Annotated in this window: 52 protein-coding genes, 1 tRNA gene and 1 riboswitch (1 of these 54 running past the window's edge); of the genes, 33 read left to right on the top strand and 20 right to left on the bottom strand. The window is 50.7% G+C overall.

Annotation, left to right across the window (positions count from 1 at the left end; all coding sequences use genetic code 11):
• Nucleotides 1-768, top strand: the 3' portion of a protein-coding gene (locus ACYSNS_RS12120) for an aminopeptidase (protein WP_461723426.1). 480 nt of this gene lie to the left of the window's left edge; 768 of the gene's 1,248 nt are visible here — the last part of the coding sequence; its start codon lies beyond the left edge, outside the window; the stop codon is at nt 766-768.
• 314 nt (nt 769-1,082) lie between these two features.
• Here the strand turns inward: ACYSNS_RS12120 and ACYSNS_RS12115 are convergent, their stop codons facing one another.
• Entirely contained in the window at nt 1,083-1,985 is a 903-nt protein-coding gene (locus ACYSNS_RS12115; protein WP_461723425.1) for a DMT family transporter, read from the bottom strand.
• Nucleotides 1,986-2,008: 23 nt separating this feature from the next.
• On the opposite strand from ACYSNS_RS12115, the gene ACYSNS_RS12110 reads away from it, so the two are divergent.
• The 8 genes from ACYSNS_RS12110 (at nt 2,009) to ACYSNS_RS12075 (ending at nt 11,867) form a co-directional block, all read left to right on the top strand.
• Nucleotides 2,009-2,884, top strand: coding sequence for an AraC family transcriptional regulator (locus ACYSNS_RS12110; RefSeq protein WP_461723480.1), 876 nt, complete (start codon nt 2,009-2,011; stop codon nt 2,882-2,884).
• Nucleotides 2,877-3,752 carry a bifunctional DNA-formamidopyrimidine glycosylase/DNA-(apurinic or apyrimidinic site) lyase gene (gene mutM / locus ACYSNS_RS12105; RefSeq protein ID WP_461723424.1) on the top strand — a complete coding sequence of 292 codons (876 nt, stop codon included), beginning with the start codon at nt 2,877-2,879 and terminating at the stop codon, nt 3,750-3,752. Before ACYSNS_RS12110 ends, mutM begins: the two co-directional genes overlap by 8 nt.
• 69 nt (nt 3,753-3,821) lie before the next feature.
• Nucleotides 3,822-5,201 (top strand): M20/M25/M40 family metallo-hydrolase, encoded by a 1,380-nt coding sequence (locus ACYSNS_RS12100; RefSeq protein ID WP_461723423.1) that lies wholly within the window; start codon nt 3,822-3,824, stop codon nt 5,199-5,201.
• 11 nt (nt 5,202-5,212) lie between these two features.
• Nucleotides 5,213-5,833 (top strand): ribonuclease D, encoded by a 621-nt coding sequence (locus ACYSNS_RS12095; RefSeq protein ID WP_461723422.1) that lies wholly within the window; start codon nt 5,213-5,215, stop codon nt 5,831-5,833.
• Nucleotides 5,834-6,034: 201 nt separating this feature from the next.
• Complete coding sequence (locus tag ACYSNS_RS12090) at nt 6,035-6,778, top strand: outer membrane protein (protein ID WP_461723421.1); 744 nt, start codon at nt 6,035-6,037, stop codon at nt 6,776-6,778.
• A 297-nt stretch (nt 6,779-7,075) separates the two neighbouring features.
• Nucleotides 7,076-7,813, top strand: a complete 738-nt coding sequence (locus ACYSNS_RS12085) for an outer membrane protein (protein WP_461723420.1) — start codon at nt 7,076-7,078, stop codon at nt 7,811-7,813.
• A gap of 248 nt (nt 7,814-8,061) precedes the next feature.
• The gene (gene ileS / locus ACYSNS_RS12080; protein ID WP_461723419.1) at nt 8,062-10,977 is read left to right on the top strand and encodes an isoleucine--tRNA ligase; all 2,916 of its coding nucleotides are present in this window, start codon (nt 8,062-8,064) and stop codon (nt 10,975-10,977) included.
• Nucleotides 10,978-11,093: 116 nt separating this feature from the next.
• Nucleotides 11,094-11,867: a hypothetical protein gene (locus ACYSNS_RS12075; RefSeq protein WP_461723418.1), complete on the top strand. Its 774-nt coding sequence runs from the start codon at nt 11,094-11,096 to the stop codon at nt 11,865-11,867.
• Between the two features lie 437 nt (nt 11,868-12,304).
• On the opposite strand, the gene ACYSNS_RS12070 is transcribed toward ACYSNS_RS12075, so the two are convergent.
• Nucleotides 12,305-13,138, bottom strand: coding sequence for an aldo/keto reductase (locus ACYSNS_RS12070; RefSeq protein ID WP_461723417.1), 834 nt, complete (start codon nt 13,136-13,138; stop codon nt 12,305-12,307).
• A complete protein-coding gene (locus tag ACYSNS_RS12065; RefSeq protein ID WP_461723416.1) occupies nt 13,135-13,587 on the bottom strand; it encodes a nucleoside deaminase in 453 nt (150 codons plus the stop codon). Before ACYSNS_RS12065 ends, ACYSNS_RS12070 begins: the two co-directional genes overlap by 4 nt.
• Nucleotides 13,588-13,764: 177 nt before the next feature.
• Here ACYSNS_RS12065 and ACYSNS_RS12060 point away from each other — a divergent pair, with 177 nt between their 5' ends.
• The 11 genes from ACYSNS_RS12060 (at nt 13,765) to lpxK (ending at nt 26,024) form a co-directional block, all read left to right on the top strand.
• On the top strand, nt 13,765-15,960 hold the full coding sequence (locus ACYSNS_RS12060; RefSeq protein ID WP_461723415.1) for a pseudouridine synthase: 2,196 nt from the start codon (nt 13,765-13,767) through the stop codon (nt 15,958-15,960).
• Entirely contained in the window at nt 15,941-16,498 is a 558-nt protein-coding gene (gene rsmD, locus ACYSNS_RS12055; protein ID WP_461723414.1) for a 16S rRNA (guanine(966)-N(2))-methyltransferase RsmD, read from the top strand. Before ACYSNS_RS12060 ends, rsmD begins: the two co-directional genes overlap by 20 nt.
• 38 nt (nt 16,499-16,536) lie before the next feature.
• A complete protein-coding gene (locus ACYSNS_RS12050) occupies nt 16,537-17,994 on the top strand; it encodes a M16 family metallopeptidase (protein ID WP_461723413.1) in 1,458 nt (485 codons plus the stop codon).
• A gap of 8 nt (nt 17,995-18,002) precedes the next feature.
• Nucleotides 18,003-19,328: a M16 family metallopeptidase gene (locus ACYSNS_RS12045; protein WP_461723412.1), complete on the top strand. Its 1,326-nt coding sequence runs from the start codon at nt 18,003-18,005 to the stop codon at nt 19,326-19,328.
• Nucleotides 19,329-19,359: 31 nt separating this feature from the next.
• Complete coding sequence (locus ACYSNS_RS12040) at nt 19,360-20,217, top strand: patatin-like phospholipase family protein (protein WP_461723411.1); 858 nt, start codon at nt 19,360-19,362, stop codon at nt 20,215-20,217.
• A 64-nt stretch (nt 20,218-20,281) separates the two neighbouring features.
• The gene (locus tag ACYSNS_RS12035; RefSeq protein ID WP_461723410.1) at nt 20,282-21,613 is read left to right on the top strand and encodes a TldD/PmbA family protein; all 1,332 of its coding nucleotides are present in this window, start codon (nt 20,282-20,284) and stop codon (nt 21,611-21,613) included.
• Complete coding sequence (locus ACYSNS_RS12030; protein WP_461723409.1) at nt 21,600-22,400, top strand: 3'(2'),5'-bisphosphate nucleotidase CysQ; 801 nt, start codon at nt 21,600-21,602, stop codon at nt 22,398-22,400. The genes ACYSNS_RS12035 and ACYSNS_RS12030 overlap by 14 nt, the downstream gene beginning before the upstream one ends.
• Nucleotides 22,401-22,447: 47 nt before the next feature.
• Complete coding sequence (locus ACYSNS_RS12025; RefSeq protein WP_461723408.1) at nt 22,448-22,693, top strand: DUF4170 domain-containing protein; 246 nt, start codon at nt 22,448-22,450, stop codon at nt 22,691-22,693.
• Nucleotides 22,694-22,921: 228 nt separating this feature from the next.
• Nucleotides 22,922-23,677 (top strand): lysophospholipid acyltransferase family protein, encoded by a 756-nt coding sequence (locus ACYSNS_RS12020; protein ID WP_461723407.1) that lies wholly within the window; start codon nt 22,922-22,924, stop codon nt 23,675-23,677.
• A 12-nt stretch (nt 23,678-23,689) separates the two neighbouring features.
• Nucleotides 23,690-25,012 (top strand): lipid IV(A) 3-deoxy-D-manno-octulosonic acid transferase, encoded by a 1,323-nt coding sequence (gene waaA / locus ACYSNS_RS12015; protein WP_461723406.1) that lies wholly within the window; start codon nt 23,690-23,692, stop codon nt 25,010-25,012.
• Nucleotides 25,002-26,024, top strand: coding sequence for a tetraacyldisaccharide 4'-kinase (gene lpxK, locus ACYSNS_RS12010; RefSeq protein WP_461723405.1), 1,023 nt, complete (start codon nt 25,002-25,004; stop codon nt 26,022-26,024). The genes waaA and lpxK overlap by 11 nt, the downstream gene beginning before the upstream one ends.
• 57 nt (nt 26,025-26,081) lie before the next feature.
• On the opposite strand, the gene ACYSNS_RS12005 is transcribed toward lpxK, so the two are convergent.
• The 3 genes from ACYSNS_RS12005 to ACYSNS_RS11995 form a co-directional block, all read right to left on the bottom strand.
• Nucleotides 26,082-26,318, bottom strand: coding sequence for a DUF2093 domain-containing protein (locus ACYSNS_RS12005; RefSeq protein WP_461723404.1), 237 nt, complete (start codon nt 26,316-26,318; stop codon nt 26,082-26,084).
• Nucleotides 26,319-26,612: 294 nt separating this feature from the next.
• Nucleotides 26,613-28,463: a DNA mismatch repair endonuclease MutL gene (gene mutL / locus ACYSNS_RS12000; protein WP_461723479.1), complete on the bottom strand. Its 1,851-nt coding sequence runs from the start codon at nt 28,461-28,463 to the stop codon at nt 26,613-26,615.
• A 179-nt stretch (nt 28,464-28,642) separates the two neighbouring features.
• Nucleotides 28,643-29,836 carry an O-succinylhomoserine sulfhydrylase gene (locus tag ACYSNS_RS11995; protein WP_461723403.1) on the bottom strand — a complete coding sequence of 398 codons (1,194 nt, stop codon included), beginning with the start codon at nt 29,834-29,836 and terminating at the stop codon, nt 28,643-28,645.
• 178 nt (nt 29,837-30,014) lie between these two features.
• Nucleotides 30,015-30,049: riboswitch (SAM riboswitch) on the bottom strand.
• An 89-nt stretch (nt 30,050-30,138) separates the two neighbouring features.
• Between ACYSNS_RS11995 and ACYSNS_RS11990 the strand changes: the two genes are divergently transcribed.
• Nucleotides 30,139-31,227 carry a 2'-deoxycytidine 5'-triphosphate deaminase gene (locus ACYSNS_RS11990; protein ID WP_461723402.1) on the top strand — a complete coding sequence of 363 codons (1,089 nt, stop codon included), beginning with the start codon at nt 30,139-30,141 and terminating at the stop codon, nt 31,225-31,227.
• 70 nt (nt 31,228-31,297) lie between these two features.
• A tRNA-Gly gene (locus tag ACYSNS_RS11985) sits at nt 31,298-31,371 on the top strand.
• Between the two features lie 239 nt (nt 31,372-31,610).
• Here the strand turns inward: ACYSNS_RS11985 and ACYSNS_RS11980 are convergent.
• From ACYSNS_RS11980 to ACYSNS_RS11965, 4 genes are all read right to left on the bottom strand, one after another.
• Nucleotides 31,611-32,627 (bottom strand): Ldh family oxidoreductase, encoded by a 1,017-nt coding sequence (locus ACYSNS_RS11980; RefSeq protein WP_461723401.1) that lies wholly within the window; start codon nt 32,625-32,627, stop codon nt 31,611-31,613.
• A 17-nt stretch (nt 32,628-32,644) separates the two neighbouring features.
• Nucleotides 32,645-33,646, bottom strand: coding sequence for a 4-hydroxyproline epimerase (locus ACYSNS_RS11975; RefSeq protein ID WP_461723400.1), 1,002 nt, complete (start codon nt 33,644-33,646; stop codon nt 32,645-32,647).
• A gap of 2 nt (nt 33,647-33,648) precedes the next feature.
• Nucleotides 33,649-34,896 (bottom strand): NAD(P)/FAD-dependent oxidoreductase, encoded by a 1,248-nt coding sequence (locus ACYSNS_RS11970; protein ID WP_461723399.1) that lies wholly within the window; start codon nt 34,894-34,896, stop codon nt 33,649-33,651.
• A 341-nt stretch (nt 34,897-35,237) separates the two neighbouring features.
• Nucleotides 35,238-36,200: a dihydrodipicolinate synthase family protein gene (locus ACYSNS_RS11965; RefSeq protein ID WP_461723398.1), complete on the bottom strand. Its 963-nt coding sequence runs from the start codon at nt 36,198-36,200 to the stop codon at nt 35,238-35,240.
• Between the two features lie 252 nt (nt 36,201-36,452).
• On the opposite strand from ACYSNS_RS11965, the gene ACYSNS_RS11960 reads away from it, so the two are divergent.
• The 10 genes from ACYSNS_RS11960 to ACYSNS_RS11915 all read left to right on the top strand — a co-directional run bounded on the left by ACYSNS_RS11960 (nt 36,453) and on the right by ACYSNS_RS11915 (nt 46,635).
• Entirely contained in the window at nt 36,453-36,548 is a 96-nt protein-coding gene (locus ACYSNS_RS11960) for a pyrroloquinoline quinone precursor peptide PqqA (protein WP_461723397.1), read from the top strand.
• Nucleotides 36,549-36,602: 54 nt separating this feature from the next.
• On the top strand, nt 36,603-37,535 hold the full coding sequence (gene pqqB, locus ACYSNS_RS11955; protein ID WP_461723396.1) for a pyrroloquinoline quinone biosynthesis protein PqqB: 933 nt from the start codon (nt 36,603-36,605) through the stop codon (nt 37,533-37,535).
• Nucleotides 37,532-38,278: a pyrroloquinoline-quinone synthase PqqC gene (gene pqqC / locus ACYSNS_RS11950; RefSeq protein WP_461723395.1), complete on the top strand. Its 747-nt coding sequence runs from the start codon at nt 37,532-37,534 to the stop codon at nt 38,276-38,278. The genes pqqB and pqqC overlap by 4 nt, the downstream gene beginning before the upstream one ends.
• Nucleotides 38,279-38,282: 4 nt before the next feature.
• Nucleotides 38,283-38,594: a pyrroloquinoline quinone biosynthesis peptide chaperone PqqD gene (pqqD, locus tag ACYSNS_RS11945; protein WP_461723394.1), complete on the top strand. Its 312-nt coding sequence runs from the start codon at nt 38,283-38,285 to the stop codon at nt 38,592-38,594.
• Complete coding sequence (gene pqqE, locus ACYSNS_RS11940) at nt 38,591-39,682, top strand: pyrroloquinoline quinone biosynthesis protein PqqE (RefSeq protein WP_461723393.1); 1,092 nt, start codon at nt 38,591-38,593, stop codon at nt 39,680-39,682. The genes pqqD and pqqE overlap by 4 nt, the downstream gene beginning before the upstream one ends.
• A 337-nt stretch (nt 39,683-40,019) precedes the next feature.
• Entirely contained in the window at nt 40,020-41,150 is a 1,131-nt protein-coding gene (locus ACYSNS_RS11935; RefSeq protein WP_461723392.1) for an aryl-sulfate sulfotransferase, read from the top strand.
• Between the two features lie 25 nt (nt 41,151-41,175).
• Nucleotides 41,176-41,982, top strand: coding sequence for an ABC transporter permease (locus tag ACYSNS_RS11930; RefSeq protein WP_461723391.1), 807 nt, complete (start codon nt 41,176-41,178; stop codon nt 41,980-41,982).
• 8 nt (nt 41,983-41,990) lie between these two features.
• Nucleotides 41,991-42,782, top strand: coding sequence for an ABC transporter ATP-binding protein (locus tag ACYSNS_RS11925; RefSeq protein ID WP_461723390.1), 792 nt, complete (start codon nt 41,991-41,993; stop codon nt 42,780-42,782).
• Nucleotides 42,783-42,812: 30 nt separating this feature from the next.
• Complete coding sequence (locus tag ACYSNS_RS11920) at nt 42,813-43,796, top strand: ABC transporter substrate-binding protein (RefSeq protein WP_461723389.1); 984 nt, start codon at nt 42,813-42,815, stop codon at nt 43,794-43,796.
• 469 nt (nt 43,797-44,265) lie between these two features.
• Nucleotides 44,266-46,635, top strand: coding sequence for a membrane-bound PQQ-dependent dehydrogenase, glucose/quinate/shikimate family (locus tag ACYSNS_RS11915; protein WP_461723388.1), 2,370 nt, complete (start codon nt 44,266-44,268; stop codon nt 46,633-46,635).
• 746 nt (nt 46,636-47,381) lie between these two features.
• Here ACYSNS_RS11915 and ACYSNS_RS11910 read toward each other — a convergent pair.
• From ACYSNS_RS11910 to gshB, 8 genes are all read right to left on the bottom strand, one after another.
• Nucleotides 47,382-48,281 carry a cell wall hydrolase gene (locus ACYSNS_RS11910; protein WP_461723387.1) on the bottom strand — a complete coding sequence of 300 codons (900 nt, stop codon included), beginning with the start codon at nt 48,279-48,281 and terminating at the stop codon, nt 47,382-47,384.
• Between the two features lie 148 nt (nt 48,282-48,429).
• Nucleotides 48,430-49,113 carry a phosphate regulon transcriptional regulator PhoB gene (phoB, locus tag ACYSNS_RS11905; RefSeq protein ID WP_461723386.1) on the bottom strand — a complete coding sequence of 228 codons (684 nt, stop codon included), beginning with the start codon at nt 49,111-49,113 and terminating at the stop codon, nt 48,430-48,432.
• A 13-nt stretch (nt 49,114-49,126) separates the two neighbouring features.
• Nucleotides 49,127-49,849, bottom strand: a complete 723-nt coding sequence (gene phoU / locus ACYSNS_RS11900) for a phosphate signaling complex protein PhoU (RefSeq protein ID WP_461723385.1) — start codon at nt 49,847-49,849, stop codon at nt 49,127-49,129.
• A gap of 123 nt (nt 49,850-49,972) precedes the next feature.
• Nucleotides 49,973-50,731, bottom strand: a complete 759-nt coding sequence (gene pstB / locus ACYSNS_RS11895) for a phosphate ABC transporter ATP-binding protein PstB (protein ID WP_461723384.1) — start codon at nt 50,729-50,731, stop codon at nt 49,973-49,975.
• 73 nt (nt 50,732-50,804) lie between these two features.
• Entirely contained in the window at nt 50,805-52,097 is a 1,293-nt protein-coding gene (pstA, locus tag ACYSNS_RS11890) for a phosphate ABC transporter permease PstA (RefSeq protein ID WP_461723383.1), read from the bottom strand.
• Nucleotides 52,094-53,578, bottom strand: coding sequence for a phosphate ABC transporter permease subunit PstC (gene pstC / locus ACYSNS_RS11885; RefSeq protein ID WP_461723382.1), 1,485 nt, complete (start codon nt 53,576-53,578; stop codon nt 52,094-52,096). Before pstC ends, pstA begins: the two co-directional genes overlap by 4 nt.
• A 63-nt stretch (nt 53,579-53,641) precedes the next feature.
• A complete protein-coding gene (locus ACYSNS_RS11880; protein ID WP_461723381.1) occupies nt 53,642-54,688 on the bottom strand; it encodes a PstS family phosphate ABC transporter substrate-binding protein in 1,047 nt (348 codons plus the stop codon).
• A gap of 146 nt (nt 54,689-54,834) precedes the next feature.
• Nucleotides 54,835-55,773 (bottom strand): glutathione synthase, encoded by a 939-nt coding sequence (gshB, locus tag ACYSNS_RS11875; protein ID WP_461723380.1) that lies wholly within the window; start codon nt 55,771-55,773, stop codon nt 54,835-54,837.
• An 86-nt stretch (nt 55,774-55,859) separates the two neighbouring features.
• On the opposite strand from gshB, the gene ACYSNS_RS11870 reads away from it, so the two are divergent.
• Nucleotides 55,860-56,651 carry a molybdopterin-synthase adenylyltransferase MoeB gene (locus tag ACYSNS_RS11870; protein WP_461723379.1) on the top strand — a complete coding sequence of 264 codons (792 nt, stop codon included), beginning with the start codon at nt 55,860-55,862 and terminating at the stop codon, nt 56,649-56,651.
• Here ACYSNS_RS11870 and ACYSNS_RS11865 read toward each other — a convergent pair.
• A complete protein-coding gene (locus tag ACYSNS_RS11865) occupies nt 56,648-56,887 on the bottom strand; it encodes a hypothetical protein (RefSeq protein WP_461723378.1) in 240 nt (79 codons plus the stop codon). The two genes, ACYSNS_RS11870 and ACYSNS_RS11865, sit on opposite strands and share 4 nt — an antisense overlap.
• A gap of 203 nt (nt 56,888-57,090) precedes the next feature.
• Nucleotides 57,091-57,671, bottom strand: a 581-nt coding sequence (locus ACYSNS_RS11860) for an autotransporter outer membrane beta-barrel domain-containing protein (RefSeq protein ID WP_461723377.1), incomplete at its 5' end; no start/stop codon positions are given.

Raw genomic sequence — 57,671 nt, 5'->3', positions numbered from 1 at the left:
GTCATGTTTCCTGATCTGTCTATCATCGAAGCAACAAAAAAGCTTGCCGATGCTATTTTTGCCGCATCACGTGTTGATGGCAACGACCCGGTTGCCGCTTGGGCGGCGCACAATGCCAATTTGAAAAAACGCTCGTCCTGGCTGAATGATGAACGCTTTTCCGCTCTGCATTTTACTGGCCCGGGTACAGATTTGGTGGTCGGCCTTGCCGACGACCATGAATGGCACGGCGGTGCTTCCACGGCAAAAAACGGTATTGTCTGCAACCCCAATATTCCAACCGAAGAAGTGTTTACAACACCGCATGCCTATCGGGTTGATGGTTTTGTACGGTCGACCAAACCGCTCTCCCATCAAGGAACCTTGATTGATAATATCGAAGTGCGTTTTGAAGCCGGTCGCATTGTTGAAGCACGCGCGTCGAAAGGCGAGCAGGTGTTGCAACAGGTGCTTGACACCGATGAAGGTGCACGACGCTTGGGCGAGGTCGCGCTTGTCCCGCATTCTTCGCCGATCTCGGCCAGCGGCCTGCTGTTTTACAATACTTTGTTCGATGAGAATGCCGCCTGTCATATCGCGCTCGGCCAATGCTATTCGAAATGCTTCGTCAACGGTGCCAAACTGTCAGCTGAAGAGATCGCCCAACGCGGTGGCAATAAAAGCTTCATCCACATTGACTGGATGATCGGTTCGGGTGATATCGATATTGATGGTATCAAACCCGATGGCACAAAAGTACCGGTCTTCCGTAAGGGCGAATGGGCTTAAGACTCTGCTTCATTTTGCGTTGCATTTGATAAACGCAACATGGCTATAACAGCTGACGAGTCCAACGAAGCTTGGGCGCTTTACGTGTTTGAACAAGCTCTGTCGGTATCGACCAAAAAAGACGCTTAAAAAAACAAAAAGGCCGGGGATAACCCGACCTTCCGTTAAGCGCCAACTGCCAGTACATCCGTGGTCAGCTTTCGCAATTCTTAATGCTATATGGGTATGCCATTTCTATATTTCAAGAATATGACAGCCTTTTATAAAAATAAGAATGACAGGGAATGGTTAACAAAGGGTAAACGGCGGAACTGTCAGCCATGGTGCTTTTTATAAAGACTGACAACCATAAGCCCAACCACGACCAGTACTGATCCGGCGATAAAACTTGCCGGCACGGTTTCATGCAACAGCAACGCCGAGAAACCCACACCGAAGAGCGGTGTCAGAAAGGACAAAACCGAAATGCGTGTAACATTATATGTCCTGAGCATCCAGAACCATGCCAGGAATGCCGCGAATGAAACCACAATGGTTTGAAACGCTATATTTGACAGCGCAACGAGTGTTGGCCTGAATGACAGCTGATCAAGCATAGCTGCCGCGATAAAAAGGACAATCGCCCCAACAACCAGTTGGTAAAGCAGTGTCTGGCTGGCGGGCACCACAGACAAACTGGTCTTGCGGATGGCGACATTTGTCAGGGCCCAAAATAGACCGGCCAGCAATGCCAGCACATCACCCAGATTTGCCCTCAGGGAAAGCGCCGTGTCGGTGCCACCTGTCCAGAACGCGACAATAATGCCCAAAAACGCAAGAACCATGCCGCCTTGCTGGGGTTTTGACAGTCGTTCTTCCGGCACCAGAAAATGCAAAAAAAGTGCCGTAAAAAGCGGAGCTGTATAAAGAAAGACAATAACACGCGATGCTGTGGTAAAACGCAAAGCCTCACCCACCAATATATATTCGAAGGAAAAAAGCAGTCCGACCAACAAACCTGCCCGCAAATTCTCGCCTGAGAACGACAAGGCCCGGCCACTTATTCGAAAGTACCCTAAAACCAGAATGGCGCTTAAGGCAGAGCGGATGCTCAGTTGCAAAACCGGCGCAATATCCATTCCCGCAAGTTTGAGCGAAATTTGCTGCAAGCCGAGGCTGATACAAAAGAAAAGCATCAAACCATAGGCTTTCATATCAAGAGGCTTACGTGTTTCCATTTTCTTCTCCATTTTTAATCTATATGAAACACGTCGGAAATAATGTATATATCCTGAAACTGACAAAACCTACCGACAAAGTGACAGCGTTTTCCATGCCAACCATCCATTCGCCATTCGCACCGGCCCTGCCCGCCGAAATAATTTATCGAACAGCAGACATGCCCGAAAATTCAGCTTTCGAAAAGCATCGGCACCAATGGGGCGAGTTTGTTTATTGTTATAGCGGTATTATGGAGATCCAGACAGCCGACAATCATTATCTGGCGACGACACGCTATGGGCTGTGGCTGCCTCCCGATCTGGAACATTTGTGTATGAATAGACGGCAGGCACATTATTGCTCCATCTATATCGCCAATACGCGGCTAGAAGGCTTGCCAAAAAAAATCTGTATGCTGGAGGTTGATCAATTGGCTCTTGCCATGCTCGACCATTTGCGCCACCAATCACCTCAATTGCCCTATGAACCGCACGAAATGCGGTTTCTTGACGTCTTCAAAGACCGACTGTCCGTAGCAGTTTGTGCAGAAAGCTATTTACCGACATCCAGCAATCCGGTAATGCGGCGGGTGCTGGATTTGTTGGAAAGTGACACTCAAAATGCTCTGTCGCTTAAAACAATTGCAAAACGAGCAAACCTGACCGAGCGCACTTTGATGCGTTTGGCAGAAAAACACCTTGGTATGTCGCTGACACAATGGCGCCAACGCCACAAAATCATTCGAGCAATCCCGATGTTGACCGCGGGTGAAAAGGTGGAAACCGTCGCTTTGCAGCTTGGATATCAAAGCGCTTCAGCGTTTATTTCCATGTTCCGGCGCTTGATGGGCTGCACTCCGGATGAATACAGAAAATCCTTGTTGATCCATGAGAAGAGGCCCGACATCTATGCCTGAATTACCTGAAGTGGAAACCGTCAGACGCGGGCTTGAGCCCGTTTTAAGCGGAGCAGAAATTGTTGCGGCAAAGGTTAATCGTGCAGATTTACGTTTTCCATTTCCTGAAGATTTTGCCAATCGTCTTGCTGGCCGAAGAATCACCGCTTTGGGAAGACGCGCGAAATATCTGCTGTTGCACCTATCGGACGATGAGACAATCATCAGCCATCTCGGCATGTCCGGCTCTTGGCGGATAGAGGATGAAACACTCGGACAGGATTATCATGCCAAGGGAAAGTTGACGGTTCACGACCATTTCACCATGCAGATAGTGAAAAGCGATGGGCAGCATTACCGCATTGTTTATAATGACCCACGAAGGTTCGGATTTATGCTTCTTTGCGATACCGCAAACCTGCATGCCCACCCTATGCTGGCAAAGCTTGGCATAGAACCAACGGGTAATGCGCTTTCGGGCGCTTATTTGCGAGACGCTTTTGCCAATAAGAAAGCTCCACTGAAAGCAGCTCTGCTTGACCAGTCAATCATCGCGGGCTTGGGGAACATCTACGTTTGCGAAGCCTTATGGCGCAGCCGTCTTTCACCCAAGCGGGCAGCCTCTACCCTTGCCGGAGAATCGGCTGCCGCACGCAAGCACTCTGATCTTCTTGCACAAAACATTCGTGATGTGATTGCCGAAGCCATCATTGCGGGTGGTTCTTCCTTGCGGGACTATGTGCAGACAGATGGTTCGCTCGGTTATTTCCAGCATCAATTTTCAGTATACGACCGCGAAGGCGAGCCTTGCCCGCAATGCGCCCGCCCCATTGCCCGCATGGTGCAATCCGGCCGCTCGAGTTTTTATTGCAGCGCTTGTCAAAAATAGGTGTAGCGGCTTGCAAATACCCGACAGAGGCTTAAAGTCGCCACAGCTTAACAACAACAGGTTTTTGCGATGATTGATAAAGTTCTTTCCCGGCTTGATGCCGATCTCGATAATAGTCTGGAACGTCTTTTCGAGCTTCTTCGTGTCAGGTCGATTTCGACCGATCCCGCCTATGCGCAGGAATGCCGAAAAGCTGCCGATTGGCTTGTTGCCGATTTGCAGAGTATCGGTTTTGAAGCATCCCGCCGTGATACAACCGGCCACCCCATGGTTGTCGCCCATCATCCCGGCCCCAGTGATGATGCGCCCCATGTGCTTTTTTATGGCCATTATGATGTACAGCCGGTCGATCCGTTGAATCTATGGCAGGATGATCCTTTCGATCCCAAGTTAAAGCAGCTTGATGGCCAGAAAGTCATCGCCGCACGTGGCTCATCTGACGACAAAGGACAATTAATGACATTTGTCGAAGCTTGCCGCGCCTATAAGAAAGAAACCGGGCAGTTACCGGTCAAGGTATCCATTCTCTTCGAAGGTGAAGAAGAATCCGGATCGCCATCGTTAAAACCTTTTTTGGAAACCCATGCTGATGAATTGAAGGCCGATTACGCCTTGGTCTGCGATACATCCATGTGGGATGCCGATACCCCTTCCATATCCGTTGGTTTGCGCGGCCTCGTCGGTGAGGAAGTCATCATAACCGCAGCCGATCGCGATCTGCATTCGGGACATTTCGGCGGTGCAGCCGCTAATCCCATCCATATATTGGCGAAAATTATTGCCGGTTTGCACGATCAGAACGGCGCTGTGACCCTTCCCGGTTTCTATGATGGTGTCGAAGAAACACCGGCGCAGATCCTGCAATCGTGGAATGCCCTTGGGCGGGGTGCAAAGGAATTTCTCGGCCCCGTTGGTCTTTCTGTTCCCGCTGGTGAAAAGGGACGCACCGTGCTCGAGATGACGTGGGCGCGTCCGACAGCGGAAGTTAACGGGATTAGTGGCGGCTATGAAGGCGATGGTTTTAAAACCGTTATTGCTGGAGAGGCCCGTGCGAAAATATCGTTCCGGCTAGTTCACGGCCAAGCCCCTGACAAGATAAGAAAAGCATTCCGTGACTATGTCCGTTCGCAGCTTCCAGCTGACTGTCAGGTGGCTTTTGTTGAACATGGTGCATCACCGGCCATCCAGCTCCCCTACGATTCAGCTTTGGTGCAATCAGCCAAACAGGCGCTGTCGGATGAATGGAATAAACCGGCAGTTCTTGCCGCAATGGGCGGTTCCATACCAATCGTCGGAGATTTCCAGACATTCCTCGGGATGGAATCACTTCTCGTCGGTTTTGGGCTGGAAGACGATCGCATCCATTCTCCCAATGAAAAATATAATTTGAAATCATTCCATAAGGGACAACGCTCTTGGGCACGTATCCTTTCGGAATTGGCAAAATAGGAAAATTGACAATGGCCGAAATACGCGTCCATCAGGGTGATCTGCCCGACCTGCAACATTATAATGTCGATGCTGTAGCAATCGACACCGAAACTTTGGGTCTACAACCCCATCGGGACCGTCTTTGTGTGGTGCAAATCTCACCGGGGGATGGCACCGCCGATGTGATACAAATCGCAAAAGGGCAAAAAGCCGCTCCAAATCTGGTAAAGTTGCTGCAAGATGATGCAATCACCAAGATCTTCCATTTCGGCCGTTTCGACTTGGCTGTACTGGCTTTGACATTCGGCGTTATGCCCAAACCGGTATTTTGCACCAAAATTGCGTCCAAGCTCACCCGCACCTATACCGACCGCCATGGTTTAAAAGAGATTTGCAGCGAACTTCTTGATGTGAATATCTCCAAACAACAGCAATCTTCTGACTGGGCAGCCGAGCAATTATCGCAGGCCCAAATTGAATATGCGGCATCAGATGTTCTCTATCTGCATCGTTTGAAAGCGGTTCTTGAACAGCGCTTATTGCGCGAAGGACGCGAGAAAGTGGCGAAATCATGTTTCGATTTCCTTCCGACAAGGGCTGAATTGGATCTTTTAGGGTGGCCCGAGACAGATATTTTTGCACATAGCTGATTCGAACCCCTCGAAAAATTAAGCCAAAAACGCCGGTTTTCCGGCGTTTTTTAATAGTCTATTTACCATACGAAAAACGTTCGGGGCTTTTAAATGCAAAAAAATGCGCATTTTGGTTGCTGTGTCATTTTTACTACAGACTTTGCCGATAGGCCTCCTATATTCGCCTCAATCGCAATTCTTTTCGCATGGAGTTTGAAAATGAAAATTAAGTATCTCGTAGCCGCTTCGGTATTCGCTTTGACCGCCGCTTCTGGCGCACAGGCAGCTGACGTTGTTATGGCTCAGGAGCCAGCACCGGTTGTAGTAGCACCGATGTTCTCTTGGACAGGTTTCTACGCTGGTGGCCAGATTGGTGGCACATGGGCTGACACAGACGTTAACGCAAAAGGCCGTGACGTAACAGGCTTTGCTGGTTTCGGCAAAAGCTTCTCGCCTGATCCTTCAGGCTTCATGGGCGGCCTCTATGCCGGTTACAACTTCGACCTCGGCAACAACATTGTTCTGGGCGCAGAAACCGATTGGGTCTGGGCTGACATGGACGACAGCAGCAAATCGACCTATTTGGCCGGTACAGCTGACGAGTTCACTGTAAAAGGCAAGACAAAAGAAAAATGGGCCGGTGCAACCCGCGCTCGTATCGGTTACGCAGCTGACCGTTGGATGCCTTACTTTGCAGCAGGCGTTGCTTATGCCAAGGTTGACTCAAGCGTAAGCTTCTCGGATGCCGATGGCACAACATTCAGCAAAGCCAGTGGCGACAAGACAATGACCGGCTACACACTCGGCGCCGGCGTTGATTACGCCATGACTGACAACGTTATCCTACGCGCTGAATATCGCTACAGCGATTTCGGTGACAAGGATTTCGGCAACGACGATTTCAAATACAACGTCGATTACAAGACAAACGACGTTCGCGTCGGTGTAGCTTACAAGTTCTAATTTGTAGCAAATCATTGGAAAGCCCCGCAGGAAACTGCGGGGCTTTTTTTGTGTCTAAAATGTGTTCATGCATTTTGCCAGTGCCGCTTATGCATATTAAATCTTACGGTTTAAGCTCCTATTGATGATCAATACACAGCCGCGAAACGCACAAAACCCGGCATTTCAACCGCCTCACATTTATTTTACACCTTCTTTTTCGCTTTTTTGTCAGTGTGTCTTTCCCGCTACAGCAATTGCGATTGCGATCCTCTATATTCAGTCCAACAGCAAGTTATATTGCATTGGAGAATGAAAATGAAAATCAAGTATCTTATCGCCGCTTCAGTTGTTGCACTCACCGCCGCTTCCGGCGCACAGGCTGCCGACGTTGTCATGGCGCAGGAGCCAGCACCGGTTGTTGCTGCTCCGGTGTTCTCATGGACAGGTTTCTACGGTGGTGCGCAGATTGGTGGCTCTTGGGCCGATACGGATTTGAGCGGCCGCGGTCGTGTAGGCGATTATCGTCAGGGCTTCTCGCCAGATCCTTCAGGTTTCATGGGCGGCCTCTATGTTGGTTACAACTATGACATCGGCAACAACATCGTTCTTGGTGTTGAAACTGATTGGGCATGGGCTGACATGGACGAAAGCGACAGCGCTGACGTTGGTTTCGCTGACGGTTCTGTTGGCAGATCAACCGGCAAGATCAAGGAAAAATGGGCTGGCGCAACACGCGTTCGCGTGGGTTATGCAGCTGATCGCTGGATGCCATACATTGCTGGTGGTGTAGCTTACGCTAAGGTTGACTCAAGCTTCCGCATCAAGGACTCAGCAGGCAACACAGTTCCTGGCTATTCTGTCAGCGACAGCGACACAATGACCGGCTGGACCATTGGTGCCGGCGTTGATTACGCCATGACTGACCACTTGATCCTACGCGCTGAATATCGTTACAGCGACTTTGGTGATCAGGACTACAGCAACGACAACATCAAGTACAATGTTGACTACAAAACCAACGACTTCCGCGTTGGTGTTGCTTACAAGTTCTAATATCGACCTTTTATGCAAAAAGGCCCTGTGTTTCACAGGGCCTTTTTTTTGGCCTGATTTTTTTGGGTTTTCTTTCCCATATATCTCGTGATAAAGCCTTTGCGTATGAGTACACATCATCCTGATTGTTTTACGATACGAATTATGGGCCCGATCTTCGCCAGTATCTGAATTTCAGATATGGTTGCAAGGTCGGGAAGAAGTGTTGCTGAGAAAAAAATCGTAAAAATTGCGCAGGACGTTTCACGATGCCAGATAAAATCGAAACTATGGATTATTCTAAGACCTTGAACCTACCGCAAACGGAATTTCCGATGCGGGCGGGTTTGCCGCAAAAAGAGCCCGAGCTGGTGAAGCGTTGGGAAGACATGGATCTCTATGCCGAATTGCGCAAACAAGCAAAAGACCGTCCGCTTTATGTGCTTCATGATGGTCCTCCTTATGCAAACGGCAACATCCATATTGGTCATGCGCTGAATAAAATTCTCAAAGACGTTATTACACGTTCATTCCAAATGCGCGGTTTCAATTCCAATTATGTGCCGGGCTGGGATTGTCACGGCCTGCCGATCGAATGGAAGATTGAAGAAAAATACCGCGCTCAGGGCAAAAACAAGGACGATGTTCCGATCAATGAGTTTCGTCAGGAATGTCGTGACTTCGCCAAACATTGGATTGACGTACAGACAGAAGAGTTCAAGCGCCTGGGTATTGTAGGCGATTTTAAACATCCTTACACGACCATGGCTTTTCATGCCGAAGCGCGCATTGCCGGTGAATTGATGAAGTTTGCCATGTCCGGCCAACTCTATCGCGGTTCTAAACCTGTAATGTGGTCGGTGGTTGAACGTACGGCATTGGCGGAAGCCGAAGTTGAATATCATGATCATGAGTCTGATACGATCTGGGTAAAATTCCCTGTTTTGAAAACACAGTCTGCCGATCTGGCAGACGCTTTTGTCGTTATCTGGACAACAACGCCATGGACAATCCCTGGAAACCGTGCCGTTTCCTATTCGTCGCGCATTCCCTACAGCCTATTTAAGGTTGAAAGTTCCGAGAATGATTTTGGCCCACAGGCTGGCGAAAAACTTATTTTTGCCGACGCCTTGGCAGAAAGCTGCGGTCAAAAAGCCAAACTCGTTTTAAAGAAACTTCGGTCACTGGGCGCTGAAGAGTTCGAAAGCATGGTATTGGCCCATCCGCTTAAAGGATTGGCTGAGGGGTATCAGTTCCATGTGCCGCTGCTTGATGGCGATCATGTGACGGACGAATCCGGTACAGGATTTGTCCACACGGCTCCAAGCCATGGCCGTGAGGACTTTGAAATCTGGAATGCAAGCAAACGGGTTCTTGAGGCTGCGGGTATCGACGCTGCTATCCCGTTTCCGGTTGATGATGCCGGTTTTTATACCAAGGATGCCCCCGGCTTTGGTCCCGACAGAGATGGCGGGCCGGCCCGTGTTATTGATGACAATGGGAAAAACGGCGATGCCAATAAAAGCGTCATCGCGGCATTGATTGCAGCAGATCGGCTTTTTGCACGCGGCCGCATCAAGCACTCCTACCCTCATAGCTGGCGTTCTAAAAAACCGGTTATTTTCCGCAATACGCCGCAATGGTTTGTGTGGATGGACAAAGACCTTGGCGATGGCTCCACCTTGCGCAGCCGCGCATTGCAGGCAGTTAACGACACCCGTTTCGTCCCACCCGCCGGGCAGAACCGTCTTGGTGCAATGATGGAAGACCGGCCAGATTGGGTATTGTCCCGTCAACGTGCATGGGGTGTTCCCATCTGTATTTTTGCCAATGAAGACGGCGAAGTGTTGAAGGATGAGACAGTCAATGAGCGTATAGCGGCGGCATTTGAACAGGAAGGTGCCGACGCTTGGTTTGCCGAAGGCGCCCGTGAACGGTTTCTGGGCGAGCGTGCCGGTGAAGACTGGCAGCAGGTCCGCGACATTCTGGATGTGTGGTTTGATTCCGGTTGCACCCATGTATTTACACTGGAAGACCGGCCAGACCTCAAATGGCCAGCCGATGTCTATCTCGAAGGATCAGATCAGCATCGTGGCTGGTTCCACTCTTCTATGCTGGAGAGCTGCGGAACCCGTGGACGCGCACCGTATGACACGGTTGTTACGCACGGTTTCACGCTCGACGAGCAGGGCAAAAAAATGTCCAAATCACTGGGCAATACCGTGGTGCCGCAAGATGTCATGAAAACATCCGGTGCTGATATTTTACGTTTGTGGGTTATGACCACCGATTACTGGGAAGACCAGCGTTTGGGTAAGAATATTATCCAGACCAATGTCGACTCTTATCGCAAGCTACGCAATGTCTTACGCTGGATGCTTGGAACCTTGGCCCATGATGAAGGTGAAAAAATCGCCTATGGCGACCTTCCCGATCTTGAAAAGCTGATGCTTCATCGCCTTTACGAACTGGATAAGCTCGTAAACGAGGGTTACAACGCTTTCGACTTCAAGCGGATTACCCGTGCACTGATTGATTTTTCGATTGTGGAACTTTCTGCGTTTTACTTCGATATCCGCAAGGATTCACTCTATTGCGACGCGCCGTCATCGCAAAAGCGCAAGGCAGCGCTGCATGTTGTGCGTGAAATTTTTGAACGCATGGTGACATGGCTCGCGCCGATGCTGCCATTCACGACAGAAGAAGCATGGCTTGAACGTCACCCTGAAAGTCGGTCGATCCATTTTGAGCAATTCCGCACAACACCCGAAGAATGGCAAAATGATGCACTGGCCGAGCGTTGGCGGAAAATTCGTCAGGTTCGTAAGGTGGTAACAGGCGCGCTTGAGCTTGAACGTGCCGATAAGCGCATCGGGTCTTCGCTCGAGGCTTCACCCATCGTTTACATAAGCGATATGGCACTTTTGGAAGCGATCGAAGGTATGGATATGGCGGAGATCTGCATCACCAGCGATATTATGATTACCAATGCAATCGCACCTGAAAATGCTTTTCTGTTGGACGATGTAACCGGTGTTGCGGTGCGTCCGCAAAAGGCTGATGGGAAAAAATGCGCCCGCTCTTGGCGTTATACACAAGATGTCGGCAGTGACCCTACCTATCCTGATGTTTCAGCCCGTGATGCCGCTGCATTGCATGAATTACATGCGTTGGGAAGGCTCTAAACTATCCAGCGTCGCCCCAAAGGCGGCGTTGATATGTTTGTGGAGTTTTGCGGGTAAGGTACTGTTTGGCTCTATGGGGATTGCCGTGATAGGACATCTCGTGATATGGAGCTGCCTTGGTACTGCCAGATTTTAATGGCAGGACGAGCGAGAAGAGTTTATCTGCCGGTGGGGCGGAGAGAGTAACAAGTGGGCGGCAAGGCCGGGAAGACGGATTAGCAGTGAAAAAACGCGAAGCAGGAATGATTGCAACGGGTATGGTAACAGCCGGTCTTATGCTGACAGGCTGTGGCGTTTCTGGCCCGACCTACGGAACCGATAAAACAACAACCCAGCAATTGTTGGATGATGTTTCCAATCTCGCTTCGATCAAGCCGAGCAACAATAATAGCCGCGTAAACACAAAACCCCGCCCTGATCTGGTACGTCCTGCACCGGGTGCGAAAGCAAGTTTGCCGCAACCGCAGGCGAACGTTGCCCAAGTCGGGACGCCCGATTGGCCAGAATCGCCAGAGCAACGCCGTCAGCGTCTGCGTGACGAAGCTACCGCCAATCAGGATAATCCGAACTATGTTTCGCCGATCGTGTCAGATGGTGGTGGCAAAAGCACCGCAACCGGCACAACCGACTGGCTTGACGGCATTCACCGCAATGAAGAGCCGCGCGCCAATGCCAAGCAACAGCGTGCTGAATATCAGCGTCGTAAACAGGAAAATAGCGGCGGCTCCGCCACCAATCGTAAATATTTGAGCGAACCGCCTTTGGCCTATCGTGAGCCTGCGAATTCTGCACCGGTGGGTGATCAGGGTGAAGATGAGGCGAAAAAAGAACGCGAAAGAAAGAAAGCCATGAAGGATACATCCGGCAAAAAAAGCTGGTGGCCTTTCTAGAACTATAAGGAACCCGTTGCAAAACGGGTTTTTTTATGGGGCATTGACAACCCCATGCAGCCGAACAGGTTTTGACCAGCCTGACGAGAGATGCATAATTAAATCAGATAAGTTTATTCCAACTTCATTGATGATATCTGGCGGTTTTTTGCGGTGATTGATAGCCAACAGCGTTTTGATAATCTTAGCCGCTTACCGCCAATTAAGTTCTGGCCGAATGCGCCCAAACTGTCGCCCGTATGATTTTACAGCCTTTATACCCGACCTCACTCGGTTCTCACTGTTCAGGACATGATTTTGACAACCCATGTCTCATCTCAAAACCGGTTCCCACTTTTGAGGACATGCTTCGTTATCCCAATCCCAAAACGGCCAAAAGCCCAAGAAGCCGCCCAATGCCTGACCCCATCTTTTCAGAACAGGGAGGGTGCTACCGTTTAGATAACATCCAGCGGCATCTTCCGTTTGGGGGGGAGGAATATTTTATCCAAGGCGCTTAAAACACTGTCATCAAGCGAGATATCTGCCGCCAAGCGGTTCTGTTTTAAGTGTTCAAGCGACGATGCTTTAGGAATAGCGATCATCTGCTGCTGCCTGAGAACCCAGGCAAGCGCAATAGTTGCCGGTGTTAGATTGACCTCTCCTGCCAGCCTCATCAAATCAGGATCTTTCAGAATGCGGCCCTGTTCAATGGGGGAATAGGCCATAAGCGGGATGTTTCTTTCTTTACACCAAGGCAAAAGATCGAATTCTATTCCGCGTCGAGAAAGATTATAGAGGATTTGGTCGGTTGCAATGTGACCAGCGATACTTGACCGTTCCAGTTCCTGCATGTCCCGCGTATCAAGGTTGCTGACACCCCAAGCCCTGATCTTGCCCTGCTCAACAAGTTTTTCGAATGCCAAGACGGTTTCCTCAAGCGCATAGTGTCCGCGCCAATGCAAGAGATAGAGATCTATAACATCCGTACCAAGACGTTTGAGACTGCGTTCGCAGGCAGCCGAGGTGCCTTGGGCAGAAGCATTGCCCGGTAAGACTTTCGAAACAATGAATACCTCGTCACGTCTTCCCCGCACCGCTTCACCGACAACCTTTTCCGCACCGCCATTGCCATACATCTCGGCGGTATCAATCAAAGTCATGCCCAAATCGATTCCGGCCCGCAGACTATCAGCCTCGGCCTGCAAGCTCTGACGCCCCTCGCCCATAAACCACGTTCCCTGCCCAAGTGCCGGAACGCTTCGTCCGTCTGGAAAAGTGACTTTTTTCATGACTGTTCTCTCTTTCTTGCGAAAAAATCTTTGAGCAACATTGCCGAATCCGTTTCTGCCAAACCTGAATAGACATCGGGAGCATGATGACAGGTGGGCTGTCCATAGAAACGCACACCATGCTCGATTGCTCCGCCTTTAACATCACTGGCAGCAAAATAAAGCCGCCGGATGCGCGCAAACGAGATGGCAGCCGCGCACATGGCGCAAGGCTCCAACGTGACATAGAGGTCGCAGTCGGGTAATCGCTCGCTTTGTAACGCTTCGCAAGCCATCCGGATAACCCGCATTTCCGCATGACCGGTGGGGTCAAACGTTGACCTTGTCAGGTTGCCTGCCTGCGCAATGATCCGGTTGCCTTGCACAATAACCGCCCCAACGGGCACCTCATCATCTGATGCGGCTTTACGCGCTTCCATAAGGGCGATATCCATTGGTTTTGCTATCATGTCGACCTTTCGACGTTTATCATGCGATGATTGATAGAATTTAATTCATCTATCATGTAAAATATAGCAGCTTTAAAAGAATTCAGCTGATGAAAGAGATTCCATCACGCCCTAAAATACGCTAGAGCCAAGTCATAATGATAACGGGCACCGTTGTGCCGCCAAAGGAAAATTACAATGAATAATGATCGCGGTAACCGTAAACCTCCCATGGATAGGGATGGCCCACGCGACCGGAGCGGTCCACGCGATAAGGCAAGCCCCAGAGCCGAGCGTTCGCGCCCGGCTGTAACGGCAGAAGACAATGATGGCAGTGAACGCATTGCCAAGCGCTTGGCGCGTGCAGGCATAGCTTCGCGCCGCGATGCTGAAATGATGATCGTTGCAGGGCGTATTGCGGTAAACGGCAAGGTATTGGAGTCACCGGCATTCAACGTGATGCGTGACGATACGATAACGGTTGATGGCAAACCCTTGCCGCCAATTGAACGCACCCGTTTATGGCTTTATCACAAGCAGGCAGGCTTGGTGACAACCAACCGTGATCCAGAAGGACGTCCAACGGTTTTTGACAGTTTACCCGAAGGTATGCCGCGTGTCCTTTCTGTCGGCAGATTGGATATCAACACCGAAGGTCTTTTACTGTTGACCAATGATGGTGGATTAGCCCGTGTTCTGGAGCTGCCATCGACCGGCTGGGTGCGCAAATATCGTGTTCGTGCCCATGGCAAGGTCAAGCAGAGCGATCTTGACCAGTTGAAAAACGGTATCGCCATTGATGGTATTTTCTATGGCGCGGTTGACGCTTCCATTGAGCGTGAGCAAGGTTCGAATGTCTGGCTTTCAGTCGCCCTTCGCGAAGGCAAAAACCGGGAAGTTAAAAACATTCTCGGCGAGCTGGGACTGTCGGTGACACGGCTGATCCGTGTTTCCTTCGGACCGTTCCAGTTGGCTGATTTGGAAGAAGGTGCGGTCAGAGAATTAAAAGGACGTATTCTGCGTGAACAATTGGGCGAGCGCCTGATTGAAGAAGCAAATGCCGACTTTGAATCGCCCATCCTTAAGCCGTTTTCGAATGCGCCGGTAGTTGGTGAAACGCGTTTGAGCGAACGCCCTCAAGTTTCTGAGGATGGCTGGATTTCGTCAACCGCTGCTGCGGCAGCGCGCGGCGGCGGGCGCGGTAAAAAAGGCGACTTTGCCGAACGTGGTCGTGCCCGTTTGAGCACAAAGCCCGATGACAGGCCAAGAGACCGCGGGAATGACCGTTTCGCAGACCGTTCAAAAGGCCGCGACAAAGACACCGATGATAAGCCGGAACAGCAAGCGCCGCGTTCGCGCAGTGCAAATGTCTGGATGGCTCCGGGCGCCCGCCCGCAAACCGCAAGAAAAAAAGTCTGGCGTGACGATGAAGGACGCCGCGAACGTCACGCAACGGACGGAGACAATAGGCCGGTGCGCGCCCGCGAAGACCGCGCATATGGCGATAAACCGAAACAGTACGGCGATCGACCTCGTGAAGATAAGCGTGAAGGCGGTTACGAGAAACGCGACCGTCCGAACTATGGTGACAAGCCGAGACAGTTTGGGGACAAACCGAAGCAATATGGCGATAAGCCCAAACAGTATGGTGACCGGCAGGAACGTGGCGAAAGAAAGCCTTATGGCGCTCGTGACACGCGATCCACGGCAAGCGATGCACCGCGTGAACGCAGTTATGGTGACAGATCGCGCGACGATAAGCGTGAAGGCGGTTATGAAAAACGCGACCGTCCAAGCTACGGCGACAAGCCGAGGCAATTTGGTGACAAGCCGAAGCAATATGGCGATAGACCCAAACAGTATGGCGACCGGCAGGAACGTGGCGAAAGAAAGCCTTATGGCGCTCGTGACACGCGATCTACGGCAAGCGATGCACCGCGTGAACGCAGTTATGGTGATAGATCGCGCGACGATAAGCGCGAAGGCGGTTATGAAAAACGCGACCGTCCAAGCTACGGCGACAAGCCGAGGCAGTTTGGTGACAAGCCGAAGCAATATGGCGATAGACCCAAACAGTATGGCGACCGGCAGGAGCGTGGCGAAAGAAAGCCTTATGGCGCTCGTGACACGCGGTCTTCAGCAAGCGATGCACCGCGTGAACGCAGTTATGGTGATAGATCGCGCGACGATAAGCGCGACGGTGGTTATGAAAAACGCGACCGCAAGCCATTGAGCGATACAAGCGGCAAAAGCAGAGATGGCGGGTATGCCAAGAAGTCTGCTGGCGGGGCGTCTTATGCCGGCAAAGGCAAGCCGGGTGGCGCAGCACGTCCATCCACCGGTGTAAGAAAAGATCGACCGGCTGGAGGGCCACGTGCGGATCGTCGCCGGTAAGTTTTCCGGCCGCAGTCTCGCGCATCCGGCAGGACAGTCCATAAGGCCAACGACTGACCGCACGCGTGAAAGCCTGTTTAACATTCTGGCAAACCGCGCGGAAAACTTCTGGGGCGAGCGGCGTGTGCTGGATTTGTTTGCCGGCACCGGAGCGTTGGGCATCGAGGCGCTTTCGCGCGGTGCCCGCGCCGCTGTTTTTGTAGAACAATCGATCGAGGGACGCGGCCTCATCCACCAAAACATTGAAACGTTGGGGCTGCAAGGCGTTGCGCGTATCCTGCGCCGTGACGCCACAAAGCTCGGTCATGTCGGCACAATAGCGCCATTTGATGTTGTTTTCGCCGATCCACCCTATCAAAGAGGGTTAGGCGAACAAGCCTTTATAGCTGCGGTGGAAGGCGGATGGGCAGCTGCCAATGCCACATTCGTGTTGGAAGAAAGCCGCGAAGCCACGATAAATTTACCAGATTTTTTCCAACAGGACGATGAACGCCTTTATAGCGGCACAATTATACGTATTTATACGTTACAATCATGATTTGTGAATTTTGAAAGGTTTTGCCGGTGCCCGATTTGATGAGGAAAACATTATTTCGCGCGGCTCTCGTCGCTGCCCTGTCTTCTACCAGTCTCACCTATGTTGCAGCCGAGCAGGCAGTGCAACCCCCCGTAGTTGCACAGCAACAAGATGCAAAGGCGGCGACAGCTCTTCCAGATATTCGTAAAGTTGGTCCGGCACAGACCTTTACCTTGCAAAACGGTTTGCAGGTGGTGGTGATAGAAGACCATCGCGCCCCTGTCGTGACACAGATGATCTGGTATCATGTCGGTTCTGCCGACGAGCCGATGGGACATACGGGTATTGCACATTTTCTTGAACATCTCATGTTCAAAGGGACAAGCGAACATCCCGAAGGGGAGTTTTCCAAGTTGGTTTCAAAAATTGGCGGTGAGGAAAACGCTTTCACATCCTATGACTATACCGCCTACTACCAAAGTGTCGCATCAGACTATCTGGAAACCATGATGCGGTTTGAAGCCGATCGTATGGAAAACCTGATTCTGACCGATGAGGTTGTCGCGCCGGAGCGTAATGTTATCATCGAAGAACGACGTATGCGCACCGATAGCAATCCCGATGCCATGCTGGCAGAAGAGGCCCGTGCAACCCTTTTTATGAACAGTCCTTACCGTAATCCGGTTATCGGCTGGAAACAGGAAATGGAACAATTGTCGCGCGATGATGCGATATCGTTCTATAAGAGATTCTATACGCCCAATAATGCAACACTGATTATCTCTGGCGATGTTACAGCAGAAAAAGTGCGCGCACTTGCATCGGATATCTATGGAAAAATTCCACAACGTGCCGAAATCGGGCCGCGCATCAGGCCGCAGGAACCTGCAAAAAACACCACGCGCACCGTGACAATGCGGGATGCCCGCGTGACCGAACCAAGCTATCAGCAGATGTGGGTTGTCCCCTCCTATCACAATGCCAAGAATGAAAAGGAAGCTGAAGCCCTTGATCTGTTGGGGGAAATTTTGGGTGGTTCACCCCGTAGCCGACTTTACCAGACACTGATCGTGAAAAACGGCTCGGCGGCGGCTGTCGGCTCTGGCTATAGCGGTGGCGCGGTCGATGACGGTGTCTTTTACGTCTATGGCATGCCACGCGGAGAGGCCGGGTTGGCAGATGTGCAAAAACAGGTTGCTGAACAGATTGCCGACATTCGAAAGAACGGCGTTACACAAGCTGAACTGGATCAGGCCCGTAACCGTTTTGTCAAAAACATGATCTTTTCCCTGGATAATCCTTCGGGTTTAGCCCGGATTTACGGTAGTTCGCTTGCCATCGGCATGACGATCGATGACGTGGCACAATGGCCAGACCGGCTAAAAGCCGTCACCACTGCCGATATCAAATCTGTGGCGCAACATTATCTCGACCCGCAAAAAAGCGTTACCAGCTATTTGTTGCCGCCGGAAAAAGATGCATCGGCTCAACCTGCAAATGAAGCAAAAACCAAGTGAGGCCCGTTATGAATAAAATTTTATCTTTTTTTCGTCCGGCACGCTTTCTTGCTGTTTTGTTTGTGCTTATCGTCGGATTTGGCGCATCGGCCAATGCGATAGAAATTCAAAATGTTACCTCTCCCAAAGGGTTGCAGGCCTGGCTGGTGGAAGACCATACCGTGCCTATCATCTCCATCCAATTTTCGATCGGGGGCGGAACAACGCAGGATCCGCAAGGCAAAGAAGGACTCGTCAAATTGATGACCGGTCTTTTTGATGAAGGCGCCGGTGACATCCAATCGCAGGCTTTCCAGGCCCGCCTTGACGATCTGGGTGCAGAAATGGCCTTCACAGCCAATCGCGATCGCATGCTCGGGAATATGCGTGTTTTGGCCGACAACCGTGATGCAGCCTTTGATCTTCTTGCGCTGGCCGTGCAAAAACCACGTTTCGATCAGGATGCGATCGACCGCATCCGCGAGCAATTGGTTGCTGCTTTGAAAGCATCGGAGAAAGACCCCTCCACAATTGCGCAAAACCGCCTCAATATGCTGGTTTATGGCAAGCATCCTTACGGACGCCGTGCGGATGGAACACCGGAAAGCCTTGCTGCCATCACACGCGACGATCTTGTCGCATCCCATCAGGCGATGTTTGCCCGCGACAATCTTCATGTCGGCATTGTGGGACCGGTTTCGCCCAAGCAAGCGGAAGAAATGCTTGATAAAATCTTCGGTGGATTGCCGGAGAAAGCCAATGTGAAAAAAATAGAAAATGCCAAGCTCAATCTCGGTGGCACGGCAAATGTCAATTATGACCTGCCGCAAACCTCACTGACACTGGTCTACCCCGGCGTCTATCGCGATGATCCTGACTTTTTTGCTGCTTATTTGATGAACTATGTTTTGGGCGGACCGGGATTGACATCAAGGCTGTTCTCCGAGGTTCGTGAAAAACGCGGCCTTGCCTATACTGTAGGGTCATCACTGGTCATTTATGATCATTCGGCGGGCCTTGTCATATCGACGGGCACAAAAGCCAGTGAAGCCCAAAAGACACTTGCAACCATCCGCGAGCAGGTAAAAAAAATGGCTGAAGACGGTATTACCGGCCAAGAACTGGATGAGGCAAAGAGCTACGTTATCGGTTCGTATGCTGTGCAGAATATGGGCTCATCCTCTGACATTGCTGCCACGCTTGTTGGTTTACAGGATCAGGGTCTACCCATTGATTACATTGAAAAGCGCCGTGACGATATCAATGCGGTCACCTTGGATCAGGTTAAGAGCATTGCCAAAAAGCTCTTGAGTGGAGAACCGGCGCTTCTGGTTGTCGGCCCATCGAAGAGCTGATTGACACAATGTCAAGAACGGGATGTCGGCAATGCGCATAGGCTTGGCTTTAGGCGGGGGCGGCGCCAGAGGTTTAGGGCATTTACCGGTCATATCAGCGCTGGAGGACTTGGGTGTTCAAGTAAATTGCGTTGCCGGTTCGTCTATTGGCGGACTGGTCGGCGCAGGTCTTGCATCGGGTATGAATGCGGCCGAGCTTGAGGACTATTTCTTAACAAGCTTTGCGCGTTCAGGCGATGTTATTGCCAAATTCTGGGCGCTCAAACCGACGTCATGGAAAGATCTGTGGAATCGCGGTGTACGCCTTTCGCAATTCGACTTGGAAACAATATTGGAAAGTTTCCTCCCCGCTGCGCTGCCGCATCAATTTTCAGGATTGAAACTGCCTTTGAATGTTGTTGCTGCTGATTTGGCGACCGCTGAAATGGTTGTTCTAAACGATGGTGATTTGCGGCCGGCACTAGCGGCCTCGGCTGCTATTCCCGGTCTTTTCAAACCGGTTGATCATCAAGGACGGCTCTTTGTCGATGGCGGGATTTGCAATCCCGTTCCATTTGACTGTTTTCCACCCGACATCGATTTTTCCATCGGCGTCGATGTGGTCGGGCTTCCCGCCATACAATTGGATAAAAACCAACTCTCGACCATTGCATGCCTGATGGCCGCCAGCCTCGTTTCGCAACAAGCGTTGATTGCTGCTAGGCTATCGTTCAGTCGGCCAGACATTCTTCTCCGCCCCCCAGTCAGTGGCATTTATGTATTGGACTTTCTCAAAACGAAAGATATCCTTGCCAGACTGAAACCCTATAAGGAAGAAGCGAAGCGGTTGATCGCATCGACCATGGAATTGCGGTTGCGAAGCGATAATAACGCGGGTCTTCTATCGTAAAGTCATTGAGTTTTTGCCGCCGACTTCCTATAGCTTTTAATGAGAAGCGATCAAGGAGTGCACGATGCCGATCCAAGCCCAGATTGATAAAGCTGCCGCATTGGTGGAAGCTGCCAAAAAAGCCGGCGCTGAAGCTGCTGACGCTGTCATTATCCGCTCTCAATCTGTCAGTGTCTCGGTACGGCTTGGTAAGGTAGAAGCGACCGAAGCGTCGGAAAGCGACGATTTTACCTTACGGGTGTTTGTCGGCAAAAAACTTGCCAGTATTTCAGCAAACCTTTCTGCTGATCCGCAAAGACTTGCCGAACGTGCGGTTGCAATGGCCAAGGTTTCACCTGAAAATCCGTTTGAAGGCTTGGCAGACCCATCACGTCTAGTCCGCGATCCCAAGGACCTTGACCTGTTTGACTATTTCGTTCCTGAAAGTGCTCTTCTGCGCGAAGAAGCGCTGGCAACAGAAGCAGCAGCATTGGCGGTTAAAGGTGTGAGCAATTCAGGTGGTGCTTCTGCAGCCTATGGCAGTGGCGGTCTGGTTCTGGTCACGAGCCATGGATTTTGCGGTGCCTACCGTTCAAGCCGTTTTTCACGCTCTTGCAGTGCTGTTGCCGGTGAAGGCACAAAGATGGAACGCGATTACGACTACACATCGGCACTCCACCACGCCGATCTGGATGCATGTGATGCCATTGGCCGTCAGGCCGGAGAACGGGCGGTGCGCAGGCTTGACGCAAGGCGTGCACAAACCGGAACAGTCAATGTTATTTTCGAACCCCGTATGGCGCGCGGCATTGCCAGTCACTTGGCCTCCATGGTCAATGGCGCGGCCGTGGCACGCAAAACCAGCCTTCTGCAAAACCATATGGGAAAAGCGATTATGGGTGCGCGCATTAATGTGAGCGATACGCCGCTGAAGATACGTGGCAATGCATCGCGTCCATTTGACGGCGAAGGTGTCGAGGGACAATCGCTGAACATTATTGAAAATGGCGTTTTGAAAAACTGGTTTCTTTCCACATCAGCCGCGCACGAACTTGGTCTTGAAACCAACGGTCATGGTGTTCGTTCATCGTCATCGGTTCAGCCGGCCAGCACCAACTTTGCTATTGAACCGGGCGACGTAAGCCCGCACGACATGATAAAAAACCTCGGCACCGGTTTTTATGTGACAGAATTGTTCGGTCACGGCGTCGATTTGATCACCGGCCAGTATAGCCGCGGTGCTTCCGGTTTTTGGATTGAAAATGGCGAGATTGCCTATCCGGTCAGCGAAGTGACACTCGGTTCGGATTTACTGCATATGTTGGCCCATTTGACTCCCGCAAATGACATTGATCGGCGCTATGGCACAGCCTCGCCGACACTTTTGATAGAAGGAATGACACTTGCAGGCAAATAAAGACGACATTGCTTCCGACCTCTCTTTGCTTCTGGACGTATGTGCCCAAGCAGCGCCCATCGCGATGCGCTATTTTGGCAAGAACCCGCAGGTCTGGACAAAGCCGGGGGATTCGCCTGTCAGTGAAGCAGATTTTGCCGTAGACAAGCTGTTAAAACAACATTTGTTAACCGCCCGTCCGCATTATGGCTGGATTTCCGAAGAAACGGAAGATGATCGGCCGCAGCAATCCTATCAGCGATCCTTTGTAGTCGATCCGATTGATGGCACACGCGGTTTTTTGGATGGCAGCGCCTATTGGTGCATTTCCGTGGCGATCATCGAAAATGGCCGCCCGATCTGCGGGGTTCTGCACTGTCCGGTTGATGATGTTATTTATGCCGCCTCGCATGGCAATGGTGCGACACGCAACGGCGAACGGTTGAGGCATTTGCCACCACAGAAATCAGAGCGTATTGTTTCCGCGTCAAAGCCGATGGAAAAAAAGCTGCCACCAGCGTTTTTGAAACAGGTCAGCTTCTCGCGCCATATCCCCTCACTGGCCTATAGGATCGCCTTGGCAGCGGAAGGCGCGATCGATATTGTGTTAATCCGTCCCAATTGCCATGACTGGGATATCGCCGCCGCCGACCTGATTTTGCAGGAATGCGGGGGAATTGTCACAAATTTGGACAAAAAGCCGGTCAATTATGGAGCATCGCCTTTTTCACACGGTTTTTTGATCGCAATTGAAAATAGTCAGCTTCAGGATGTGATAGATGTTGTCCACGCGGCAAAGTTGGTTTAATCAAACTCTGGCTTGCCGAAGGTTCAAAATAATATCAGGAGGCATTTATGACTGCGAACGGTGAAAAGAAACAATTGCTCCATCTCGTTTTCGGAGGCGAACTTGCGAGCTTGGATAGCAATCAATTTCGCGATCTCGACGCATTGGATATTGTAGGCATTTTTCCCGACTATAAATCTGCTGAAAGCGCTTGGCGTGCAAAGGCACAGGGAAGCGTCGACAATGCCTTGCAGCGTTATTATATCGTGCATTTGCACCGTTTGCTGGATCCTGAAACTACCGATGCCGATTAATTTGCGGTTTGTTCATACAACCGCTAAAATGACGATCAATACACTGAAGCATCAGTCGGGCGGGGCGTGATGCTTCATTTCTTAAATATGGTAGACCACATCATCTGTACTGAAAGCAGGTGCAAACGGTTTGGTCCACCGAATTGACACAAAACCAATATTGCACATGTTGTAAAAAACAGAGGGTCGCAATCTGCCTTGATTGTTTCGGGTAGATTTGACAACGGAATGACGGAACATAAAAAACACAAAAAAGCAGGCGTCTTGAAGCGTTTTTGGCGAAAGATTCGTCACCCTTTGATGGAAGCGCGGTTGACCAAGGCCATTATTGTGTCGTTGATGGCCAATTATCTGCGTTTTGTGTACTGGACAAGCCCGCGCTTGAAAAGTTCCGACGACCCTAAAAAAGCCCATCAAGCGTATAATCCTTTCATCATTACATTTTGGCATGGCCGCCATATTATGGGGCCTTTTCTTCGCCCACGTGGCGAAAGCATCATTGCGATGTTTTCCCGCTCTGCGGATGCTGAAATCAATGCGCGCGTCGGGGAGAAGTTGGGGCTTGAGACCGTCCGCGGATCAGGTGGTCGCAACAAGCGTCAAAATGCCGACAAGGGCGGCGCCCGCGCGCTTTTGACACTTAAAAATGCGCTCAAGTCCGGTAAAACCACCGCAATGATTGCCGATATCGCGCACGGTACTGCCCGCGAAGCTGGAAAAGGCATTATCCTTCTGGCAAAACTTTCAGGTCGACCGATCGTTCCATATATCTATACGTTTTCACGGGAAAAAATCCTTGAAAAAACCTGGGATAAAACCGCAATTCCGCTTCCTTTCGGTCGTTCTGTGTTTCTCATGGGAGAGGCATTTTTTGTGCCCGAAGATGCCGATGACGCCGTTTTGGAACAAAAGCGGCTGGAACTGACGGAAATCATGAATCGCCTGACAGACGAGGCCTATCAACGTTTGCAAGCAGGCAAGTAAGGTTTTGTGGATATGATGGAACTGAAGGCCCGCACAGCTTTATCGCTTTATCGCATAGCAGGCAGCTGTATGCGCCCATTTGTGCCTTTGTACCTGTCTATGCGTGCAGCGCGCGGCAAGGAAGATGGCCGCAGAAAGAAAGAGCGTCTGGGACGTACCGATAAAGCGCGCCCTGAGGGTCCGCTTATCTGGCTTCATGCTGCAAGTGTGGGCGAAACTCTTGCTTTGGTGCCGCTGATCGACCGCATCCTTTCCCTCAACATCCATGTGCTTTTGACCACCGGTACGGTGACATCGGCAAGTTTGGTCGAAAACCGTTTCGGCAGCAGACTGATCCATCAATATGCACCGCTTGATTTGAAATCGGCGGTAAGGCGTTTTCTCGAGCACTGGAAACCCGACCTTGCATTGGTTTGTGAATCGGAAATCTGGCCTTTGCGGATAAACGGTCTGGCCAAACGTCATATCCCGCAGGTGATGGTGAATGCACATATGTCGGAACGCTCTTTCCAGTCTTGGAAGAAACGGCCGGCGCTGGCGGCGCATATTTTCAGACAGATTGATGCGGCAATTGGCCAGACGGATGCCGATGCCGAACAGTATCACGCCCTTGGTGTGAAAACCGTTGCCGTATCGGGCAACCTGAAAGCCGATGTTGCACCGCTTGAGAACAAGGCGCTTTTGCAACAATATCAGGCCGCCATCAGTAAACGACCGGTATGGGCTGCCATTTCCACCCATGAGGGTGAAGAACTCATTGCCGCAGAAGTTCATGCGGCTTTGAAAAGTCGTCTGCCGGATTTGCTCACCATCATTGTTCCCCGACATCCCGAACGTTCAGCCGCCGTGGTTGAAATGTTGAATGGAAAAAACCTGAACATAGTCCAGCGTAGCCATGATGGCGTTCCCGGTCCACAAACCGACATTCTTTTGGGCGATACAATAGGCGAAATGGGGCTTTTTCTGCGCCTTGCCCGGGTCGCTTTCATCGGTAAATCATTGGGAGATCAAGGCGGGCATAATCCTCTGGAACCGGCATTGCTCGGTTCAGCGATACTGACCGGCCCGCATGTCGAGAATTTTCAGGATACCTTTGATGCTTTTTTTGCGCAAAGAGCTGCAAGAATTGTCGAAGATGCGACCCAGCTTGCCGTGCAGGTCAACACGCTGTTGACCCACGAGAAGCTCCGACAAGATATGGCAGATGCGGCATACCGTACGGCAACAGATATGAGCGGAGCGCTTGAGCGTACTTTAAAAGTGCTTAGACCGTTTATCCAACCCTTGATCATGCAGGCAAAGCTGAACCAGCGGGACGGTGAAAATGGCTGGTGAAACTCCGAGTTTCTGGTGGGTTAAAACAAGCTTCTTGAAGATTTCACTGGCTCCGGTAGCGGCCATTTACAGCTACTTCGCCCGTCATACGATGGATAAAAAAGTTCCACCCGCGATTGATCTTCCGGTCTTATGTGTCGGCAATTTCACCCTCGGAGGTGCGGGTAAGACACCTGTCGCCATAGCGCTGTCCAAGCATGCACGACAAATGGGCCTGAAACCGGGCATTGTGTCACGCGGTTATGGAAGTTCCTATAAAGGTGTCCATCTTGTCGACCCACACCACGACCGCGCCCGCGATGTAGGCGATGAACCGCTCCTGCTTGCCAGACATGCGCCGGTTGCCATTTCCCCCAACAGACTGGAAGCAGCGCAATTGCTGCAGCGGGAAGGCTGCAATTTCATCCTCATGGATGATGGTTTTCAAAGCAGGCGTCTGGTGATGGATTATGCCTTGCTTGTTGTCGATGGATTGCGCGGGCTTGGCAATGGTGCAGTTTTTCCAGCTGGCCCGCTGCGCGCGCCGCTGGAAACGCAACTGGCCTACACGGATAGCGTTCTTGTTATTGGCCAAGGCGCTGAAGGCGATCATGTTATCCGTATGGCTGCACGCGCCGCCAAACCCCTGGCACTTGCAAAGTTGACACCTTCTGCCGACGGGCTTGTAGCGGATCAACGCTTTCTCGCTTTTGCTGGTATCGGCAATCCCGAAAAGTTTTTTCTTTCAATCACCCAAATGCACGGCATCGTCGAGCAGACACGCAGTTATGCCGACCACCATTTTTTTACCGAATATGATTTGAAGGATATTGCCGACAGCGCGAAATCGGCCAATCTTCACATTGCAACGACGGCCAAAGATTATATCCGCCTAAAAACAGACGGACAGGAAAGGCAACTTGATAATCTTGTTGTTTTTGATGTTACTGTCGACTTTGATGATGCCGATTTTTGCAAAAGACTGATCGAAGAAACCCTAGACCGCTTTAAAAAACGATCGCGCGGTTTTTAACAAGAACAGAAATTCTGCCTCTTATCGCTCTTATGCCAAAAGACGCCGCGAAGCTCCTTAAGGCTTGGTTGTACCGAGAAGTTTGCGCAAATGCGGATTGCATTCTAGCTCCCTTTGATAGGAAATTTCGCAACTGGCATAAGCTTCCTGCCGAAGATGATTCCAATATTTAAGCTCATCAACCGGTATTTTTTCACCTGTGATGGCACATGAAACATAGGTTCCGTGCTTGATTATTTCATAATCACCACTGAGATAACGGATTTGCGCTTCACGCTCGCCACTGGAAAACATTATCGATCAATCCTTTTTCTATTCTGCCTTTTCATGATTTGGATGACTCAAGCCGGTCGCGATTATCTCAAACGGTTATCTCAATCCAATTCACGCATGCTATTCAGAATGCGCTTTCATGCCATAGTCTCACACCAAAAGTCGAGTACCAATTTATAGACTGCCATTGATATAGAAGGCCATTGTGCGTTCGACGGGTATTATAGAGGTTGAACATACTATTTTGATTATTCACTGCTGTCGCTTCACTTTAACATCAGTGCCATGATTTTTATTCGCGGCTGCGATGAAACGTCAGCGTCTTCCAAATAACCGTTCGACATCGGTTAATTTCAACTCAATATATGTAGGGCGACCGTGGTTGCAGGTACCGGAACCGGGCGTTGCCTCCATCTGACGCAACAGGGCATTCATTTCTTCTGCCCGCAAAATCCGTCCCGAACGCACCGAACCATGACAGGCCATCGTGGCAGCCACATAGTCCAACATGGCCTTCAGGCCATCCGCCGTATCATGCTCGGCAACTTCATCGGCAAGATCGGTGACAAGCCCTTTTGCATCAACTTCGCCCAACATAGACGGTGTTTCACGCACGGCAATGGCTCCCGGGCCAAATGGTTCGATACCAAGGCCGAATTTTTGCAGCGTTTCGCTATGGGTCAGTAGTCTTGCAGCATCTTCTTCCGCAAGCTCGACAATTTCCGGTATCAACAGCATTTGCGAGGCCAACGGCTTGGCATAGAGGGCGTTTTTCAACGCTTCGTAAACCAATCTTTCATGCGCGGCGTGCTGGTCCACAATGACAAGACTGTCTTCTGTCTGTGCCACAATGTAGTTTTTGTGAATTTGTGCCCGTGCGGCACCTAAAGGGTGGCTTAATTCTTGTGCTGTGGGAGCAGCCATAGCAGGCCGGATATCGCTGGTTGGCATATCAAAATCGGCCAAAACCGACCCACCTTGCTCGTGCAACCCGTTAGAGGTCTGGCCGAACAAAGGTTGGTGCACCATGGCAGCAGCGGGCGGCATGGCACCGTGTGAGAATGCTGAATGAGAAAAGGAGTGACCATGCCCCGCAAATGCTGATGCAGCCTCGAGCCCTTGCGGCCGGAATGCTGCAAGCATAGCATCAGCGCCGGTGGATGCCGGACGTATTCCCGCACGACTGAGCGCCTCACGAATACCGCCAACGACCAGACCGCGCACCAGACCCGGATCTCGAAACCGCACATCTGCCTTTGCCGGATGCACATTGACATCGACATCCGCAGGCTCCAGATCAATAAAGAGCACACAAACCGCATGACGGTCACGCGCAATGGCGTCGGCATAGGCTCCGCGAATAGCGCCCCATAGCAATTTGTCGCGCACTGGGCGACCATTAATATATGCAAACTGGTGCAGGCTATTGCCCCGATTGAACGACGGCACACCGGCAAAACCGGTCAGTCGCACACCTTCTCTTTCAGCATCCAACGCAATGCTGTTAGCGGTAAAATCTTTCCCCATAATCTGGGCTATACGCTGCAATTGACCGTCGGGATCAGCTCCGGTAGCGGGCAGTTCAAGCAGTGTCCGGTCTGTTCCGGAAAGCGAAAAACGTATTTGCGGAAATGCGATGGCAATACGCTTGATGACATCGGTAATTGCGCCGCTTTCAGCCCGATCAGTTTTCATGAATTTAAGTCGCGCCGGTGTGACGAAGAACAGGTCACGGACTTCCACAATCGTCCCGCAATTGGCAGCCGCAGGACGCGGCTTTTCCACATGACCGGCCGTCACAGTAATCTCAGCCGCAGTTTCCGATTCCTTGGTGCGGGAGGTTACTTTAAGTTTCGAGACTGAGCCAATGGACGGCAAAGCCTCGCCGCGAAACCCTAGCGAGCGAATATCATGCACATCGTCGCCCATTTTTGATGTGCAATGGCGCGAAATTGCCAGCGGCAATTCGTCAATCGGGATACCACAGCCATTGTCGCTGACCCGAATCAAGCCTTTACCGCCACCTGCCGTTACAATCTCGATACGGCTTGCGCCGGCATCGATGGCGTTTTCGACAAGTTCTTTGACCACGCTTGCGGGGCGTTCAATCACTTCACCCGCAGCAATCTGGTTGATAATCGTTTCACTAAGATGGCGTATTGTCATAACAGCCAACATAAACGATTTGTCCCTTCCGGTATAGCAGCCGCTCAAGCCGCCACCCGTCGTCCGCCACCCTATCCCCTGAAAATTACGTGAGTCCGCGACCGTCTGCCCTCTGAGATTGAATAGAAAAGCGCAAGCTGCTTTCGCAGTTGCGCCTTCTTTTCCAACGCTTTTATCAGTTAAACAGCTGCGTTCAAGGCTGCTTCAACGTCTTCCAGAAGATCGTCGGTATCTTCCAATCCGATGGAGAAACGCAGCAGACCGTCCGTAACGCCAAGCTCGGCACGAGCTTCCGGCCCGATGCTTTGGTGTGTTGTTGTGGCTGGATGGGTAATGATTGAGCGTGTATCGCCAAGGTTATTGGAGATAAGCGGAATAGTAACATGATTGCAAAATTGGAATGCACCCTGTTTGCCCGTCTTCAACTCAAATGCCACCATCGTCGAACCGCCGCTCATTTGTTTGGCGACGATATCCGCCTGTGGGTGATCGGCGCGACCCGGATAGATACATTTTGAAACAGCTTTATGGCCGCTGATAAGATCGGCGACTTTTGCCGCAGACCGCGTCATTTGTTCAACGCGGAGCGGCAATGTTTCCAAGCCCTTCAGCATCAGCCAAGCATTGAATGGGCTCAAGCCCGGGCCGGTATGGCGGAAGTAGTCGTGCAGGTTTTCCTTGATCCAGTCTTCGCTCGAAAGAATCATACCGCCAAGGCAACGCCCCTGTCCGTCTATATGTTTTGTCGTCGAATAGATAACGACATCGGCACCCAATTCCAATGGTTTTTGATAAAGCGGGGTGGCAAAAACATTGTCTACGATGACAGTTGCGCCAACCTGATGCGCGAGATCGCAAACAGCTTTAATGTCCACCACTTCCAAGGTCGGATTGGCCGGACTTTCGAAAAAGATACCGCGTGTATTGGGACGAATGGCCTTTTCCCAATTTTCTACTTTCGATCCGTCGATAATGGAGACTTCCACACCAAACCGTGGCAGGACATGTTCAATAATGTAGCGGCAGGAGCCAAACATCGCCCTACCCGCGACAAAGTGATCGCCCGCTTTTACAAAGCACAATATCGCATTGGCAACCGCCGCCATACCCGATGCTACAGCGCGGGCGCTCTCTGCACCTTCAAGGACGCACATGCGCTTTTCGAACATATCCGTCGTCGGATTGGCATAACGGGAATAGACAAAACCGGGATCGGTACCATCAAAACGCGCTTCTGCCATTTCAGCCGATGGATATGCAAACCCTTGGGTGAGATAGAGAGATTCTGAAACTTCTCCATAAGGAGAACGATGCGTTCCCGCATGGACCATCTCGGTTGCTGTGCGATATTTACGATCCGGATTCAATGTCATAGGTCACCTGCTTTCATGCCAACCCTTTGCCATTATCGGTAAAGGGTTTGAAAAAAGGATGCCAAAAACCGTTTTGTCTCACGGCCTTTTAGCATTTATGGATAGGTTTTCCAGAAAGGCGGCAGCTGATCGGGGCTTTACCAGCCCATACAATGTCGTCTATATTTCCAGTCAACCCAACGTGGCTGCAAGCCGGCCGGCCAAATCACCACGGGATAAGCTTTCCATAATCCTTTGAACAGCTTGCGTCAATCCGCGATCTGGGTAAAGAAGAGGGCACAACAGACAGAAGGTTAAGCACTATGGCACGCTCGAGCGGCATTCTTGCAGATAGCGACATTCACGCATTGTTTGAAAGTGGCGTTCTTCAATGCGATCGCCCGTTGGATGATGACCAGATACAGCCGGCGAGTTTGGACCTGCGGCTTGGGGCCAAAGCCTATCGGGTTCGCGCGTCCTTTATGCCCGGCCCCCACCGCAAAGTGGTTGAAAAGCTGGAGCGGTTGAAACTGCACGAGTTTGATCTCAGTGAAGGCGCAGTGCTTGAAACCGGCTGTGTCTACATTGTGCCATTGCTTGAAACACTCTGCCTACCGCAGGATTTGTCAGCTTCGGCAAATCCGAAAAGTTCAACCGGCAGATTGGATATTTTTACCCGTGTTATCACCGATCAAGCGCAGGAATTCGATAAAGTCTGTGCCGGCTATCAAGGCCAGCTCTATCTCGAAATAAGCCCGCGGACATTCCCTATTGTTGTGCGCACCGGATCCCGTCTTTCGCAAATCCGTTTCCGCAAAGGAAAAAGCCAACTTGATGAGATAGAGCTGCATGCACTCCATCAAAGTGAAACATTGGTTTCTGATGATCTTCCCAATATTAGCGGCGGCGGTGTCGGGCTGTCGATCGATCTGACCGGCGGGGAAAACGGTCTCGTCGGCTATCGCGGCAAACACCATACCAGCGTTATCGATGTCGACAAAAGAGCGCTCGCCGATGTTCTGGATTTTTGGGAACCTATTTATGATCGTGGTGCCCGTGAGCTTATCCTCGACCCCGACGAGTTCTATATTCTGGTCTCGCGTGAAGCCGTGCATGTACCGCCGCTTTATGCCGCTGAAATGACCCCTTTCGATCCGCTCGTCGGCGAATTCCGCGTCCATTACGCCGGTTTCTTCGACCCGGGTTTTGGCAATAACGATGCTGGTGGCAAAGGCGCAAGAGCTGTGCTGGAAGTCCGCAGCCATGAGGTTCCCTTCATTCTGGAACATGGCCAGATTGTCGGGCGCCTTGTCTATGAGCATATGTTAAACCGACCAAAAGCGCTTTATGGCCGGGAACTTGGCTCGAACTATCAGGCGCAGGGGCTTAAACTTTCCAAACATTTTAAATAGGTTTGATGGAAGAACCCTTGACAATATTGCGGGAAGATTGCATCGCTCTTGTGCAAGACATCGCACCGATGCGGGTATGATGTAATGGTAGCTTGTCAGCTTCCCAAGCTGAACGCGCGGGTTCGATTCCCGCTACCCGCTCCAATTTTCATGCTCTTCACTGGCAAAATCGTTTATAAAATTAGCTAAGCCAAAGCTTTACAGCCACCCGCGCTCATAGGCTTGAAAGCGCGTGATGGACGCAAAACCTTGAAGCCACTTTTTGGTATTAGGTTTTTCCAACGCATATTGTTATCCAAAAACCGGAAACCACTTTTTGGCAATAGGTTTTTCCAACGCATATTGTTACCCAAAAACCGGAGGCCACTTTTTGGCAATATGCTTTAACCAACCAGCGCTTCGATATCCGCAATCAAATTCTTCGAAACGGTGACATAGCCATTCTCCATATTATTCTTGCGTGCTTTGTAACGGCGCTCTGAAGGCAAACGTGCGCCTTGCTGCACGATCGCTTCGAACAGTTCTTCCGATGACTGTTGACCCGCATCATAATCCTGACCACCAAAGAAATGTGGATCAAATGCCAAAATCAACTCGCCATGGTAGGGTGTACTTTTCGAACCGCCGTCATAGCGATAGGATTGCAGACTGGTAAGATCGCCAATCATCGATCCCGCCATCAATTCAATCATCGTGGATAGTGCCGATCCTTTATGACCGCCAAATGTCAGCATCGCACCGTCAAGCGCCGCTGTCGGATCGGTTGTCGGGACACCGTCTTGATCAACGGCCCAGCCATCGGCAAGAGGTTTGCCCATGCGGCGGTGCAGCTCTATCTCTCCGCGCGCAACAGCGCTGGTGGCAAAGTCGAAAACATAAGGAAATTTGTCTTGCCGCGGCCAGCCGAATGCAAACGGATTGGTGCCAAAGACCGGTTTTTTGCCACCCGCTGGCGCAACCCAGCTGTGGCTGGGGGTCATTGCCATGGCCACCAGCCCATGTTGGGTGATGGCTTCTACTTCCGGCCATAGAGCCGAGAAATGATAGCAATGATTGATCACCATGGCAGCCAAGCCATGCTGATGGGCCTTTTCTACCAAAAACGGCAATCCGGTATAAAAAGACAAGGGTGAAAAACCCTGTTGCGCATCAACACGTACCATTCCCGGCTTGGACGCATCAATGATCGGCTGCGCAGTTGTATTGACCTTGCCGGATTGAAGAGAATGAATACAAATAAGCAGCCGATAAAGTCCATGCGAATGACAATCGTCACGTTGGCCTTGGCATATCACCTCGGCGATAGCTTTGGCATGGTCGTTTGCGTAGCCACTTTTCAGCAATGTTTCCAGAGCAAAAGATTGCATCTCCTGCAATGATAGCCTTATCAAGTCACTCATCACCCGAAACTCTCAGTCTATTTCACCACAAAACCGTGTTTGTATGGGTCACGATCATCAATGAAAATCGTGTTCAAACCTGTCATTCTGGCCCAACCGGCGACCGATGGAATAATCGCCGACCTGTCTGCCAATGTCGTTATTTTTTCCACTCTGCCTTCGAACATTGAGCCAATGATGGATTCATGTATGAAGTCATCGCCTTCCTTAAGTTTGCCCTTGGCCGTCAGCTGCGCCATGCGCGCCGACGTGCCTGTGCCGCAAGGCGAACGATCAATGGCTTTTTCGCCATAGAAAACGGCGTTGCGGCCATGCGCCTGCGGTTGGGTAGGCTTTCCCGTCCACATAATATGGCTCAGATGGTTGATCTCCGGCTTTTCGGGATGCAGGAATGTGTATAGATTGTTCAAGCGCTCACGCAAGACCGGGCTCCATGCAATAAGTTGCAGGGCGCTGTAATCTGCCATATCGGTAAAATTCTGTTGCGGCTCGATAATGGCATAAAAATTGCCACCATAGGCCACATCAACCTTCAAAATGCCGAGATCGGGACATTCGACATCGAGCCCTTCCGCATAAAGGAAAGCAGGAACATTGGTCAGACGAACCTTATCGACATATTCGCCATTTTGCTCATAGACAATATCGACCTTTCCTGCCGGTGTATCCAGACTGATTTGTCCGGGGATTTTGGGGGTGATCAATCCCTGCTCGATGGCCATGGTGACAGTGCCGATCGTACCGTGGCCACACATGGGCAGGCAGCCCGATGTCTCGATATAGAGGACACCCACATCACAATCCTCGCGCGTCGATGGATAGAGGATTGAACCCGACATCATGTCATGGCCGCGCGGTTCAAACATAAGGCCGGTGCGAATCCAATCAAAGTCACGCAGGAAATGCAGGCGCTTTTCCATCATGGTTGCACCTTCAAGGCGCGGCCCGCCGCCTGCGACCAAGCGAACAGGGTTGCCACAGGTATGTCCATCGACACAGAAGAATGTATGACGTGCCATAATTAAAATCTCCCAGGTGCAAAGGGTGCCATCGCAATTTTCGGCCCCCTGTTTTCAATCAAATCTGTGATGAGACGTGCGGTGGCTGCCGATTGCGTTAACCCCAGATGTCCATGGCCAAAAGCATAAAGAACATGTTGGCTGTTCTTGGCAAAACCGATAACCGGAAGGCCATCGGGAATAGACGGCCGGAATCCCATCCACTGCACGCCATTTTCTGTTTTTAGTTCAGGGAAGAACATTTTGGCTTTGGTCAGCATGGCTGCCGAACGTTTGAAATTGGCCGGCAAATCAAGCCCGCCCATCTCCACAGCACCACCAACGCGAATACCGGTCGACAAAGGCACCATAACAAAGCCGTGCCCGCCAAATGTTACTTGCTGTCGAAGATCCAGACTATCGCGCGGCAGGGTTGTATTATATCCGCGTTCCGTATCAAGCGGTATGGTGTCACCCAGCGCTTTGGCAAGGGAGTGCGACCACGCACCGGTTGCAACAACCACATGGTTGGCAACATGCTCTGCCTGACTGGTGGTTGTCACACGCGCGCCATCTTGCTGCGGCGTGATCTTCAGGACCCTATCAACAATGAGATTGGCACCAAGTGACTGCGCATAATTCCAAAGCGCCTTTCCAAACAGTTTTGGATCGTTGACATTGCGCCACGCCGGAACGTAGCTCGCCGCAATAAAGCGAGGTGATAGGCCGGGCTGAATGTCAGCCATTTGCGCCGCGTTCATATGGTTGACTTCGATACCATAATGTTCTCGCAGTTTCCAACTGGGCAATGCCGCTTTGAATTCACCCTCACTTTCATAGACCTCCAAGGCGCCTGACGTTCCCAGTTGGCCTTCCAGCGCTGCCCGTTTGACCAATGCCATCATTTCACGATCGGCAAGCCGCATAAGAGCGACTTGCGCTTCAATCGTGGCTTTCTGTGCGGCAGGACGGGATGCCCGCCAAAACTGGTAAAGCCAAGGTGTCAGGCGGGGCAGATAGGACGGGCGGATGGTAAAAGGGCCAAGCGGATCAAGCATCCATTTGGGCAGTTTTTTGAAAACACCTTTCGAGGCAATAGGAAGAACATCGCTGAATGCAAAAGCGCCAGCATTGCCGGCGCTCGTTTCTTCACTCACCCCTGCCCGATCAATAACGGTGACGTGATAACCAGTTTCAGCAAGGACACAAGCTGTCGCGATACCGACAATACCTGCCCCGACAATAATCACGCTCTTAGAGACTTCTTCCATCTCAACTCCTCCCGGATATCGGACATCAAACGCCAAATTGATCCCCTGATCAATCCTGTATTTTCAATGCCCCATGACTATAGCGATCTTTGAAACAATTCTCGAAAAGTGTGAAACGGTTTTCGGATAAGAATTGCGGTAAAAACTAAGAGTTAGAGCTAATGCGTTGGCCCAAGATTGCGACCTAGAATGTCGGATTTGAGATATTGCCTATCCCTTATATTTCCCTACAGTTGAATCCGTCCATTCCGGTTCCCGCACAATTATCTTTGTCCTATCGTGTCAGCTTGGCAAAATCACCTGCCAGCAGCAAGCCCCGCCGCAAAGCGGGGCATCAGTTGTCATGCTTTACACGTTTGCACGGCACCGGGAAGTTTGCTCCACTCGCTGTACCAGCGATTGAACAAATGGAACTGACTTTCCACATAGCCGCGCTGGCTTTCCGTCAATTCGTCGGTTTCGTTGAAATGAAGCGTGTATTCCTTGTCACCCTTCAACACCATCATATATTTAAAATACAATACGAGGTCGGGACCGGCATCGAATGAGGATAAAACAGCAAGTGCATTCTCCAATTCCTGCGCGCGAATGCGCGCATCGGGATCACCCTTGGCTGCAGCTTGCGACAGTTTGCACAAATGGATGACCTCTTTCGGCAAGACATTGCCGATGCCAGTGATCGCACCTGTTGCTCCACAATTGACGAAACCATGGACAACCGTGGTATCAACGCCGATCATCAAGGTTACATCATCATTACGGCTGGTGATGGTTTCTGCCGCATAGCGCATATCATCAGCACCGCCGAATTCTTTAAACCCGATCAGGTTTGGATGATCGGCGCGAAGCGCGAAAAACAAGTCTGCGCGCGTGGCAAAACCGTAATAGGGGCTGTTATAGATGACAGCTGGAAGATCAGGCGCCGCAGACAGAATAGCTTTGAAATGGTTTTTCTGGGCACTGACCACGCTACCGCGCGACAAAACACGCGGAATAACCATCAGACCCTTGGCTCCAACCTTTTGCGCGTGCGCTGCATGAGCAACAGCAACGGCTGTGTTGACAGCACCTGTACCAACAATCACCGGGATACCAGCTTTAACCAGCGCTTCGACACCTTGCATACGCTGCGCATCGGTTAGAAGCGGCCAATCACCCATCGAACCACAATAGACAACGGCCGACATACCAGCGGCGATCAGCTCCTTACCCTTTTTAACAAGAGCATCGAAATCGGGGGTGCGGTCTGCTTTACATGGCGTCATCAGCGCCGGAATGACACCTGAAAAAATAGTGCTGTTCATGTTGTTCTCCTCACACGCAGTCGTTTTCAGCATTGATATATCAAAAGGATATCAATGCAAATATAATTGTCAAGATAATAATGGCGGGCTTCGTCTTTCTTGCTGATGCAACCTTGGCGCGACCTCACCGTTTGTTGCTTTACCAGCGTGGGGTTGCTTGCAAAAAAACGTTGCGAAACACGCTCGCACGGTTCATAAAGGTAAAAAACACGACGCTGTTTTTGATAAGTATGAAGAGTTAGGATTTTTACGATGAAAAAAAGCTGGTCAAAACCATCCATGTGCCAGGTTGCAGCCGGAATGGAAATTTCGCGCTATCTGCCTGCTGAAATCGCACAGAAGCGTTAATTTATCAGCCTGTTTCGGACTTGAGCCGAAACAGGCTTTTTCAGGTTCAATCGCGTGATTGTTAAAATTATAGGTTCCGCCGCTGGCGGCGGTTTCCCGCAATGGAATTGTAACTATCATCTCAGCCGCAATGCGCGCAACGCAGAAAACGGCTTCTTAGCACGGACACAATCCAGCATCATCGCTTCGGCCGACGGAAAGCGGTTTGTGCTGTTCAACGCGTCTCCCGACATCCGACAGCAAATTCAAAATACACCGTGCCTTCATCCCGATGCAGATGGCCCGCTTCGTTCAACTCCCATTGCTGCCGTTGTTCTGACCAATGCCGACGTAGACCATATAGCAGGTTTGTTAACCCTGCGGGAAAGACAAGCCTTCAACCTTTATGCGACAAAGCGCGTATTGGATGTGCTTGATGCAAACCCGATTTTCAACGTATTAAATCCTGATCTTGTTAAACGCCATATATTGCCCCTCACAGGTGTCACAGCGATTTGTGATGTGGATGGCAATCCCCTCGATATTACCCTTGAAACCTTCGTGGTCGCAGGCAAGATTGCTCTTTTCATGGAGAATCCGGCAGACGAAAATTTTGGTTCTCAAGACGGCGACACCGTAGGTTTGAAAATCGGCCAAACCGGCAGCAACAAGACGCTTTTTTATATTCCCGGCTGTGCGCAGGTTAATGTCGAACTTTTTGAGCGGGTAAAAAACGCCGACTGCCTGCTGTTTGACGGCACGCTTTTTCATGATGATGAAATGCTGCAGGCAGGGCTTGGGCCGAAAACGGGAAAACGTATGGGCCATATCTCCATGGCAGGCGAGCAAGGATCGCTTCGCGCCTGGCAAGATGCCTCAATTAACCAAAAGATTTACGTTCATATAAACAATAGCAATCCTGTCTTGGACGACCATGCGCCAGAGCGGCAAATGGTTGAAAAGGCCGGTTGGCAAGTCGCCTTTGACGGAATGGAGATTATACTGTGACAGATTTTCACAATTACGCCCGCAACGGACTGACTGGCGATGAACTGGAGCAGGTTTTGCGCCAAATCGGCGAGGAACGTTACCACAATAAACATCCCCATCATGCCTACATGATGGAAGGGAAAATGAGCAAGCTGCAGTTACAAGCATGGGCATTGAACCGCTATTGCTATCAAGCAGCTATTCCGCGCAAGGATGCGGCAATCTTGCTGCGTGCAAAAGATCCCGCATTCAGGGCCGAATGGCGCAGTCGCATTGTCGATCATGATGGCACAGACGGTTTGGACGGCGGCATTTCACGCTGGCTCAAGCTTGCAACCGGCCTTGGGCTTGATGAAGACATTGTAAAGAGCGAAAGGCAGGCCTTGGCGGCAACGCGGTTTGCTGTCGGCGCCTATGTGGAGTTTTGCCGTGACCGTCCTTTGTTGGAAGCCGTGGCATCGTCGCTGACGGAATTATTTTCGCCCGTTATCATCGCCGAGCGCGTACCGGGAATGTTGGCCAAATACCCTTATGTGACGGAAGAAACATTGGCCTACTTCAAGCCGCGGCTGACACAAGCTCCGCGCGATTCCGACTTTGCACTGGCTTATGTTCGCGAACATGCCGATACACCGGAAAAGCAACAGGCAGTCATTGATGCTTTGCTTTTCAAAACCGATATTTTATGGGCAATGCTGGATGCTTTGCAACATGCCTATGGCGAAAGCGGCCACATACCGCCCGGCGCGTTCAGGGGGTAAACAGGTGGAACCTGCAGACACAGCCAAACGACGCCATCGCGCTCTTGTTTCAAGCGATAGCCGGCCCGTTTTGTTGCCCCATGTTAGATTGTATTTCGATCCGGTTCGGCAGGCCTTCGCGCTTCTTTCACCAGAAAAGGTGTTTTGGCCGGACGATGTTGCATTGGACATTCTCCAGCTTTGTGATGGCGAGCGTAACGTCAAGGATATCTGTCAAATGCTCGCACAAATTTACGATGCCAGCCCGGATGATGTCCGCGCGGATGTCTTGGAATTTCTACAGGATTTCTCTGACCAATTGCTGTTGAAACTATGAGTACAGACGTTCTTCATCCTATCGGCATGTTGGCCGAGCTGACACATCGCTGCCCGTTGCAATGTCCCTATTGTTCAAATCCGCTGGCTTTGATGAAAGCCAATAAAGAGCGCGACACCGCCTTTTGGACAGCACTTTTTAGTGAAGCGGCGGCACTTGGCGTGTTACAGGTGCACTTATCGGGTGGCGAACCGACATTACGGCGGGATTTGCCAGAACTTGTGGCATGCCTGCGCGAAAACCAGATCTATTCCAATCTCATTACTGCCGGTGTGGGCATTGCAGCAAAGCAACTGGAAGCATTGGCAGTTGCAGGCCTCGACCATGTCCAGCTTTCTGTGCAAGGGACCGACAGCGCGACAACCGAAATCGTCGGCCAATATAAAGGCGGGTTTGAACAGAAACTGGCAACGGCACGTATGGTGCGCGCACTTGGGCTACCCCTGACAATCAATGCGCCAATCCATCGTCTCAATATGGATCAGCTGGATCGCTATATAGAATTGGCACTTGATCTTGGTGCCGAAAGACTCGAGATCGCCAATGTCCAATATTCGGGATGGGCGCTGATAAATCGCGCGGCCTTGATGCCCAAACGGTGCGATTTTGAGAAGCAGATGGAAAAGGTGGCTGCCTACCGTCAAGAGCTACGTGGCATCTTGAATATCGATTATGTCATACCTGATTATTTTGCCGACTATCCAAAGCCTTGCATGGGTGGCTGGGCAAAAGACGCTTTTGTGGTGGTTCCAGATGGAACGGTATTGCCTTGCCATGCAGCCGCCACGATCAAAACGTTGGAATTTCAAACCTATGGTCAGCATAGCCTTGCCGATATCTGGTGGCATTCAAGCGCATTCCAAGCCTATCGCGGTACAGGTTGGATGAAAGAGCCGTGCCGAAATTGCGATCGGCGCGACATTGATTACGGCGGTTGCCGTTGTCAAGCACTTGCCATTGCGGGCGATGCGGCTGCGACTGATCCTGCCTGCATAAAATCGCCATTGCACAGCCATATGCAAGAAATCGGACTGGCTGCCAGCCAATCAGACGCCGAACTTCAATATCGCCGACCGGGAAGATTTTAGAGCAATTTTTGACCTGATTTCATCAGGCCGGCGCGTCTCAGGCTTTTGACTTGTCGCAGTATCTTATCCGATGGATGACTCACATCAATCGGGTACCGCTCTAACGAACCGGCATCACAACGCGCATCAAACCATCTACGATATCCGCATAAAGCAAATGACGTATTTCCAAATGCCGTGACAGTTGACATAAAAGGATATTTTTTCCCTATTCCTTTGCTTTGCAAGCGGTTTCACCCTTGACGCCAGCGTGTCAACTTTTATAAATCCACGCAATCCCAAAAAGCCTCGGCAATAAATTGCGCGCAGCGATACCCAGCAAGAACAGGAAATTGCAATGTCTGAACATTCATCCGCCGATCAGGTGACCATTCGCCGTCGCAAAACCGGACTGACAGCAATAGACCGGAGCAAGACAGCCGGCGGCTTCACGCTTTTTGCTCCCCAGACATCGGACGGCGTTGTTTACCTCGTCGATATTGAAGGCAATGTGGCGCATACATGGAAAATGCCTGTACGTGCCGGACGTGACGCAGTGCTGCTCAAAAACGGTAATCTTGGCTATAATGGCAGCCTGATAAACTCCCCTGCTCCTTATCCGGCATGGCCGCTTTGGAAAGGCGGAGATTTCTATGAAGCCACACCTGATGGCGATGTTGTCTGGCAATTCCAAGATCCGACACATCACCATGATGCCCGCTGGCTGGATAATGGCAACCTGCTCTACGGCGCTGTAGAGCCTATGTCGAAAGAACTTTCCGCCCGCGTTTCCGGTGGTGACCCGCGACGCAATGCGGAAGATGGCATTGTCTATGGCGATGTTGTCAAAGAGGTAAACCGCGCCGGTGAGCTTGTCTGGCGTTGGTCGGCAGCAGAACATCTCGCACCGGAAGATTACCCCGTCCATCCGATTTTTGACAACCGCCATTGGCCGCTTATAAACGGCTTGGGCGAAACGCGTGATGGATTGGTTTTGATGAGCTTGCGCGTAACATCAGGTGTCATTGCTGTCGACAAGAAAACCAATAAGGTCGTCTGGCGCATCGGGCCGGATATTTTAGCCCAGCAGCATACACCGGTTGAAATGGCAGACGGTTCGATTCTCGTCTTCGATAATGGTAATATACGCTCCGGTGTCACATCGCCCCATTCCCGCGCTGTTCAGATCAATCCGCTGACCGGTGAAACCGTGTGGGAATATACCGACCCTGTCCGACCCTCATTCTTTTCGCCCTATATGGGCAGTGCCCAAAGACTCTGGAATGGCAATACGTTGATTTGTGAATCAGCATTTGGCAGACTTTTCGAAGTGACGCCGGATGGCACGCTTGTTTGGGAATACGTTATACCGTTCTTTGATGAATATCCCGACGACGGCTCGCGCAACTACGCAGCCGGACCGCAAAACAGCTGCTTCCGTGCCCATCGCTATGCAGCCGATAGCATTCACTGGCTGAATAAGGCTTGAAACAGCGCCTGGAAATGAAGATACAATGACAAAGCACAAAGCGGCTCGTCCGGTTCTGTTTACCGCAACCGGTAGCCTTATTGGCCGGTTGACACCCTTGAAGGGTGCGGTTTCCTTTGTGCTTGTTGTCTTATTGTGGTGGCTGGCTGTGCTGATTGCAAACCCACCCGAAACCATTTTGCCATCTCCCTTGGATGTTTGGAATGCCGCGGTCGAAATGGCAAAAAGCGGTATTCTATGGTCGGACCTTGCAACGTCGCTCTCGCGGGCGGCTATCGGCTTTTTTATCGGGGCTAGTCTTGGTATCCTTGCAGGCCTTTTGACGGGGCGCACAAGGTTTTGTCGGTTAATCCTCAATCCATTTCTGACATTGATGCGCCCTATTCCCGCCATTGCACTGGTTCCTGTAGCCATTGTCTGGTTTGGCATTGGTGAAGGCTCCAAGTATTTCGTTATAGCTTACACAGTTTTCTTGTCCGTATGGTTCAATACCCATCAAGGAATGGATTATGTACCGGATATCTATGTGAGGGCCGCCAACTCGTTGGGGACACCGCGCTTGCGTGAGTTTTTTCTGGTTATTATTCCGGCTGCAGCGCCCCACATTGTCGCGGGCATCCGCCTTGGCGTCGCACTGGCCTTCCTGAGTCTTGTTGCTGCCGAGTTGACCGGAGCATCGTCGGGGATAGGTTTCCGCCTGCAAGAGGCACGACAATATATCCGGACTGACAGGATGTTTGCCCTGTTGATCGAACTTGGTATACTTGGCGCATTGCTTGACACAATTGCCTATCGCATCGGCCGCCGTCTCGTCCATTGGCAACAAGCGTGAGAAGAGACATGCCTGATCATAAAGCCCACGCACTGCCCGGCCAAATTGTAGCGCAAAATCTTTCCATCCGCTTCCCGACAAAACAGGGATGGTTCGATGCCTTGGCGCCGACTGACCTGACACTTGAAGCCGGAACGTTCACAGCTCTTATCGGCCCATCGGGCTGCGGCAAATCCACCTTGCTGAATGCGCTGGCAGGCTTTGTAGAACCTGCGGGCGGCAGTATGACCATAGATGGAAAGCCTATTGAAGGCCCGACGCCTTCCATCGGCGTTATCTTTCAACAATATGCACTATTTCCATGGTTCACTGCACGCGGGAACATCGAGTTCGCCTTGCGAAACCAGAAGGTTTCCCGCGCCATACGGCGGGAACGCGCCATGGCGGCTTTGGCCGAAGTCGGTTTGCAGGATCAAGGCGAAAAATATCCCGGCCAACTTTCCGGCGGTATGAAACAGCGTGTCGCCATTGCACGCACCTTGGCCATAGAACCGAAAGTCCTGCTTATGGACGAGCCTTTCGGTGCGCTTGATGCACAAACGCGGCTTTCCATGCATGACCTTCTATTACGCGTTTGGGCCGAGCACCAAACAACCGTTCTTTTCGTAACCCATGATGTTGACGAAGCATTGTTGCTGGCCGACAAAATCCACGTCATGTCGAAAGCGCCGGGTAAAATAATACAAAGCTACGCCATCGAAACGCCTCGTCCGCGATCAGTCGCGCGTTTTGACGCTTCGTTATTGAGTATCCGTGCCGAAATTATTTCCCTCCTCCATCCCTCCATTGAAACCGCATAAGCAGGTTTCCCCACATTGAAGGATTATTTGATGCGCAAACTGTTTTCCCGCCGTTCGCTTTTGTCATGTTTTACTGTTCTCGCATTGTCCATGTCGTCATCACTGGCGCTTGCTGGCGAAAAGATTGTGCTTGCATGGTCACCAGCACCGCAAACGCCGCAAATTGATATTGCGGTTGCCAAAAAGCTTTTCGAGGCGAAAGGTCTGGATGTCGAGGTCATTTCTTTTCCCAGTGGCCGCGAGACGTTTGAAGCCTTGATTGGCGGCCAGGCCGACATTGCATCCATGGCTGAGTTGCCTGCCGTTACAGGCGCATTGCAGAAACAGGCCTTCGGCGTGGTGGCTGATTTAGGCCGGTTTAATGGCTCTCGTATCATCACAACGCAAAAGAGCAAAATAGCATCCATCAAGGATCTCGGTTCAAAACGTGTCGGTGTCACACTGGGCACCAATACCGATTTCCTGCTTGATAGCGTTTTAAAGGCCGAAGGTGTGAGTGCTGAGATCGTCAATGCCGCACCGAGCGATTTGATCGCCGCCCTGATGCGCGGTGATGTCGATGCGATTGTACCATTTCCCGGTTTCTATCTTGCGGCACAAAAGACATTGAAAGATAACTATAAAGAAATTGCGACACCGTCTTATCGCCCTCATTTCATCCTGTCAGCCAGTACAAAAATGATCGACACACGCGCCGATGACATCAGCGCCGTCTTGGAAGCTTTGATCGAGGCAGAAAGCTATATCGCCCAAAATCCGAAAGATGCGGCCGAGATCATGTCTTCAAATTTTGGTGGCAACATTGATGCCGACACCGTGCTTGCAATGTGGAAAGAAAGCGAGATCAAGCTCAATCTTGACGCCGATCTGCTGCAATTAATGCGTGAAGAGGGACAATGGATTGCGGATAAAGGCATTATCAAAGTGCAGCCAGATGCCATCGAAACGCTTTCAAAATACGTTGTCTCCACGCCGTTGAAAAAGGCCGCGGCAGAACGTGTCAACTTGCAATAGCCGTTATTGACAATTCTTAAACGCAGCACCATCCTTCTTTCAATTGCAACCCAGGGTCAGGACCTATTGATTTGAACGAAATGGTATGAGCGAATTCTGTTGAAAACGCGGAAGAGAGCCACAGGAAATATGGATATTTGCAAGGCTGCTCGACTTGGGTTTCGGTAAATTTGACCATATCCCGAAGGGACACAAAAACAGGTGCAATCTGCATGCTAGAAAAGCTCATACCTAAGTATACCACTTGGCTTTCGCTTTCCGTCGTGCATCTCTTTGCTGTTTATTGTGCCATATCATTTGATATGAATAAGTCCTGCCCCTAGGAACAAACACCAATACGTTGTTCCTAAAGCAGCCGCTATCAAGCGACGAAATACCGACGATTGACCTTGATTGCGCTTCATGCGAAAAGGTCTCAACATAAAACATGTGTCAATAAATCAAGATTTCTTATCAGTGAGATGTTCGAATGATTCAATTTAAAAATGGCCCTTCGGGTTTTACAAAAGGGCTGGTTATCCTTCTCAGCCTGCTTGTATTAATCGCAGGCCTATATTTTACCGCCTTGGGCGGTTACCTGCTCTATCTGGGCAGCTCCACTTGGTATTATCTGGCGCTTGGCATTTTGCTTTTGCTGAGTGGGCTGTTTATGGTTCGCCTGCGCCCGATAAGCGTTTGGATTTTCGCTGTCATCTACATCATGACAGCAATCTGGTCCTATCTTGAAGTGGGGCTGAGCTACTGGCAACAGTTCTCCAATCTGTTTGCACTTTCGGTGGCATTTTTCCTGACCCTGTTGGCTTATCGCCCGATGGTCAAAAAACAGGGCAAACAGGCCGGTGCAACATCTTTGGTTTTGGCTGCATTGGTATTTGTCGGTATGGCTGGCGCTATCGTTTCGTCATTCACGCCTAAAAATGTCATCCACACGGCACAAGTTGCAGCCCCTGCCCTTCCTGTTTCACCAGACAAGCAGCAGAAAGACTGGAAGAACTGGGGAAATGACGATTTTGGCAGCCGCTTTGCAGCGCTCGACCAGATCACACCGGAAAACATCGACAAGCTTGATGTTGCGTGGACCGCGCATACCGGTGACATCCCGCAAAGTACCGGAGCAGGTGCCGAAGACCAGAACACACCGTTACAGGTAGGAAGCAATCTCTACGTTTGCACTGCCTATGGTAAAGTGCTTTCTTTGAACATCGATACTGGCAAGCAAAACTGGGTGTTCGACCCGAAAGGAACAGCACCCAATTGGCAGCGTTGCCGCGGCTTGGGCTACCATGAAGCACCAAAGCAGGCCACAGCAGCTGAAAACAAGGTTTGCAGCAAGCGTTTGTTTTTGCCAACAGGTGATGCCCGTTTGATCGCCTTGGATGCCGATACCGGTAAAACCTGCGCTGATTTCGGCCAGGATGGCGTCGTGGATTTGAAAGTCGGCATGGGCGAAGTCAAGCCCGGTTACTACCAGCAGACTTCGACGCCGCTTGTTGCCGATGATGTTGTTGTTGTCGGTGGCCGCGTTGCCGATAACTTCTCAACAGACGAGCCTCCCGGCGTCGTGCGCGCTTTCAGTGTTTATGACGGCCACCTCGTATGGGCATGGGATCCCGGCAATCCGGATTTGACGGGCGTTCCACCTGAAGGTGAAACCTACACACGTGGAACACCCAATGTTTGGGCGGCTATGTCATTTGATGCCAAACTTGGCCTCATCTATCTGCCGACCGGCAATTCAACGCCCGACTTCTGGGCGGGCTATCGCACAGAAGCTGACGACAAATATTCTTCATCTGTCGTAGCGGTTGATGTAAAAACCGGCAAAGTGCGTTGGCACTACCAGTTCGTCCACCATGATATCTGGGACTTCGATACACCGGCCCAGCCTGTGCTGCTTGATGCGCCAGATAAAAACGGCAATATGGTACCTGCCCTTATCCAGGTGACCAAGCAGGGTGAAGTCTTCCTGCTGAACCGTGAAACCGGCGAGCCGATTTCAGAGGTTGAAGAAAAGCCCGTTCCACAAGGAAATGTCGCCGGTGAACGTTATTCGCCGACACAACCTTATTCGGTTGGTATGCCGTCATTTGGCAATGCCACATTGACCGAAGCGGATATGTGGGGTGCAACGCCATTCGATCAGCTTTTGTGCCGTATCGAATTCCGCAAAATGCGTCATCAGGGCGTATTCACACCACCCGGCCTCGACTATTCGCTACAAATGCCGGGCTCTCTCGGTGGGATGAATTGGGGCTCTGTTTCCACAGACCCAACGTTGAACTATGTCTTTATCAACGATATGCGCCTTGGCCTTGCCAACTATCTGGTCGAGCGCAAAGACATTCCAGCCAGCGCGTCTGGTATTGAAATGGGTATTGTTCCCATGGATGGAACACCGTTTGGTGCGATGCGTATGCGTTTCCTTTCACCACTCGGCGTACCGTGTCAAAAGCCGCCTTTCGGCACCATGTCGGCTGTGGATTTGAAAACGCGCAAAATAGTTTGGCAGGTTCCTGTCGGCACTGTGCAAGACACAGGCCCGATGAACATGGCGCTTGGCGTTCCTGTTCCGATCGGTATGCCAACCCTCGGTGCCTCGATGGCTACGCAATCCGGCCTTGTTTTCTTCGCTGGAACACAAGACTTCTATTTGCGTGCTTTTGACAGCCGCACCGGTAAGGAAGTCTGGAAATCACGTCTGCCAGTTGGCAGCCAAGGTGGCCCGATGACCTATGTTTCACCGGAAACCGGCAAGCAATATATCGTCATTACCGCCGGCGGTGCGCGTCAAAATCCAAAGCGTGGTGATTACGTCATTGCCTATGCTTTGAAAGATTAATCAACATTTCAATCGTTAAACAGATAAAACCCACCGCGCTTAACCGCGGTGGGTTTTTCTTTGGCAGACCGACAGCCGAGCCTTCATAGCAAGTTTGGTGTTTGATGAACCAAACATGTGCTCAAGGTTCTGTTTTTGAGCATTTTTTATCCGATAGGAGCAGGATAAAGAATTGATCCGGTGAATCAATTCTCCTGCGGATGCGCTTCACACTTTTCGGAAAATGCTCTAGAGCCGGATCCATTTATCTGAACGAACTGGATTGAATAAAAAGTAAGTCCCCACGGTCGCAGACGGCGCCTGCATTGACTTGGATCCTATGTCTGAATTTATATTGTTTAACTACAATGCGATCATGCTTGGTCGCACAATTTTTACTCGGCCCCTATCGTCGAGCAAGAAGGCTCAACAAGACCAATATTGAATAGCGTTTTCTAACTCTCATGAATGAATAGACGCTGCTTCAAGCTCAACCGGAAATTGCTTGCCGTTGAAAATCATCGTCAAAACGAAGACTATCCGATGATTGCAAGTTGAAAATTGCAGCCGTTGGCTGTCTGATATTAGAGCGGTACCCGATTGATGTGAAACATCAATTGGATAAGATACCGCGACAAATCAAAAACTTGAGACGCGCCGGCCGGATAGCATCAGGTCGAAAAGCGCTCTAAGGCCCAGTGAACAATCAGGCGCACGCAATCCGACGGATGTGAAACGAGAGATATCGCGCAACAAGCGGCGGTTTATTAAAACCGTCGCGTTTTTTCCTGCTTTTGTAGGATCGCTCCGATTTCATCGACTTTTTGTTTCGATGGCATCGCATAGCCAAGAGCAACTGAACTGGTTTGCATGCGATCAACCGGCGCTGGCGTCGGTGTCGGCACAAAGCGATAATCTGCCTGAGCGACCATGACCGGCGCAGGTGCCGGTTCAACCTGATTAACCAAAGCGGGTGCTGGCTCTGCTTGCGCCACCATGACTTGTGCCGGCTCCGCTACAACTTTCGGAGCAGAGGTTTGGGTGCGGCCCGGCGTTGTAAACTGCGGCACATTTCCGCTACGCTCTTGCGAGAACGCAAATGCGACATCATAAGGCGCATCGTTGACCGGGACTTGCAATTGGCCGTCACGGCCGCGTTTTTCATAAAATGCATTGCCACCGGCAACCTGCACATAATGCATGTTTTTATACGGGAAGGTCATTCCAGCCGTGTGGAAGAACATCGCATTCTTACTCTTTTTTGCCCGTTCGCCCCGCAAAACCGCATCAGCAGCTTCTTCAACACGCGCTACCGAAGCAGATTCAGTCATGGGACGCGTCAGCACACCAGGAGCAAACTGGTTAGGCTGTCCGACCACACCGCAAATTGTTTTAGGATAGGCTGTCGAGTTGACGCGGTTCATCACAACTGTGCCGACAGCAACCATACCATCACGGCTAGAGCGGTTGGATTCAAAATACATCGCGCGCATAAGGCAGGTTCGTTCCGTCAATGGGTAGGCGACTGTTTTGCTTTTCTTTTTATGACCAAAAGAATCAAACCCGGCGTGGTTTGAAGCACAGCCGGTCACAACCAGAGGTGCCAATACAACAGCGGCAATACCTGCCCAGCGGACTTTCAACATTTTACGCAACTTCGATCTCATGCTTTGTTACCATTCCCGCATGCGCTAACACACAGACAAATGAAGGCAAAATAAAGGCAACCGATAAGAACCGCCACATTCTTGACAAATTCTTGAAAAGTAAGCCTTTTTCGCAAAAGACTATGCAGAGAAAACCTTTAAAAAAACATTAACCGAATGCGTATCCTGCACCTCTCACAGTACGAATGAGATCAATTTCACCTTCATTGATGGCCAAACGTAAACGCCGAATATGCACATCCACCGTACGATCATCGACAAAATTGTCACTACCCCAGACATTATCGAGAAGTTGGGCACGGGAAAAAACGCGGCCTGGGGCGCGCATGAAAAACTCCAGTAATTTGAATTCGGTGGGGCCTAAACGCAGTTCGTCATCGCCCCGGAACACTTTATGCTTGTGCCGGTCGAGTATCAGACCACCTGCCTGCAAACTATCAGCAAGCACATCAGGATTGGCACGGCGCAGAAGTGCCTTAATGCGCGCAATGAGTTCCGGCATTGAAAAAGGCTTCACGATAAAATCGTCCGCACCTACATTCAGGCCGCGTATCCGTTCATCCTCTTCACCGCGCGCTGTCAACATGATGATTGGCAATTGTTTGGTTGCAGGCCGATTGCGCAAGCGTCGGCACAGTTCGATCCCCGAAAGCCCGGGCAACATCCAGTCCAGCACCAACAGGTCTGGAATGTTATCTTCAAGCTCGTATTCGGCTTCTTCACCATCACTGATGGTACGAACGAAATATCCTTCCGCTTCGAGATTGTAACGCAAAAGCGTAATCAACGCTTCCTCGTCTTCGACAACGGTAATCGTTGGCTTATGCGTCATCGGGGAAATCCCTCTATTCGCTGCTGAGGGCATCGACGCCCACCTTATAAGTCAGGTCATCACGCGGACGTTCCGTCGACATATAGGTGCCGGTTATGATGTAATGCAACGTTTCGGCGATATTGGTGGCATGATCGCCAATACGCTCGATGTTCTTGGCACAGAACAACAAATGCGTGCATGCAGTGATGTTGCGCGGATCTTCCATCATATAGGTCAGAAGCTCACGGAAGAGCGAGGTATACATCGCATCAATCTCGTCATCACGTTCACGCACGGCATCAATACGTTCCAACGAACGGCTTGCATATGCATCGAGCACTTCCTTGAGCTGGTTGAGAGCGAGAGAGGCAAAGGCTTCAAGACCACGATAGAAGGTCGCCGGTTGACGGGTTTCTGCAATTGCCGGCGCACGTTTGGCAATGTTTTTACCCATGTCACCAACCCGTTCAAGATCGGCAGAGATACGGATTGCGCCAATAATTTCGCGAAGATCAACCGCCATCGGCTGCCGCTTGGCAATAATGGTCACGGCTTTTTCGTCGATATCACGTTCACTTTCATCGAGGAACATATCATCGGCGATAACTTCGCCCGCAAGACGTAAATCGTCATGGACGATGGCTGCGACAGCCCGTTCGATCATACGTTCGGCATGGCCGCCCATTTCAGCAATCTTGGCTTCCAGATATTTCAGTTCTTCATCGAATGAACGAACGGTATGGTTTGTAGGCATTGTCATTCTCCTGAATTCCAATTAGGGCAATTCTAGATCAAGTGTGACACAGTTTTCGGTATAGAATTGCGATAAAACAAAAACTTCGAGCGCATCCGCTGTTTACTATTAGTTGGACACACTCTAGCCGAAACGGCCCGTAATATAGTCTTGCGTGCGCTGCTCTTTAGGCGAGGTGAACATCATTTCTGTTTCGCCAACCTCGACCAAATCACCAAGATGGAACATCGCTGTATATTGTGAAACACGTGCCGCCTGTTGCATCGAGTGCGTGACGATGACAATGGTATAATTCTGACGCAAATCGTCTATAAGTTCTTCAATACGGGCTGTTGCTATTGGATCAAGCGCAGAACATGGCTCATCCATCAAAATGACTTCCGGACTGACAGCGATTGCACGCGCAATACACAAACGTTGCTGTTGCCCACCGGATAAACCGGTTCCGGCTTCATGCAAACGATCTTTGACTTCTTCAAACAGGCCGGCCTTCGCCAGACTTTGTTCAACGATTGCGTCCAGCTCCTTACGGGATTTCGCAAGCCCATGGATACGCGGGCCATAGGCAACATTTTCATAAACCGATTTTGGAAACGGATTAGGCTTTTGAAAAACCATTCCGACACGGGCACGAAGCTCGACGACATCGATTTTAGGATCGTAAATATCCTGACCATCAAGACTGAGAAGCCCCGAGACCTTAGCCCCCTCAATCGTGTCGTTCATACGGTTCAGACAGCGCAAAAAGGTCGATTTACCACAGCCCGACGGGCCGATCAGCGCTGTAACCTGATGTTCGGGGATATCAAGGTTTATACCATGCAAAGCCTCTTTAGCTCCGTAGAATACTTTAACATCCTGACCACGCATTTTGATCTTCATTATAGACCTGACCTTATTTTCAGCACCCATTTTTGCAGGGCTTTTTTTAAAAAACGAGAGGTGATGTTTCCAATCACCAGCGGCGTTCAAATTTGCGCCGCAGAATAACTGCTGCAATGTTCATCACTGCCAGAAACAATAGCAGGATGATGATGGCACCGTAGGTGCGTTCATTAAACGCGCGTTCCGGCTCGTTGGCCCACATAAACACCTGCACGGGAAGTGCCGTGGCGGGATCTTCCGGTGTTTTCGGATAGTCGACAACAAAGGCAACCATACCGATCAACAATAGCGGTGCCGTCTCACCCAATGCGCGAGCCAAGCCCAGAATAGCACCTGTCAGAATGCCCGGAACAGCCAGTGGCAATACATGCCCGAAAACGGTTTGGGTTTTGGAAGCACCAAGCCCCAAAGCCGCATCGCGGATGGAAGGGGGTACAGCACGCACAGCGGAGCGTGTTGCGATGATGATTGTCGGCAATGTCATCAATGTCAAAACCACACCGCCGACCAAGGATGACGCGCGCGGCCAATGGAGAAAATTGATAAAGATTGATAGTCCGAGCAAACCAAAAACAATGGAGGGAACCGCCGCCAGATTGTTGATATTAACTTCGATGAGATCGGTAAATTTGTTGCGACGGGCATATTCTTCCAAGTAAATAGCTGTCGCCACACCAATCGGCAAAGATAGTACCAGAACGATTGCCATCATATAGGCCGAACCGATGATTGCCACACCCAAGCCCGATGTTTCCGGACGGCTGGATGCACCGAAAACAAACAAGCCTTTGTTGAATGCTTCATAGAGCACGCCTTCATCGGCCAATGTATTCATCCACGCAACCTGTCGGTCAGACACTTTGCGGTTTTGCTCATCAACACTGAGGTCGATCTGCCCCTTATAGGCTGAATCAATATCGGCGGCGGCAAGAACTGTCACAGATTGGGTTGTACCGATCAGCTCCGGATTCTTCATGACCATATCGCGCAATTCTACACGAACACCGTCAGAAAACATCCGGTTTACATCACGCATCGCCTGGCGATCGCTCGTATCAACATGCAATTTTTCGGCAAGAGCGTTGCGGACAAGAAGTGGATAGTTTGCGGCAATCAAAACTTGTGGATTGGTTTGCCGCTGCCCCTTCGGATCGATGATTTTTTCATCCAGGTGAACCTGCAAGGTCATCGACGTTTGTTCAAATGCCGTATAGCCCTGACTGATGATCGACCATAAAAGTACAACAAGAAAAAACAAGCCGATGGCAATAGCAGTAAGTCCATAGGCACGGAACCGACGCTCTGCCCTGTAACGACGTTTTAGCCCGATATCGCGTTGCTGGGGTTGGACAGTGCTTGTCATTCATACTGCTCCCTGTATTTACGCACGATATAGAGCGCAAAGATATTCATCAAAAGCGTCAGGACAAACAATGTCATACCCAACGCAAATGCCACCAGTGTCTGGGGCGAATTGAATTCGAGATCACCGGTTAACTGGTTGACAATCTTGACGGTAATCGTGGTCATCGCTTCAAATGGATTGATCGTCAGATTGGCGGCCACGCCGGCGGCCAACACAACAATCATCGTTTCACCAATTGCACGTGAAGCCGTGAGCAAAACAGCACCGACAATGCCGGGCAACGCCGCGGGAAGGATAACCTTTTTAACGGTTTCGGATTGCGTGGCTCCCAGACCATAGGAACCATCACGCAAGGTTTGCGGTACAGCTGTTATGATGTCGTCTGAGAGTGACGATACAAACGGGATCAACATGATACCCATGACGAGCCCCGCAGTCAGCACGCTCTGCGACATGATGAAACCCTGCCCGCCAGCTATGGCGATCGATAAATCACGCAGGAACGGACCGACCACCATCATTGCGAAAAAGCCGTAGACAATTGTAGGAATACCGGCCAACACTTCCAAAAGCGGCTTGACGATGGCGCGCATGCGACCAGAGGCATATTCAGACATATAGATAGCGGCAAACAAGCCGATCGGCACCGCGAACAGCATGGCCACAAAGGCAATGTAAATTGTTCCGGCCAACAACGGAAGCAGGCCGAACTGACCTACCTCGCCACCTGAACCGGCCGAGGCAAAACGCGGATCCCATACAGTTCCTAAAAAGAAGTTCGACAGTGGAACGGAATTAAAGAAACTGATGGTTTGAAAAAGCATGGAAAAGATGATACCGACAGTGGTCAGTATCGCCACGATTGACGCTATAATAAGCCCACAAAGCACCATCTTCTCGACTTTGTTGCGGGCGCGCTTTCGCTGCGACACTTGCATAACACCGCAGAAAAAACCTATGACGGCAAAGATTATGGCAATCACAGACCCTATAAAATAGGCCACGGACGCTTTCTTGCTCCAATCTATGGCGATCGGGACAAGATAGTCGTCACCATCTGTGGGCAGAATAATGCCTTTTTCGGCCATATCAGTCTTTAAAGCGGCATAAGACAACGGAGCAACAGCATTTCGCGCAGCAAGCGCCGACAAATCTTCATTGGTTTGGGAAAACGCGTTTGTCAGGCTGCGGATCGTACCCAACGCCAAACTATGATTGCGTTGTTGCCCCTCGCCTATTTGCGCATCCAAATGTGATGACGCGCGCTGTTCCAGATAAATGGAACTTCCAGCATCCCACAATACAAGAACCAGAAGCGCGGGAATGACAGTAATAAGAAATGTCCACCATCCGTAATAATGCGGACGGGAATGCATTTTTTGCCCCTTACGCTCAATCGACGTAGCGCGGGAATAAGCCAAAACAAAGCCCACAACACCCAAGGCAATGATAATCAAAACGATAAGAGATGCTGACATTTTGCCTTCCGGTTTTACGCAAAAAAAACGACGCGGGGTAGTATCCCGCGTCGTAAAAAAATCTTAGTTGGCAGTCATAACCTTGCCTTCTTCGAAGGCTGCACGCTGGGCTTCACGCTCATTGTCAGGGGCTGCAACCAAACCATATTCAGCCAACGGGCCATCAGGGCCAACCATCTGATCGGAAAGGAAGAATTCAACATATTCTTTCATACCCGGAACCACACCCAGATGTGCTTTTTTCACGTAGAAGAAAAGCGGACGTGATACAGGATATTCCCCACTTGCAATGGTTTCAACGCTTGGCTTTACGTCATTCACCGTTGCGACCTTAAGCTTGTCGGCATTGTTTTCATAGAATGCCAAACCAAAAACACCAACGCCCGTCTTGTTTGATGCGATGCGGGCAAGCGTTTCTGAATAGTCGCCATCAATATCAACAGCCTTACCATCCTTACGAACAGCGATACATGCCGCGGCAACAGCCTTGTCATCCATGCCGGCTGCCTTCATTGCATCGGCAGCGCCACTCTTTTTACAGCCTTCCGTCATCAATTTTTCTTCAAAAACTTCACGGGTACCGTGCTTTTCACCTGGAATATAGGCTGCAATGTCCCAATCTGGAAGATCGGCATTCACGGCATTCCACTTGGCTGCCTTGTTAGGCTGCAATTTGCCATCCACGACGACCTGAGCTGCCAAGGCTTTATAAACATCGACAGGTGCAAGCTTCCAATCCGGGCCATTAATATCCGTAGCAAAGACAATACCGTCATAACCAATGCGCACTTCCTGAACGTCTTTTACACCGGCATCGAAACAAGACTGCAATTCCGTCTTCTTCATCGGGCGTGATGCATTGGCAATATCGATGGTATTTTCGCCAACACCGCGACAGAATTCCTTGATGCCGGCGCCAGAGCCACCGGACTCAATAACCGGCGTCTTGAAGTTCGGATAGGTTTCGCCGAATGTTTCAGCAACGATCTTGGCATAAGGCAAAACCGTGGACGAACCGGCAACCTGAATCTGGTCGCGGGCACTGGCCACGCCTGTGGATAGTGCGACTGCAAGGCTTACGCCTGCAACTGTTGAAAGCAATTTGTTCATCCATCGAACTCCTTGAAATTTGGATCAACTATGATGCCGAACAGATTTCCGGCAACCTGACACTCCGTTTAAGTCCGTTCTGTTACTGCTCTATGACACAAATATTACATTTTGATGACAGCTTTGCCTATCACTCTTTCAAGATTTCAACCTTTTCTTTTTGCTTCGACATTATCCCAGAATAGCGAAGCGATGTCGGCGCCGCCAAAACGTTTGATTTCGCGGATACCTGTGGGCGATGTGACGTTGATTTCGGTCATATAGTCGCCAATCACATCAATCCCTACCAGAATGAAACCACGTTCTTTCAATGATGGCCCAATCCGTTGACAAATTTCAAGCTCGCGTTTTGTCAACTCGGTCTTTTCCGCGCGTCCGCCAACATGCATATTGGAACGCGCATCTGTCTCAGCGGGCACACGATTAATCGCACCGACCGGTTCACCATCAATCAGTATAATTCGCTTATCCCCTGCCCTGACATCCTTGAGATAGCGTTGCACGATGAACGGTTCGCGATAGAGCGTATCGAACATCTCCAAAAGTGACGTCAGATTACGATCGTCCTTTTTCAGGTGGAAGACTCCTGCCCCGCCGTTTCCGTAAAGAGGCTTGATAATGATTTCGCCAAACTCTGCACGAAAAGCATTTACCTCTTCTACATCGCGGGTAATGAGCGTTTCTGGCATCAAATCGGGAAATTCCGTGACAAAAATCTTCTCGGGGCTATTGCGCACCCATGCCGGATCATTCACGACCAAAGTTGCAGGATGGATCCGTTCAAGAAGATGTGTCGTTGTGATATAATTCATATCAAATGGCGGGTCCTGCCTTAACAGCACAACGTCCATAGACGTCATGTCGGTGTGCACCGGTGTTCCCAAAGTGAAATGGCTTCCCTCTTCATCTTTAACCGTGAGTGCTTCAAGCCGCGCCGTCACCACACCATCGCGCATTGAAAGCCTGTCAGGGGTGTAATGATACAAACTATGCCCACGCTTTTGCGCTTCTAGTGCGAGCGCAAAAGTCGTATCCCCCTTGATATGTATCGTTGAAATATGATCCATCTGAATGGCAATTTTCATCAGCTCAGCCTCATCTCATTAAAAGCGGACTGGTCAACCGTCCGCAAGACTATTAAAGTGGTGCCGACTATGACAAGGGACAAGGCATGACGCAAGCGCCTGACAACAAATTAAACAAGCTGGAAATTGAACGTTATGCACGCCACATCATTTTAGGCGAAATTGGCGGTTCAGGTCAGCAAAAACTGAAGGCTGCGCGCGTACTGGTCGTTGGTGCGGGCGGCCTCGGCGCGCCGATTCTTAGCTATTTGGCTGCTGCTGGTGTCGGAACATTAGGCATCGTCGACGATGACACCGTATCGCTTTCCAACCTGCAGCGGCAAGTTATCCATGCCACGGATAAAATAGGTCAGCTCAAAACCCAAAGTGCGGCCGATGCTATCGGAGCCGTTAATCCGCACATTCGTGTGACACAATATTGCTTGCGTCTTAATGCGACCAATGCAACCGAAATCATCGAACAATATGATATTATTGTCGATGGATCAGATAATTTTACTACACGCTATCTGTTGGCGGACATGTGCGAAATTTTACGTAAACCTCTGGTAAGCGGTGCGATAGGCAGGTTTGATGGGTCAGTAACAGTTTTAATGCCCTATCAGGACAACAATCCATCCTACCGCGATCTCTTTCCAGTGCCTCCACCTGCAGGTGCAGTTCCCACATGCGCAGAGGTCGGTGTTATCGGCGCTCTTCCTGGCGTTATCGGTTCGCTACAAGCCATGGAAGTGATCAAGCTTATTGCCGGCATTGGCGAGCTTCTTGTTGGTCGTCTACTGCTTTATGATGGCCTCTCGGCACGCTTCGAAACTATCCGATATAAGCGCCGAAAGGCAAAAACCAATGTGACTAAAGCTTCGGATCATGATCTCTAATGCTTATCGCTAACATCTTTGTCGACGGATAGATTGCTTTCAGCAATATTTTCTTTCAAGACCGGATTATCGGGATTTGACCACGGCCCGCCTCGATCTTCCATGTTCCCGCCATCCACAATCGTTTGACTCGTCTTCATAGCAGAGCGGTTTGGCACGCTGCCTGTGTTCGGCGAAGAACGGTCAATAGTCTGGGCATTCACAGAATTGGATTGTGCTTTCTCATTCGTTGTCATTCTTTTCTCTCCGTTAAATGGGCCGTTAAAGAATAAACGTCGAAGGGACAGAAAGTGTTCCGGTTAAAAATCGCTATTAAAGCTTCGCAAAATATATAGACAGAGAGACAGAAGCGCTTCTGCAAAAGATTCATCGCGGCAATTTGCTCCGGTCACCGTGGGTCGGCAACCGGAGCTGAAACAGTTTCAGCAGAGCCAAGGGGTCAAAATCTGGCTCTGAATCCCACTGTTCCATTGAGCGAGTAGCTATCACCGAAGTCGGAGAATGAGGTGCGGCCATCAACCTCGCCATAGATCGAATAGGCATCGTCCTGCCAATTGTAGGAAACACCCGTGCCAAGCCCGCCCCAGAAACGATCCGAGCGATTGCGGAAGTCAACATTCGTTACCGAGACCTCCGTTCCATTCAGGAACTCATAGTAGAGATTGCCAATGCCATAGGTCTTCAAACGGCGCGTGTCCCCCGCTTCAGACTTCCATGCCTTCTCCCGGTTGAATGCAAGCCCCAAACGACCCGTCAGCGCATCACCATCTTCCCGACTGACATGCACATCATACGCATCACGGAAACTGTCAAAATCCACCGCATTATAGGAAAGCTGTGCTTGCGGTGTCATCGTCCATTCCTGGTTGAGGGCAATCTTCCTGCCCGCCTCGACCGATACCGCATAGCCCATGCCATCATTGCCATTGACGAGATCACGACGGTTTAACCAATCCGACTTGATATCCGTATCATACCACATGACCTGCGCCACACCGTCAACATAGACATCATTGGCAC

The sequence above is a fragment of the Bartonella sp. LJL80 genome, assembly GCF_054871565.1.
This window is presented reverse-complemented; position numbering and strand designations above follow the sequence as displayed.

What these genes read in the sequence shown, in the direction of transcription:
- ACYSNS_RS12115 (WP_461723425.1), bottom strand. Translation starts at nt 1,985, where the DNA reads ATGGAAACACGTAAGCCTCTTGATATGAAAGCCTATGGTTTGATGCTT.
- ACYSNS_RS12110 (WP_461723480.1), top strand. Translation starts at nt 2,009, where the DNA reads ATGAAACACGTCGGAAATAATGTATATATCCTGAAACTGACAAAACCT.
- mutM (WP_461723424.1), top strand. Translation starts at nt 2,877, where the DNA reads ATGCCTGAATTACCTGAAGTGGAAACCGTCAGACGCGGGCTTGAGCCC.
- ACYSNS_RS12100 (WP_461723423.1), top strand. Translation starts at nt 3,822, where the DNA reads ATGATTGATAAAGTTCTTTCCCGGCTTGATGCCGATCTCGATAATAGT.
- ACYSNS_RS12095 (WP_461723422.1), top strand. Translation starts at nt 5,213, where the DNA reads ATGGCCGAAATACGCGTCCATCAGGGTGATCTGCCCGACCTGCAACAT.
- ACYSNS_RS12090 (WP_461723421.1), top strand. Translation starts at nt 6,035, where the DNA reads ATGAAAATTAAGTATCTCGTAGCCGCTTCGGTATTCGCTTTGACCGCC.
- ACYSNS_RS12085 (WP_461723420.1), top strand. Translation starts at nt 7,076, where the DNA reads ATGAAAATCAAGTATCTTATCGCCGCTTCAGTTGTTGCACTCACCGCC.
- ileS (WP_461723419.1), top strand. Translation starts at nt 8,062, where the DNA reads ATGCCAGATAAAATCGAAACTATGGATTATTCTAAGACCTTGAACCTA.
- ACYSNS_RS12070 (WP_461723417.1), bottom strand. Translation starts at nt 13,138, where the DNA reads ATGAAAAAAGTCACTTTTCCAGACGGACGAAGCGTTCCGGCACTTGGG.
- ACYSNS_RS12065 (WP_461723416.1), bottom strand. Translation starts at nt 13,587, where the DNA reads ATGATAGCAAAACCAATGGATATCGCCCTTATGGAAGCGCGTAAAGCC.
- ACYSNS_RS12060 (WP_461723415.1), top strand. Translation starts at nt 13,765, where the DNA reads ATGAATAATGATCGCGGTAACCGTAAACCTCCCATGGATAGGGATGGC.
- ACYSNS_RS12050 (WP_461723413.1), top strand. Translation starts at nt 16,537, where the DNA reads ATGAGGAAAACATTATTTCGCGCGGCTCTCGTCGCTGCCCTGTCTTCT.
- ACYSNS_RS12045 (WP_461723412.1), top strand. Translation starts at nt 18,003, where the DNA reads ATGAATAAAATTTTATCTTTTTTTCGTCCGGCACGCTTTCTTGCTGTT.
- ACYSNS_RS12040 (WP_461723411.1), top strand. Translation starts at nt 19,360, where the DNA reads ATGCGCATAGGCTTGGCTTTAGGCGGGGGCGGCGCCAGAGGTTTAGGG.
- ACYSNS_RS12035 (WP_461723410.1), top strand. Translation starts at nt 20,282, where the DNA reads ATGCCGATCCAAGCCCAGATTGATAAAGCTGCCGCATTGGTGGAAGCT.
- ACYSNS_RS12025 (WP_461723408.1), top strand. Translation starts at nt 22,448, where the DNA reads ATGACTGCGAACGGTGAAAAGAAACAATTGCTCCATCTCGTTTTCGGA.
- ACYSNS_RS12020 (WP_461723407.1), top strand. Translation starts at nt 22,922, where the DNA reads ATGACGGAACATAAAAAACACAAAAAAGCAGGCGTCTTGAAGCGTTTT.
- waaA (WP_461723406.1), top strand. Translation starts at nt 23,690, where the DNA reads ATGATGGAACTGAAGGCCCGCACAGCTTTATCGCTTTATCGCATAGCA.
- lpxK (WP_461723405.1), top strand. Translation starts at nt 25,002, where the DNA reads ATGGCTGGTGAAACTCCGAGTTTCTGGTGGGTTAAAACAAGCTTCTTG.
- ACYSNS_RS12005 (WP_461723404.1), bottom strand. Translation starts at nt 26,318, where the DNA reads ATGTTTTCCAGTGGCGAGCGTGAAGCGCAAATCCGTTATCTCAGTGGT.
- mutL (WP_461723479.1), bottom strand. Translation starts at nt 28,463, where the DNA reads ATGACAATACGCCATCTTAGTGAAACGATTATCAACCAGATTGCTGCG.
- ACYSNS_RS11995 (WP_461723403.1), bottom strand. Translation starts at nt 29,836, where the DNA reads ATGACATTGAATCCGGATCGTAAATATCGCACAGCAACCGAGATGGTC.
- ACYSNS_RS11990 (WP_461723402.1), top strand. Translation starts at nt 30,139, where the DNA reads ATGGCACGCTCGAGCGGCATTCTTGCAGATAGCGACATTCACGCATTG.
- ACYSNS_RS11980 (WP_461723401.1), bottom strand. Translation starts at nt 32,627, where the DNA reads ATGAGTGACTTGATAAGGCTATCATTGCAGGAGATGCAATCTTTTGCT.
- ACYSNS_RS11975 (WP_461723400.1), bottom strand. Translation starts at nt 33,646, where the DNA reads ATGGCACGTCATACATTCTTCTGTGTCGATGGACATACCTGTGGCAAC.
- ACYSNS_RS11970 (WP_461723399.1), bottom strand. Translation starts at nt 34,896, where the DNA reads ATGGAAGAAGTCTCTAAGAGCGTGATTATTGTCGGGGCAGGTATTGTC.
- ACYSNS_RS11965 (WP_461723398.1), bottom strand. Translation starts at nt 36,200, where the DNA reads ATGAACAGCACTATTTTTTCAGGTGTCATTCCGGCGCTGATGACGCCA.
- ACYSNS_RS11960 (WP_461723397.1), top strand. Translation starts at nt 36,453, where the DNA reads ATGAAAAAAAGCTGGTCAAAACCATCCATGTGCCAGGTTGCAGCCGGA.
- pqqE (WP_461723393.1), top strand. Translation starts at nt 38,591, where the DNA reads ATGAGTACAGACGTTCTTCATCCTATCGGCATGTTGGCCGAGCTGACA.
- ACYSNS_RS11935 (WP_461723392.1), top strand. Translation starts at nt 40,020, where the DNA reads ATGTCTGAACATTCATCCGCCGATCAGGTGACCATTCGCCGTCGCAAA.
- ACYSNS_RS11930 (WP_461723391.1), top strand. Translation starts at nt 41,176, where the DNA reads ATGACAAAGCACAAAGCGGCTCGTCCGGTTCTGTTTACCGCAACCGGT.
- ACYSNS_RS11925 (WP_461723390.1), top strand. Translation starts at nt 41,991, where the DNA reads ATGCCTGATCATAAAGCCCACGCACTGCCCGGCCAAATTGTAGCGCAA.
- ACYSNS_RS11920 (WP_461723389.1), top strand. Translation starts at nt 42,813, where the DNA reads ATGCGCAAACTGTTTTCCCGCCGTTCGCTTTTGTCATGTTTTACTGTT.
- ACYSNS_RS11915 (WP_461723388.1), top strand. Translation starts at nt 44,266, where the DNA reads ATGATTCAATTTAAAAATGGCCCTTCGGGTTTTACAAAAGGGCTGGTT.
- ACYSNS_RS11910 (WP_461723387.1), bottom strand. Translation starts at nt 48,281, where the DNA reads ATGAGATCGAAGTTGCGTAAAATGTTGAAAGTCCGCTGGGCAGGTATT.
- phoB (WP_461723386.1), bottom strand. Translation starts at nt 49,113, where the DNA reads ATGACGCATAAGCCAACGATTACCGTTGTCGAAGACGAGGAAGCGTTG.
- phoU (WP_461723385.1), bottom strand. Translation starts at nt 49,849, where the DNA reads ATGCCTACAAACCATACCGTTCGTTCATTCGATGAAGAACTGAAATAT.
- pstB (WP_461723384.1), bottom strand. Translation starts at nt 50,731, where the DNA reads ATGAAGATCAAAATGCGTGGTCAGGATGTTAAAGTATTCTACGGAGCT.
- pstA (WP_461723383.1), bottom strand. Translation starts at nt 52,097, where the DNA reads ATGACAAGCACTGTCCAACCCCAGCAACGCGATATCGGGCTAAAACGT.
- pstC (WP_461723382.1), bottom strand. Translation starts at nt 53,578, where the DNA reads ATGTCAGCATCTCTTATCGTTTTGATTATCATTGCCTTGGGTGTTGTG.
- ACYSNS_RS11880 (WP_461723381.1), bottom strand. Translation starts at nt 54,688, where the DNA reads ATGAACAAATTGCTTTCAACAGTTGCAGGCGTAAGCCTTGCAGTCGCA.
- gshB (WP_461723380.1), bottom strand. Translation starts at nt 55,773, where the DNA reads ATGAAAATTGCCATTCAGATGGATCATATTTCAACGATACATATCAAG.
- ACYSNS_RS11870 (WP_461723379.1), top strand. Translation starts at nt 55,860, where the DNA reads ATGACGCAAGCGCCTGACAACAAATTAAACAAGCTGGAAATTGAACGT.
- ACYSNS_RS11865 (WP_461723378.1), bottom strand. Translation starts at nt 56,887, where the DNA reads ATGACAACGAATGAGAAAGCACAATCCAATTCTGTGAATGCCCAGACT.